Source organism: Gottschalkia acidurici 9a (assembly GCF_000299355.1).
Taxonomy (GTDB): domain Bacteria; phylum Bacillota; class Clostridia; order Tissierellales; family Gottschalkiaceae; genus Gottschalkia; species Gottschalkia acidurici.
This window is the reverse complement of sequence record NC_018664.1, coordinates 1,614,800-1,672,470: the sequence shown is the minus strand read 5'-3', so window position 1 is coordinate 1,672,470 and position 57,671 is coordinate 1,614,800. Positions and strand designations below refer to the sequence as shown.

The following is a 57,671-nucleotide window of genomic DNA, read 5'->3' as shown; positions in this document are numbered from 1 at the left end:
AACTGAAAAAGATAAAGAACACTTGCAAAAAAGAATAAGAAACACATATGTACCAATGGTCGCTGAACTAGGTTCAACTACATTAACTGTGAGAGATTTACTAGACTTACAACTAGGAGATGTTATTAAACTGAAAGAGAATGTAAGTGATGAAATAAGTATAAATGTAGGATCATATAAAAAGTTTTGTGGAGCATTAGGTGCTCAGAATAGAAAAGTAGCAGTGAAAATTACTAGAGCATATAAGGATGGTGATGAGTTAGATGGCTGATAGCTTACTTAATCAAGACGAAATAGATGCATTATTAGGGAATGCTCCTAATAATTCAGAAGCAGAGAACAGTGAACAGAAATTATTAAGTGAAGTTGAAAAAGATACCCTTGGAGAAATTGGAAATATAAGTATGGGCACTTCGGCTACTACTTTATTTACATTATTAGGTCATAAAGTTACGATTACTACACCAAAAGTATCAATAACGAATATACAGGAACTATCAGAGTATTATCCTATACCGTTTGTAGCTATAAATGTTAAATATACAAAGGGACTTGAAGGCTTAAATCTTTTAATATTAAAAGTTTCTGATGTTAAGATAATAGCGGATTTAATGATGGGTGGAGACGGTAAAAATGTAGAAGGTGATTTAACTGAAATAGATTTAAGTGCCATAGGTGAGGCTATGAACCAAATGGTAGGATCGTCAAGCACTTCTTTATCTGAAATGATAGGAAAAACTATAGATATAGATCCACCTCAGTCTTACAAAATTGATTTTCAAGAGGATAAACTAGATGTATTTGATTCAGACGATAAAATTGTTAAAATCTCCTTTAAAATGGTAGTAGGTGATTTAATAGATAGTGAGATCATGCAACTTATCCCTTTAAGCTTTGCAAAGGAAATGGTAAAGAAATTAATTGGAGGAGAAGCAGAATCAAGTCCAGAGCCTGAAGTTGTAGAAGAAGAGGTAGCAGTGGCACAACAACCGGTAGAACAACCGACCTATACACAGCCTATTCAACATCAACAACCAATACAGCAACCAACCTACACACAACCTGTTCAGCAACAAAGTGTAAGGCAAGAACCAGTAACTGTTAAAAAATTAGAATTTCAACAGTTTGATAATATCAGCTCTAAATCTTATGATGAAAGCATAGATATTATTCAAGAAATACCTGTGGAGATAACTGTACAGCTTGGAAAAACTATGAGAAAAATTGGCGAGATACTAGAATATGGTCCAGGGACAATCATAGAATTAGATAAGCTTTTAGGAGAACCACTAGAAGTATATGCAAATGGCAAGTATATAGCTAAGGGAGAAGTTGTTGTAATTGAAGACAATTTCGGAATTAGGATAACAGAAATAGTTAGTCCAGCTAAAAGAATTAATCAGAGATAGAGATAGGGAGGAATATATATGTCAAATAAAATTTTATTAGTTGATGATGCTGCTTTTATGAGAATGATGATTAAGGATATATTAACGAAAAATGGATTTGAGGTAGTTGGAGAAGCTGAAAATGGAGCAAAAGCTATAGAAAAATATAAGGAGTTAACACCTTCACTAGTTATAATGGACATAACTATGCCTGAGGTAGATGGAATACAAGCTGTAAAGTCAATAAAAGAAATAGATCCTGATGCAAAAATAATAATGTGCTCAGCTATGGGTCAGCAGGCCATGGTAATAGAGGCCATCCAAGCAGGTGCAAAAGATTTTATTGTAAAGCCTTTTCAAGCTGACAGAGTAATAGAAGCGGTTAAAAAAGTTTTAGGTTAGAGAACGAATGTTTAAATTAAACAAAAAAATTACTTTATTAGCTATAAATTTAGTTTCAGTATTACTTAGTGGTTATACGTATGCGTATAACGAAGGAGGGAAAACAAGCTACTTTTCTTACTTTCTGAGTATGATATTATTTTTAGCGATTTTTATAGGCATAATATTACTCGCACTTTATTCAACTAAGTTTATAGCTAAAAAGACAAATAATTTAAGTAGAAGCAATAATATGCAAGTGCTGGATTTCATCAACATAGGTGCAAATACAAAAATAGTAATTATTAAAATATACGATAATGTATATATTTTATCGATGGGTAATAACTATACAACCTTTATAGATAAACTAAAAGAAGATGATTTAGGAGAAGATTTTCAATCAATACTGAATAAGAGCTTATATCAAAATAATAATAATCAAGATTTTAAACAACACATGGATAAATTTAAAAAAATAATATCAGAAAAAATAAAAGGTAGCCCAAATGATAAGGAATGATTCTATGAAAAGAAAGATTAATATATCCATTACTATAACTCTGCTTTTATTAATTTTAATTCAAAGCATAGGACATGCAGAGACCAATATACCAATACTAGGTAAAAATATAAGTATAACAGATACTAGTAATCCAGAAGAATACGTTTCTAGTATAAAGCTTTTGATACTATTTACTATACTGACTCTAGCACCATCAATTCTTATTATGATGACTAGTTTTACTAGAATATTAATAGTACTTTCTTTTGTAAGAAACGCATTAGGTACTCAACAAATACCACAAAATCAAATTTTAATTGGGCTAGCTTTATTCTTAACTTTTTTCATAATGGCTCCTGTAGCAACTCAAATAAATGAACAAGCTATACAGCCTTATGTAAAAGAAGAAATAAATCAAGAACAAATGATAGAAAAGACTATGGAACCTATAAGAACATTTATGTTTAAACAGACTAAAGAGAAAGATATGGGTCTATTTTTAAAAATAGCAAAGATAGATAAAGTAGACAAGATAGAAGAAATCCCTACAAAGGTTCTTATACCTTCATTTATAATAAGTGAAATAAAAACAGCCTTTCAAATAGGATTTGTAATATTTGTTCCATTTTTAGTTATAGATATGGTCGTAGCAAGTACTCTTATGTCCATGGGGATGATGATGCTACCACCTGCTATGATATCACTACCTTTTAAGTTACTATTATTTATAATGGTAGATGGATGGAATTTAATAATTGGACAACTTGTCAATAGTTTCAATTAAAAGGAGAGATTTCTATGACTGAAGGAGATGTTTTGAATATAGCACAACAAGCTATGACTACTATACTAATGGTTTCAGCTCCTTTACTTGGCATAGGATTAATGGTAGGTTTAGCAGTAAGTATATTTCAGGCTACAACACAAATACAAGAGGCAACTCTTGCATTCGTTCCTAAAATAGTTGCAGTTTTGATAACTTTTTTAATCCTAGGACCATGGATGTTAAGAGTTGTAATGGATTTTTCAATAAATCTTTTTACTAGTATAAATAATTATCTTTAAAAAAGAAAGATGGATAAAGTTATGGAAAATTTATTAGATATTTTGCTTAATCAATATCAGACTCTTATACTTTTGATAGTAAGAGTTACTGGACTTTTTATAATATCACCGATTTTTAGTAGGATTAATATACCTGAAACCTATAAAATAGGATTTAGCGTATTGTTATCTTTTATTTTATTAAATACAGTAGAAGGACCTAGTACACCTCTTACAGATCTACTATTAATAATAGCATGTATAAAAGAGCTTATAACAGGATTTATAATAGGATTTATAGCATACTTATTTTTTAGTGTATTTTTTATAATAGGTCAGATTATAGATATTCAAATAGGCTTTGGAATGGTTAGTGTACTAGATCCTCAAAGTAATGTGCAAATTCCTATAACAGGGAACTTTTATCAGATAATAGCTACATTAATATTTTTAGTTGTTAATGGCCATCATTTATTAATTGAGGCATTAGTAAGTTCATATGACTATATACCTATGGGAAAATTCGTATTTTCAAGTGATATGGTAAGACAAATTGTATTTATATTAGGAAAGTTATTTATACTGGGATTTAAAATTAGTAGTCCAATACTAGTAGTCATAATACTAGCAGATGTATTGTTAGGAATATTAGCTAAAACTATGCCACAGATGAATGTGTTTATAGTAGGGATGCCTTTAAAAATAATGGTAGGAATATTCTTAATAATAGTAACATTGCCTGGTTTTTTTATAGCTCTTCAGCATATATTTAACAATATGCATGAGGAGATTTTTAACTTTTTAAAGGCAATACAAAAAGGGTGATTATAGTGAACTTTAATTATAGAATAAACCTTCAATTATTTTCGGGAGAAAAAACTGAGGCACCAACACCAAAGAAAAGAAGTGATGCTAGAGAAAAGGGTCAGATCCTACAAAGTAAGGAGATAAGTACAGCGATAGTGCTTATACTGGTGTTTTGGGGACTAAGGAAATTTGGACACCATATGCTAAATTATTTAATGGGATTTACAAAGAGTACCTATAAGAATTACTTATTTGATGAAGGTATATTTACAGCAGAGGGCATTAAGATACTGTTTTATAAAATTATAATAACTACAGTAATAGTTGTAATACCAATAACTATCATAGCTTTAGTTACAGGGTTAGTAATAACATATATGCAAGTAGGCTTTTTATTTACAACTAAAACTCTTGAGATTAAATTAAGTAAACTAAATCCCATAGAAGGATTTAAAAGACTCTTTTCCAAAAGATCAATAGTAGAACTTATAAAATCTCTTATAAAAATATTTATAGTTGGATATGTAGTTTATAATTATGCTTTAAAAGAGATTGTAAATATAATTAATTTACCGGATTCTGACATAGGGAGTATAGTTGCATACTTAGGAGATACTGTCGTAAATTTAGCTTTTAAAGCAGGTACGGTGCTGGTTGTAATGGCAGCATTTGACTATCTGTATCAATGGTGGGATTATGAGAAAAATTTAAAGATGAGTAAGCAAGAAGTAAAAGAAGAGCATAAACAAGCTGAAGGGGATCCTAAAATAAAATCAAAAATAAAAGAGAAACAAAGACAGATGGCGATGAGTAGAATGATGTCTGAAGTTCCAAATGCAGACGTTATAATTACAAACCCGACTCATTATGCAGTAGCGATAAAATATGAAAAAGATTTGTATCAAGCACCATATGTTTTGGCTAAAGGACAAGATTTAATAGCTCAAAATATAAAAAAATTAGCCGGTGAAAATGATGTTCCTATTGTTGAGAATAAAATACTAGCAAGAGCTCTTTATAGTGATGTTGAGATTGGACATATTATTCCTGAAGAATTATATCAATCTGTAGCAGAAATACTCGCATACGTATACAATTTAAAAAACTAAGAAGGGGGGTTATTACTTTATGAAATTTGGAGATGTCAGTGTTGCACTAGCTGTTATTGCAGTGATTATTATAATCATAATACCAATACCATCATTTATGTTAGATATGCTATTAAGTATGAATATAGCTTTATCAATATTGATACTACTAATATCTATGTACACTCAAAATGCACTTCAATTTTCTATATTCCCATCATTATTGCTATTAACTACATTACTTAGGTTAGCACTTAATATTTCGAGCACTAGGTTAATTCTAGGTACTGGAGATGCGGGAGACGTAATTAGAACCTTCGGGGAATTTGTAATACAAGGAAACATATTCGTAGGTCTTGTTATATTCCTTATAATAGTAGTTATTAACTTTATGGTAATCACTAAAGGTGCTGAAAGGGTTGCAGAGGTAGCAGCTAGATTTACATTAGATGCTATGCCAGGAAAGCAAATGGCAATAGATGCTGACCTAAACTCTGGACTCGTAACTGAAGAAGAAGCTAAAAAAAGAAGAAAAGAAGTGCAAATGCAAGCAGATTTTTATGGAGCTATGGATGGAGCAAGTAAGTTTGTAAAAGGAGATGCTATAGCAGGAATAATAATTACAGCAATAAATCTTACCGCAGGTATAGGTATAGGAGTCATAAGTAGAGGGTTTGATATAGGACAAGCTGTAAATGAATACTCTTTACTAACTGTTGGAGATGGTCTTGTAAGTCAAATTCCTGCATTGTTAATTTCTACAGGAACAGGACTTGTAGTAACAAGAGCAGCATCAGAAGCTAACTTAGGAGAAGATCTACTAAAGCAATTGTTTGGAAATAATCCTAATCTGATGTTTATAGTAGGTGGGGTTCTTATGATTCTTGGAATAGCTAGTCCACTTCCATCAGTACCTTATGTTATGCTATCTATGATATTTTTATTTACAGGATTCTTAATGAATAATAATAAAATTAAAAATGAAGAAGATGAACTAGAGTTAGCAGAAGTTACAGAAGTAGAGGAAATAAAGAAACCAGAGAATGTAATGTCGCTTTTAAAAGTAGAAGATATAGAACTTGAATTTGGATATGGAATAATTCCTTTAGCAGATGTTAATCAAGGAGGAGATTTATTAGACCGAATAGTAATGATTAGAAGGCAAATAGCATTAGAACTCGGCATGGTCGTACCGATGGTTAGACTCAGAGATAACATTCAGCTTAATCCAAATGAATACGTTATAAAAATAAAAGGAGTAGAGGTATCTAGAACAGAGCTTCTTTTTGATCATTTTCTTGCTATGAACCCTGGGATAGCAAATGGAGATTTAGGAGGTATAGATACAGTTGAACCAGCTTTCGGACTACCAGCTAAATGGATAACTGAGAATGAAAGAGAAAAGGCTGAAATACTGGGCTATACAGTAGTAGATCCTCCATCTATAATAGCTACTCACTTAACTGAAATTATAAAAAGCAATGCAACTAACCTCTTAAGTAGACAGGATGTTAAGCTATTATTAGATAACGTAAGAGAAGAACATCCAGCTCTAGTAGATGAAATTACGCCAAAAGAGCTTTCACTAGGAGAAATACAGAAAGTTTTATCAAACTTGTTAAAGGAGCAAATATCAATAAGAGATATGGTAACTATATTAGAGACGCTTGCAGATTATGTTCATATTACTAGAGATACAGATATGCTGACAGAATATGTTAGACAAAGTTTAAATAGATATATAACAAAAAAATATGTAGAAAACAATTTACTTAAAGTTATTACACTAGATAGTGAACTAGAGCAACTTATTATGAGTTCACTAAATCAAACTGAAAGTGGATCTTATATAAATTTAGAGCCAAATAAGATACAGCAAATACTTCACAATACTTTATCTACTGTAGAAAGACTTACTTCTATAGGATTACAACCAATAGTACTAACAGCACCAATATTAAGAATTTACTTCAAACAACTAACAGAACAGTCTTTAAAAGAACTAATAGTACTATCATATAATGAAATTGAACCTAGCGTTGAAGTTCAATCAATAGGGATGGTGACATTATGATGAAAGTTAAAAGATTTACGGGAGACAGCAATCAAGAGGTTATGAATAAGGTTAAGCTAGAATTAGGTTCTGAAGCTATAATACTTCATACTAGAACTATAAAAAAACCTAAGTTTTTCGGACTTATCAAGAAGGAGGAAGTAGAGGTTATAGCTGCTCTAGATGAAAAGACAACTAATAATAAGTTAAATAATGAATTAAATCTAGAGATTAAAAAATTAAGAAGCTCTGTTGAATATATAATAGACAATTTAAATGAACCTAGTAAAGCTCAAGATGCTGAAAGCATAATGCCAGAGTTAGTTGAATTTGTTGATATTTTAAAAAATAATGGGGTAAAAGAAGATATAGCTAGAAGTATTATTTATAATATAGATAAACAGGTAAATTTAGAAGATAAGGATCGTGAAACTATAAAGGATATAATAAAGTATAATATAAAAGCTTATCTAGGAGAGCCAAAGCCAATAGAATTAACATCAGAACAAAAAATAGTATTTTTCATAGGGCCTACAGGTGTTGGTAAAACTACAACACTTGCAAAGATAGCAGCTCACTTTACTCTAAATAAAAAGTGTGATATAGGATTGATAACTGCTGATACTTATAGAATTGCAGCGGTGGAACAGTTAAAAACATATGCAGAAATACTGAAGTTACCTGTTAAAGTAATTTATGAGATAAAGGGTATATATGAATCTTTATCGAACTTTAAAGATAAAGATATTATTTTAATAGACACAGCAGGGAGAAGTCATAAAAATATAGAGCAAATGGAAGAGTTAAAAAATCTAATTCAGACAGTTAAAAATAAGGAAGTATTTTTAGTTTTAAATATAGGAACAGATATTGAAAATATTAATTCTATAATAAGTCAATATGGATTTGTAGATGATTACAAGATAATATTTACTAAAGTAGATGAGTCGGAAAAGATAGGAAATATACTTAATACTAAGTTTTATACAAACAAGCAACTTTCTTATATCACCTATGGACAAAATGTTCCTGATGATATAGAGCTTATAGATACAGAAAAAATAAGTAAAGTATTGATAGGAGAAATTAGTTATGAGTAACGATCAGGCTAAGAACTTGAGAGAATTAGTCAGTAAAGAGAAGAATTGCAAAACTATACTTTTCATAAGTGGTAAAGAAAGAGTAGGAAAAACGATGACTATAACTAATATAGGTACATTACTTAGTGAAATGGGATATAGAACTTTAATACTAGATTGTGGAGCTGGATTTTTTAGGACAGATGTTTTATTAAATACAGTTCCTAAGTATGGTATAAAGACAGTAATAAATAATAATGAACCTATAGAGGACATAATGGTATCTATAAATGAAAACTTAAAAGTTATATATGGTAGACCTTTGCTCGAAGAAATTCAAAGCTCTAAAGATATTTTAATAAAAATAGAAGATTATTTCAAAGAGTTGCAAAATGAATTTGACTTTATCTTAGTAGATACAGAAAAAATTGAGATTAGATCTTTTAGTGGACTATTAAAGGATAGTAGTAGTGTTTTATTTGTTCTAACTACAGACGATATAGATGGCGTTAAAAGCACTTATACTATACTTAAACAAGTAGCATCATATACAGATATTAATGATATTGGATTGATAGTAAATAAGGTAAAAGATTATATGATAGCTAATGATGTATATGAAAGATTAAGAACAACTTCTGAAAAGTTTCTATCAATTAAAATATCAAATATAGGATACATAAGTGATGACATATCGGTATCGGAATCAATAAGAGAACAAACACCAGTTACTAGACTATATGAAAGATCTAAGATATCTAACGAATTTAATGAAATAATATCAAGAATAAAAGTAAACTAATAAATATACTGGGGGTGTAGTTTATGGATATGAATCAGTATTTAGACATATTTATAGAAGAGTCTAGAGAACATTTACAACATATGAATGATAATTTACTTGAGCTAGAAAAAAATCCAAATGAAAAGAACTTACTTAATGAAATTTTTAGAGTAGCACATACAATAAAAGGTATGTCAGGTACTATGGGATTTAGTAATATAGCATCCCTCACTCATGAAATGGAAAATTTGTTAGATGCACTTAGAAATGATGAAGTCAAAGCAAGCGCTGAAATTATAGATATACTTTTTAGATGTTTTGATTCATTAGATGAATATATTAATCATATTATAGAAACAGGAGAAGAAGGAGAGCTAGATAGCACTGATTTAGTAAAGGAAATATACAATAGTTTACATAAAGATAGTAGTAATATATCTAATGAGATTAAGGTGCAAGCTACTAATGAAAATGAGTTAGATGAATATCTTATAGATGTTTTAAATAACTCAAAAGAGAAAGGGCTTAATTCATATAAAATTAATGTAAAGATTAGTAAAGAATGCATTCTTAAAGCTGCAAGAGCATTTATAGTTTTTAGTACTGCAGAGCAAATTGGAGAGATAGTTTATTCAAATCCACCAGCTGAAGATATAGAAAACGAAAAGTTTGATTTAGAATTTTCTATAGTATTAATAACTGATAGAGAAAAAGATGAAGTAAAAGAAGAGTTAGAGGTAATATCAGAAATAGAAAGTATAGAAGTATCTGATATATCTATACAAACAAGTAATGATAATAAGGATAAAGCAAATAATGAGGTTAAGAATTTAGAAAAGAGTAGTAATAGGGAGAAAGAACCATTAAAGCAGATGGATCAAAGTAAAAAGCCCCCTTCTAAGAGTAACAATAACAATAGAGCTGGAAAAACAGTAAGAGTAGATATAGATAGATTAGACAATCTAATGAACTTGGTAAGTGAGCTTATAATTATAAAGACTAGACTGGAAGATACAGGAGCCAATGAAAAAAGCAATATGAACGAGGCTATAGAGTATCTTGAAAGAATAACTACAAGCTTACATGATGCAGTTATGAAAGTAAGAATGGTACCTATAGAGAGAGTATTTAACAGATTTCCAAGAATGGTTAGAGACTTGACTAAAGAGTTAGGTAAAGAAATTGATCTTATAATGACAGGAGAAGAAACTGAGGTTGACAGAACTATTATAGATGAAATAGGAGAACCTTTAATACATCTATTGAGAAATTCCATAGATCATGGAGTTGAGGATCCTGAGACTAGGAGAAAGCTTGGTAAAAATGAAATAGGAAGAGTAGATTTAAAAGCTTATCCTGATGGGAATAGTGTTGTCATAGAAATAGATGATGACGGTGCAGGAATAAATATAGAAAAAGTAAAGAACAAGGCTATAGAAAGAGGTATAATAACAGAAGAAGAAGCTAAAGAAATGCAACAAGATCAGGCTGTAGATTTACTATTCAGTGCAGGGTTCAGTACCGCGGATACTGTGTCAGATGTTTCTGGTAGGGGTGTTGGTCTAGATGTTGTTAAGACGAAAATAGAGTCCATAAGTGGTAGTGTAGAGATTAAAACAGAGAGAGGCATAGGAACCAAGTTTATTATCAGGCTACCTTTAACTTTAGCTATAATACAAGCGCTATTAATAAATATTGCAGATGAAATATATGCAATACCACTAAGCTCAATCAGCGAAATTAGTACAATTGATAAAGATGAAATAAGAAAAGTACAAAATCAAGAAGTAGTACTTTTTAGAGGAAAAACATTACCTATTGTTAGATTGAATAGAATTTTAGGCATTCCAGATAAAGAGAAAGAATCGGAGATAACTATAGTAATAGTAAGAAAAGGAGATAAAGAAGCAGGGCTTATAATAGATAGTCTAATAGGTCAGCAAGAGATAGTAATAAAATCTTTGGGTAAGTTTTTATTAGATGTTCCATATTTATCAGGTGCTACGATACTAGGAAATGGTAAAATATCTTTAATATTAGATATTAACTCTTTAATATAAAGAGGAGGGATGAAAATGAATGAAAATATTGTATCAGATAAAAAGTACGTTGTGTTCAAATTAGAAGATGAATTTTATGGAATAGATATTAATAATGTTAGAGCAATTGAAAAAGCACAAGATTTTACAAGAGTGCCAAATGCTAAAAGTCATATTAAAGGTGTTATAAATTTAAGAGGTGAAGTAGTTCCAATTATAGAACTAAGGAAAAGATTTGGTTTATCAGAGAAAGAAATAGACTCTAATAGTAGAATAATCATAGTATTCTTAAATGAAATACAGGTAGGTATGCTTGTGGACTCGTCTTCAGAAGTTATAGAATTTAACACCGAAGATCTAGATAGTGCTCCATCTAGTATAGATACTGCATATGAGGACTTTGTTAAGTGCATAGGTAAAAAGGATGGAAGATTAATAATTTTATTAAGCACAGAAAAAGTAATAGGAATACAAGAATCAGAAGAAAATAACTAAAAAGTGGTGCTATAAATATGATGGATAATTTTAATTCAATGTTATTAGATGTTTTAAAGGAATTGGGAAATATAGGTTCCGGAAATGCTGCTACGGCTCTTTCTACTATGATAAATAAAAAAGTTGATATGGATGTTCCAAGAGTAAAAATTCTAGAATTTAAAAATGTTTCAGAGGTGCTTGGTGATGTGGAGAAGCCGGTAGTAGGAATATATTTTGAGATGAACGGAGATATAGAAGGAAATATAATGTTTATACTTGATTTAAACTCCGCTAAAAACCTTGTAAACATGCTATTTGGAAGAACCGATGAAAGAAATGAAATAGATGAGATGGATATGTCAGCCTTATCAGAGGTTGGAAATATACTATCAGCTTCATATATAAACTCACTAAGTTTGCTAACTGGTCTTAACTTAACTATATCAGTGCCTTCAATATGTATAGATATGGCTGGAGCAATACTAAGTGTTCCGGCCATACAGTTTGGCCATACAGGTGATCATGCTATATTTATAGAAACACAGTTTGAAGAAGGAGAGAGAAGTATAAATGGTGATTTGTTTTTAATCCCAGAAGTAGATTCCTTTGAGAAAATATTGAAAAGCTTAGGGGTATCGTAGTGATGAATCAAATAAAAATAGGTATGGCAGACTATAAAATATCAAAATCACCTGATGTACTTATAACTTTAGGACTAGGATCCTGCGTAGGAATAACTTTATATGACAAGGTTAGCAAGGTCGCTGGATTGGCACATATAATGTTACCTTCAAGTTTAGAAATAAAGAATAATTCTAATAAAGCAAAATTCGTAGATACAGCTGTAGACGAAATGTTAAGGGAAATGATATGTTTAGGGGCTATAAGAAGAAATATAGTAGCTAAGATAGCAGGTGGAGCTCAAATGTTCAACTTCTCAACGCAAAATGATATTCTAAGGGTAGGAGCTAGAAATATAGAAGCATGTAAAAAAAAGTTAAAGGAAGTAGGCATACGTATTGTAGCAGAGGATACAGGAGGAAACTTTGGTAGAACCATAGAGCTAGATTCTACAGATGGAAGCTTACTTATAAAGACAATTGGACATGGAGTTAAGACTATATAATATATGTACACCTTTATGGAGGTGGAAAAGTGGATATAGATGAACTATGGAAAACATATAAAAAAACTGAAGAACTTAAATATAAGCAGAAACTTATCACACAATATTCAACCTTGGTAAAAATAATAGCTGGAAGAATGTATAACTTCTATGCAGGGAATATAGAGTATGATGACTTAGTTGGATTTGGTGTATTTGGTCTCATAGACGCTATAGATAAATTTGACCTTGACAGAGACTTAAAGTTTGAAACTTATGCACAAATTAGAATAAGAGGATCCATAATTGATAACCTGAGAAAATTAGATTGGATACCTAGAGGTGTTAGAAAGAAATCTAAAGAACTAGAGAAGGTAATTAGTGAGCTGGAAAATAAATTGGGTAGGAGTGCTACAACAAAAGAAATAGCTCAAAGCATGGATATAACACTAGAAGAAGTAGACAATATTCTAGCTGAAACTGTGACTTTAAATATGGTATCTTTAGAGGAAACACTACAGCTCAAAGGTGAAGTATCTATGAACAATACGGGAGCACAAAGTCCTGAAAAGGTTTACGAAAATAAAGAAATAAAGAGTATTCTTTTAGATACTATAGAGAATTTAAAAGAAAAAGAAAAATTAGTTGTCTCTTTATATTATTATGATGAATTAACTTATAAGGAAATAGGGAATATTCTTAGCTTATCAGAGTCAAGAATATCTCAAATACACAGTAAGGCTATTATAACGATGAAGAATAATTTAAAAAGGCAAGGCATTGAAAATTATTAGGCTTTTTAGGAGGATAGCTTTATGATTAATGAAAATTTTATCGTTCTTGAGGGAAGAAATAAAGATAAGTTGATAAAAGAAGGTCTTGAGGAACTTAATAAGAAAATTGAGCAGGTAGATATAGAAATACTAGAAAGAGGAAGAACTATCGCCGGAATAAGTATAAAAAAATATAAAATAAAAATGAAAGCTAAAGATTGCTCTAAGGATAATTGTTTTGAAGTTAAAGTAAAAATAGAAAAAGAAGATAATGAAATGCCTTTATCAGAAATATGGGAAGATGAAGAAGATCTTATAGACAAAGATATAGGATCATTCGATATAACCTATTTGAGTGACGGGGTATACTTAACAGTTCATCCTGGAGAGATTATCAGAGTAAGCTATGAAACGGTGATAGAAAAAGTAGCAGGAAGAGAGATAGATGAAGTAAACTATGATGATATAAGAAAAATTGTTAGCAATGCAGAAGGTAAGCCAGTTAAAATAGCACCTAGTCAACAAGAGAAAGTTATAGATTCTAAAGTTGATATAGCGATATCAAATGATAAGATGGAGGGTTATATGATAATTACTCCTTCTTATGGAGGGAAAGATCTTTCGCTACAAGAAGTAATGAATATAGTAACAGAAAGAATAAAAGTTGATATAGATGAGGAAGCTATTAGACAAACTTTAAATGGGAAAAAGTATAATGATAAGATATTAATAGCCAAAGGCAAATTACCAATAGATGGGGTAGACGGGTATATAAAATATAATTTTAATGATAATAGAGAGAGCACTCCTCAAGTGCTAGAAGATGGTAGCGTAAATTTTAGAGATTTAAATCTAATATCTAATATAGCAGCAGGAGATATATTGGCGGAAAAGATACTTCCTACACAAGGAAGTGATGGTGTAGATGTATTGGGAGGAGTAATTAAACATAAAGTTGGGAAAGAGGAAACGTTGAAGTATGGCAATAATATAGTTCTCTCTGATGATGGTACTAAACTAATAACACAGGTTGATGGTCAAGTAACCCTGGAAAATGGTAAAGTTGTAGTACACGATGTATATAGTATAAATAGTGATGTAGATAATTCAACAGGAAATGTTGAATTTAATGGAAGTATAAAAATTAAAGGTAATGTTATTACGGGATTCAAAGTAACTGCTAAAGGAAATATAGAAATAGATGGAGTAGTTGAAGGTGCCGTAATAAAGAGTGACGGAAATATAATTATAAAAAGAGGAGTACAAGGATATAATGTTGCAGAATTAGAGGCTAAAGGGAATATAGTTTGCAAATATATAGAAAATGCTAAGCTTTACTCTGAAGGCGATATACACTCTGAGGCTATAATGCATAGTGAAATAGTTAGTGGAAACTCAGTTATAGTAGGAGGTAGAAAAGGACTTATAGTTGGCGGATCATGTAAAGCATCTAAGAAAATAGATGCTAAAATTATAGGTTCTAATATGGCTACAGCAACATTATTGGAAGTTGGATTAGATCCAAAATTAAGAATTGATCAAGAAAATTTAAAATCAGCTGTAAAAAATACAGAAATAGATATAGATAAATTTGATAAAATAGTTAAGCATCTCACGAGATTAAATACAGAAGGTGGATTAACAGAAGAAAAAAAAGAAATGTTAAATAAGAGTATTAAAGCTAAACTACAATTAGAGCAAAAACTGGAAATTTTAAAAGCAGAATTACAAAATATAAACAATAGAATAGAAAATGCCTCTATGGGTGAAATAAAAGTGGAAGACACAATCTATCCTGGAATAAGAGTAATTATGGGAAATAGTAGTACTCTTATCCAAGAAGAAATGAATAGATGTACAATATACATGGATAAGCAAGAAGGTCAAATTAGGATAGGTGCTTACTAACAACATTCAAAACGGGGTGATTTATTTGAGTATAAGACCTATTGATTTAAAAATCATAGTTCCAAAGACTCAAGAAATTTCAAGAATAGAGCAAAATAATCAAGATAAACAAAAATTCCTTTTACAGGATCAAATATCTGAACAAAATAAAAAGTTTGAGCATGAATTAAAAAAAGTAAATGATAGTGAAAAAACAGAAAAGAGTAAAATAAATAATAATGATGAGAATGAAGAAAAAGGTAAAAGAGAAAATAAAGGAAAGAAAGATAGAAAAGCAAAGGCCTCACAGGATGAAGAAAAAGCAAAAAATACAACATTGGGTGCTAATATAGATATAAAGATCTAAAGCAGGATATTTGGTATGCAAAAGTAAGAAAGAGGTGAATGAATCCATATAATCAGATTTAAATATAATCTTATTGATTTGTGGATAAAATAATTATGAATATGTTATTACTTACTTTTGGAATAGTGATAATAATAGTATCTATAGTATTAATAACTATCAATTTAGATAATATAGATGGAAATGATAAAAACAATCAAAATAAAGAGTCCACATTTACCTTACCTAAAAGCACAGAAATGGAGAATATTAAAAAATATTATGATAAAAAAGACTCTAATATAAACTACTCCGAACTAAAACGAGATGACAAATTAGACAAAGAAATAGAGGAAGAATACGTTAGTAATAGTATTGAGAAAATACCATATGAAAACACTACTCAGTTACATCAAGAAAGTAATACTATAACTAAAAATATAGATGTAACAGATAAGATCATAGAGATGCATAAACAAGGAATACATATAAGCGAAATAGCTAAAAGGTTTGGTAAAGGAATTAGAGAGGTAGAAACAATACTAAAAGTTAATAATAATTTCAAGTAAAACATTGCCAAAGTATTATAGGTGTGGTACAATACTAGAGGTAAAACTACACACACTCTTTGATTTTTAAGGAAGTGCTTTAAGCCCCTTGAAAAGTTGATGAGGGTGGAGGTAAAAACTATGGAGGTGCAAAAAAATGTCAGTAATTAGTATGAAAAATTTATTAGAAGCAGGTGTTCATTTTGGACACCAAACAAGAAGATGGAATCCTAAAATGGCGGAATACATCTTTACAGAAAGAAATGGAATCTACATTATCGACTTACAAAAAACAGTTGTGAAAGTTGAAGATGCATATAATGTTGTAAGAGACATTATTTTAGATGGTGGAGAGATACTGTTTGTTGGAACTAAAAAACAAGCACAAGAATCTATCGAAAGTGAAGCAAAAAGAAGTGAAATGCATTATGTAAGCCAAAGATGGTTAGGTGGTATGCTAACAAACTTTAAGACTATTACAAAAAGAATCGAAAGACTTCAAGAATTAGAAGAGATGGAAGAAAAAGGAATATTCGAAGTGCTTCCTAAAAAAGAAGTTATTAAGCTTAAAAATGAAGCTGAAAAACTTGAGAAATTCTTAGGTGGTATTAAGAATATGAAAAGAATACCAGATGTTCTATTTGTAGTAGATCCAAGAAAAGAAAAAATTGCAGTTAGAGAAGCAAAAATACTAGGAATACCAGTAGTAGGAATAGTAGATACTAACTGTGATCCAGATGAAGTTGACTATGTAATACCAGGTAATGATGATGCTATCAGAGCGGTAAAATTACTTACAGAAACTATAGCTAATGCTGTATTAGAAGGTAAACAAGGACAACAAATAGAAGAGTAAAAAGACAGGTAAGGGTTTAGAGGGAAAGATTCCCTTACTGCTCTTACCTTTTTAATTAAATAAAAGCATATAGGAGGAGAAATAGATGGCGATAACAGCTTCAATGGTAAAAGAGCTAAGAGAAAGAACAGGCGCTGGAATGCTTGATTGTAAAAAAATATTAGAAGAAACTAATGGTGATATTGAAAAGGCAATAGATGCTTTAAGAGAAAAAGGATTAGCTTCTGCAGCTAAAAAAGCGGGAAGAATAGCTTCGGAAGGTATAGTTGAAGCGTATATACATGGTGGTAGAATAGGAGTTTTATTAGAAGTTAATACTGAGACAGACTTCGTTGCTAAAAATGAAGGATTCAAAGAATTTGTTAAAGATTTAGCAATGCAAATAGCTGCTTCTAATCCAAAATATGTATCTAGAGAAGAAGTTTCTACTGAAGAAATAGAAAAAGAGAGTGAGATATTAAAACAACAAGCTATAAATGAAGGTAAACCAGAAAATATTGCAGAAAAAATGGTTACAGGAAGAATAGAAAAATATGTTAAAGAAATATGTTTGTTAGAGCAACCTTTTATAAAAAATCCTGATGTTACTGTAAATGAACTTTTAGCTGAAAAAGTTGCAACAATAGGGGAAAACATTAAAATAAGAAGATTTGTTAGATTTGAAGTTGGAGAAGGACTAGAAAAGAAAGAAGAGAATTTCGCAGAAGAAGTAGCAAAACAAATGAACATTTAATTTATTCAAATGGAGAACACTTAGTGTTCTCCATTTGAATAAATTACTAAAATAAAGGATTTTTAAACTATGATGTAGAATATACATGCTAGGAGTGTTTTAATGAGTCAACCTAAATATAAGAGAGTAATACTTAAACTAAGTGGGGAAGCATTAGCTGGTGAAAAGGGGTTTGGAATAGATACGGACACTGTGCTAAATATTTCTAAACAAATTAAAAAAGTCCAAGAAATGAATGTAGAGGTAGCCATTGTTGTAGGTGGAGGAAACTTCTGGAGAGGGAGAAGTACTAAAGACATGGATAGAGCAACTTCGGACTATATGGGTATGCTTGGAACTACAATGAATGCTTTAGGGTTACAGGATGCTCTAGAACAAATAGGAGTTATAACTAGAGTTCAAACAGCAATAGAAATGAGACAAATTGCAGAACCATATATAAGAAGAAGAGCAATAAGACACCTTGAGAAAAATAGGGTAGTTATATTTGCTGCAGGTTCAGGAAATCCATATTTTTCAACAGATACTACAGCTGCTTTAAGGGCTGCTGAAATAGAGGCAGATGTTATCTTGCTTGCGAAAAAAGGTGTAGATGGCATATATGATTCAGATCCTAAAATAAATTCAGAAGCTAAAAAGTTCGAACACTTAAAATATATTGATATTTTAAACTTAGGATTAGGAATCATGGACTCTACGGCGACTTCACTTTGTATGGATAATAAAATTCCTCTAATCATTTTTGGAATAGATGATCCGGACAATATTATAAAAGTGGTTAGTGGTGAAAAAATAGGAACAACAGTAGAGGAGGAATAAAGTATGAAGTTAGAAATTCATGAAGAAATCAAAGAAAAAATGCAAAAGACTATAAATTCTTGTGCAGATGAATTATCTGGAGTAAGAGCAGGTAGAGCAAATCCTACATTACTAGATAGAATAACTGTAGAGTACTATGGAGCTCAAACGCCTTTAAATCAAATAGCCAATATATCTGCACCAGAACCTAGAATGTTAGTAATCCAACCGTGGGATGCTAGTATACTAGGAGAGATTGAGAAGTCTATACTAAAATCAGACTTAGGATTGAATCCCACTAATGATGGAAAGATATTAAGACTTATGATTCCTCAATTAACTGAGGAAAGAAGAGTAGAATTAACTAAAGTAGTTAAAAAAATAGGTGAGAACTCTAAGATAGCTATAAGAAATCAAAGAAGAGACGCAAATGATGCTATAAAGAAGATGGTTAAATCAAATGAAATAACAGAAGATGAAGGAAAACAGGCTGAAGATCAGGTACAAAAAATAACAGATAACTCTACGGATGAGATAGATAAATTGGTTATAGCTAAAGAGAAAGAGCTTATGGAGGTATAAAATCACTTGGAAAAACTAGATATACTAGGATTACCATTGAAAGAAGGAATAGAGTTGATAAAAAAGAAACAACACTATAGACTTTAATATAGAAATAAAAGAAACCTTGGCTTGGAATAAAGAAAAACAAGAAAACTTGACAGAAGCTAGAATATTAAAAGCTTTAGAACATGAAAATAAACTAACTATTATAATTGGTTATTTCTAACCCCTTCTTTATTTAGGAGGGGTTTTTCAAGTTATACAGATCGAAGGAGGGTAAGAAATGAAGATATCAAATAATTCAAAAAAGGAATCTGTCGGTTTATTATTACAAAAAATTGATAAAGAAAAACTACCGAAACATATAGCTATAACCATGGATGGCAATGGACGATGGGCTAAAAAAAGATTTCTACCAAGAACTTTAGGGCATATAGAAGGTGTAGAAAGGGTAAGAGACATAGTAGAAGCAACTAGAGAACTAAACATACCATATCTTACTTTGTATACTTTTTCGACTGAAAACTGGAAAAGACCTAAGAAAGAAGTGGATACTTTAATGGGGCTATTAGTAGAATACTTAAGAAAAGAGATAGATAGCTTACATAAAAATGGTGTAAAAGTTAATATAATAGGAGAGCAGAGTGTATTATCAGAAAAAGTAAAAATTGAAGTAGAAAATGCTACCAGTAAGACTAAAAATAACGATAAACTAAATTTAAATATAGCTCTCAATTATGGAAGTAGACAAGAAATAACTAAAGCGTTTAAAGATATGTATTCAGATTTACAAAATAAAAAAATAGATATTGAAAAAGTAGATGAGAATACTATTAAAGAATATCTATATACGAAGAATCAACCTGATCCAGATTTATTTATAAGGACTAGTGGAGAACGAAGACTTAGTAACTTCTTACTATATCAAATAGCATACTCAGAACTAGACTTTGTAGATACACTATGGCCAGACTTTAAAAGAGAAGATCTCTATAAGTCAATAATTAATTTTCAAAATAGAAGTAGAAGGTATGGGGGAATTTAGGTGATTAATAATGAAATCTAGAATTATATCTGGGCTAATTGGCTTAGCTTTACTTATAACGATAGTTATGAATGGTGGAATTATATTTGATCTAAGTGTATTACTACTATCCTTAGTGGGAGTATATGAATTTAATAAGGCAATAAGAAAAATTGAAAATATTAATCCTATAAGCTGGATAAATTATGCATTAGCAATAGGCCTTTTTTTACTGAATTTCACGAAAAATAATATACTTGGATTTATATTATTTTTATATTTAATAATATCACTATGCTTATTAGTATTAAAAAGTGAATATAATGTAAAGGATATATCTATAACTATATTTGGAGGCTTATATGTACCTTTCTTTTTTTATCATATGTATCTTTTGAACGATAACGTATATATATGGTTAGTTTTTATAGGGGCTTTTGCTACTGATACATTTGCATATTTTACAGGAATGACTTTAGGAAAAAAGAAGTTATGTCCTGAGATCAGTCCTAAAAAGACAGTGGAAGGATCAATAGGAGGAATAATAGGTACACTGGTTGTTATGATAATATTTTCAAGAAAAATTGGAATCGATAACATTATAGGAATTTCTATTTTAAGTATAATATTATCTATAATGGCTCAGATGGGTGATCTGACTGCATCTACAATAAAAAGATCCTCTGGTATCAAAGATTATGGAAATTTAATGCCAGGACACGGTGGAGTTTTAGATAGATTCGATAGTATACTCTTTGTAACTCCTATAGTTTATTATTATATAACGTATATGCTGTAAATTAAAATTAAATATATTCTACTGAGGTGATAGTTTGAAAAAGATTAGTATAATGGGATCCACAGGATCTATAGGAACACAAGCTTTAGACATTGTCAGAAATAATAAAAATTTTGAAGTAGTATCTTTATCTACAAATAAAAACATAAAGATGTTAGAAGAACAAGCTTTAGAGTTTAGACCTAAAGTAGTTTCAGTTGGTGATAAAGAACAGGCTTTAATTTTAAAAGACAAGTTAAGACCATATAATATTAAGGTGGAATATGGACTAGAAGGTCTTGTAAAAGTTTCAACTGAAGAAGACTCGGATATATTATTAAACTCTGTTGTTGGAATGATAGGGCTTATACCAACAGTAGAAGCTATAAAGCAAGGAAAAACTATAGCTCTAGCTAATAAAGAGACTCTCGTGACTGGCGGAGAAATAGTTATGAGAGAAATTAAAAATAGAAAAGTTTCAATGATACCAGTTGATAGTGAACATTCGGCTATATTTCAATGTCTGAAAAGTGGAAAAGAAGATGAGGTAGAAAAAATAATTTTAACTGCATCTGGAGGACCATTTAGAGGAAAGACAAAAAAAGATCTAGAGCAAGTAGAAGTCAAAGACGCATTAAATCATCCTAATTGGTCTATGGGTAAGAAGATAACTATAGATTCAGCTACACTTATGAATAAAGGATTAGAGGTAATAGAAGCAAAGTGGTTATTTGATATGGATATAGACAAAATAGACGTACTAGTACATCCACAAAGTATAATTCATTCAATGGTAGAGTTTATAGATGGAAGTGTAATAGCGCAAATGGGCTCACCTGATATGAGAACTCCTATTCAATATGCGTTAACATATCCAGATAGATACAATAGTCATGTAGAAAAGCTAAACTTACTTAATCAAAAAGAATTGACATTTGAACCACCAAATAAAGAAGTATTCCCTTGTTTAGAATTAGCAATAAGAGCAATGAAAGAAGGGGGAACACTACCGACTGTGCTAAATGCTGCTAATGAAATAGCTGTAGAATTATTTTTAAAAGGTGAAATAAGATTTTTAGATATACCTCTATTAATAGAACAGGTTATGTCTTTACATAAAAACATAATAAATCCTAGTTTAGATGATATAATAGATGTTGATAAATGGTCAAGAGAAAGAGCAAACACTTATTTGAAAAACGGAGGTGTATTTAATTGAAGACAGCTATTTTCACAATCTTTGTATTTTTCATAGTAGTATTAGTGCATGAGTTTGGACATTTCATAGTGGCTAAACTATCGGGAGTATTGGTACATGAATTTGCTATAGGTATGGGACCTAAAATTTTAAGTTTTAAAAAAGGTGAGACAGACTATACATTGAGATTACTTCCTATAGGTGGATTCGTAAAGATGGAAGGAGAAGATGAGGATTCAGATAGCGAGAGAGGTTTTGGAAAGCAACCAATTGGAACTAGAATTGCTATAGTATCGGCAGGAGCTATTATGAACTTTATACTTGCTTTAGTAGTTTTCTTTATACATGCTTATACAATAGGAACACCAACAACTACCATAAGTGGAGTTACAGAAGGAATGCCAGCACAAGAGGCGGGATTAAAAGAGGGAGATAAAATAATAAACATTAATAATAAAGAAATAAAAAGTTGGGACAATGTCATAGAGGAAATTGATAAATCAGGAGATAAAAATATAAAAATAACCGTATTAAGAAATGAAAAAGAGAAAACCTTTAATATTGAGCCTGTAAATGCTGAAAAAGAGAATAGATTAGTAATAGGTGTAGAGAGAGGAACAGAGAGGAGTTTTACAGGCGCAGTAAAGGAATCAGTAAAAAACTTTGCATCAACTATAAAAATGATGCTAGAGTTTATAGGTCGAATTTTCCAGGGAAATATTAACAAAGATGAAGTATCAGGACCAGTAGGTATAGTATATGCCGTAGGTGAAGTATCTAAATATGGATTTATGTATGTGTTACTTTTTACTGGCCTAATAAGTATAAACTTAGGACTATTTAACTTATTACCTATCCCAGCGTTAGATGGAAGTAGAATAGTATTCTTATTTATAGAGCTATTAAGAGGAAAGCCTGTAGATCCTAATAAAGAAGGATTTATACACATGATAGGATTTATACTACTAATACTTTTAATGATAGTGGTAGCTTATAATGACATAGTTAAATTTAATATTTTAAATAAAATCGCTGGACTATTTAGGTAGGTGAGAAGTTTGAGAAAAATAACTAAAGAAATTATATGTGGCAACGTACGTATAGGAAGAGGTGCTCCTATAACGGTTCAATCTATGACTAATACGGATACTAGAGATATAAAATCTACTGTCAATCAAATAAGAGACTTAGAAAATGTAGGGTGCGACTTAGTTAGACTAGCAGTTTTAGATGTGGAAGCAGCAAAGGCTATAAGTGAGATAAAAAAACAAACACATATTCCATTAATAGCAGATATACATTTTGACTACAGGCTAGCTTTAGAGTCTGTTAAGAATGGTATAGATGGACTAAGAATTAACCCGGGGAACATTGGAGATAGAGAAAGGGTTCAAGAGGTAGTAAAGTCATGTAAAGAGAAAAACATACCGATTAGAATAGGCGTAAACTCTGGATCTATCAGTAAAGAAGTACTTCAAAGGTTTGGTGGCGTTAACTGTGAGTCTATGATATATAGTGCTATGGAACATATAAAGATATTAGAAGACTTAGATTATACTAATATAAAAGTTTCCTTGAAAACCACGGATGTAGATCTAACAGTAAAGTCATATAGGAAAATATCTGAAGAAATTGACTATCCACTTCACATAGGAATAACAGAAGCAGGAACTATATGGGGAGGAACTATCAAATCATCTATAGGAATAGGTGCATTACTATTAATGGGAATAGGAGATACTTTGAGGGTTTCACTAACTGGGGATCCTATTGAAGAAGTTAAAGTAGGAAAACAAATACTTAGAACATTAGGTTTACTCAAGGATAGAGTTGAGATTATATCATGTCCTACTTGTGGAAGAACGCAAATAGACTTGATAGAGTTAGCAAATAAAATAGAGAAAGCACTTGAGAATATTCCTAAATCTATTAAGGTTGCTATAATGGGATGTGCGGTAAATGGCCCAGGAGAAGCCAAAGAGGCTGATATAGGTATAGCAGGTGGAGTAGGTTGTGCTCTTATATTTAAAAAAGGAAAATTATAAAAAAGGTAAATGAAAAAGATATAGTAAAGGAACTATTATCTGAGATAGATAAACTATAGGCTAAAATTATAAGGAGGAGTTAGGTATGTACTCCATTACGGCTATTGTACCAGCTTACAATGAGGAAAAGACAATAGGAGATGTATTAAGTGAGATTAAGAAGGTAAAAATAATAGACGATATCATAGTAGTGAGTGATGGATCTACAGATAGAACCGTAGAGATAGCAAAAAGCTATAACGTAAAAGTAGTAGACCTATCGGAAAATTTAGGTAAAGGAGGAGCACTTAAAGAAGGGGTTGATAAGTGTATTTCAGAGATTATACTTTTATTAGATGCTGATCTTATAGGACTAAATACTAAACATATAGAGGACTTGCTTCTACCTGTTATAGAAGGAGAAGTAGATATGACTATAGGGTTATTCAACAAAGGCAGATTATCAACTGACTTTGCTCAAAAAGTTACTCCTTACTTATCCGGTCAAAGGGCAATAAGAAGATATATAATAGATAATATTTCAGATATAGAAATGACTAGGTACGGCGTAGAAGCTGCAGTAACTAAATATGTAAAAGAGAATAATATAAATTCTAAGAGGATTCCTCTTGAAAAGCTGACACATATGATGAAAGAGGAGAAATTTGGTGTGGTTAAGGGATTCACAGAACGAATGAGAATGTACTGGGAGGTAATAAAAACTTTTAAAGCAAGGAGATAGTTAAAGTATGCTTTCATCACAGCAAATAATAATAAGACTTCTACTATCTGTTGTGTTGTCGGGATGTATAGGAATAGAAAGAGAAAAATTAAGACGACCAGCAGGTATTAGAACTCATATATTAGTATGTATAGGATCTACGCTAGTTATGTTAACATCAATACATTTAGCAAGAATATATCCTAATGTTCAGGTGGATAGACTAGGAGCTCAGGTGATTAGTGGAATAGGCTTTTTAGGTGCAGGAACTATAATAATGCAAGGTAATTCAGTACAAGGGCTTACGACTGCTGCCGGATTATGGGCAGTTGCATGCATAGGACTAGCGATCGGATCAGGTTTTTATCTAGGTGGAATAGCTGCAACACTAATGGTATTAATTACATTGATACTTTTTAAAAAGATAGAAGAAAATATAATGAAGAAAAGCAACAATCTAATAATTAGCATAATTGTTACAAATAAATTGGAACAAATAAAAAATATATATAAAATTATAGAAGATATGAAAATAAGTATAAAAAAAATAGAGTTTAGTGAAGATGATAGTGGAGATTTAATAACTTTAGATATGGATTTAAAACTACCTAATTATGGAGTGAAAGATGACCTTATAAACAAAATCGTATCTCAAGATGGGGTTATGAAAGTATCTAAAAGATAGAAAGAAGGTTTTAGATATGACTTCAGCTAAAAAAAGTTTATATGAGTTTGCTAAGGATATAGAATTAGAAATAAACAACGATAAGATATTAAAGATGAATATAGATAAAAATTTATTTAAATACAGATAAAAAAAATCTTAAAATGATATTAAGTTCAGACGAAATAATAAATCAAGAAGAACTAGATAAGCTTACTATGGATTTAAATAAAATTTTTAATAAATTTAATCATATAAATATATATATAAAATATAATTTGCAGGATAAAAATTTAGAAAAATTCATTGAAAATTATATGTCAAATATTATATTTATTATAAAGAAAGAAATTCCTTCAAGTACTGCTTGGATAGACGAAATGAATTGGACTATAGAAAAAAATAATATTGTATTTTTTATTAATAATGAAGTAGCTTTATATGCTTTAAATAAAAGAAAAATGCAAAAACAGATAGTTCAGAAATTTAAAGATGAATTAGACTTAAATATTAATGTTAATTTTAAATATGAAAAAAGTTTAACTACAACGATAAGTGATTATAATGAAATGAAAGCAAAAGAAGAGGCTATATTACTAAAAGAAATAAACACAGTAAATATTAAAAACGATAGTTCAAGTAATAGCAACAAAGAAACTTATCCAAAACCTAAAAAAGAGAGCTATAAGACAAGAAGTAGTTCACGTAGACCCAATATGTTATATGGTAATAAAATGGAAGGTGAACTAATGAAAATATCTCAAGTAGATATAAATACTGGTATAGCAATATTAAAAGGTGAAATATTTGATGTAGAGACAAAAGAAATAAAAGGAGATAGAAAGCTTTACACATTTAATTTAACAGATTACTCTAACTCCATAACTATAAAAGTATTTGCAAATAAAAATACACAAGAAGCTTTAGATGAAAATCTAAAAGAAGGATTATATGTAAGAGTCTCTGGAGATATAATATATGACAATTATTCTAGACAAGTAATAATGATGCTTAAAGGTTTAGAAAAAGCTCATAAGGAAGAAAGAAAAGATAATTCAGTGGAAAAGAGAGTAGAATTACATTGTCATACTAAAATGAGCTCTATGGATGGTATGTGTAACTTCTCTGAACTAGCTAAAAAAGCATCAGAATGGGGACATAAAGCAATAGCCATAACAGATCATGGTGTAGTTCAAGGTTTTCCTGAGGCTATGGATGCGGCGCAGAAATATGGGATAAAAGTTTTATATGGTGTAGAAGGATATTTGGTTAATGATAGTAAGCAAATAGTTACTAATTTAAAAAATAGAGATATAGAATGTGAATATACAGTATTTGATATAGAAACTACTGGACTTTCTAGCAAAAAGGATAGAATTACGGAAATAGGAGCAGTTAAAATTAAAAACGGAGAAATAATAGACACTTATAGTCAACTTATAAATCCACAAGTTCCTATACCAGAAAAAATAACGAAATTAACAGGGATAACTGATGAAATGGTAAAAAATGAACCATTTATAGAAGATATTATGAATGACTTTATAAATTTCATAGGAGATAGTGTTTTAGTTGCCCATAATGCATCGTTTGATACAAATTTCATAAAAACAAATTGTGAAAGACTAAATATAAATATGGATAATACTATATTAGACACTTTATCTTTATCGAGAGTTTTGTTTCCCGACTTAAAGAATCATAAGCTAAATACAATATCCAAGCATTTAAATATAAGTCTAGAAAATCACCATAGAGCAGTAGACGACTCAAACGCTACTGCCTTAATATTTCTTAAATGTATAGAAATATTACAAGAGAGCGGTGTATCTAATATAGAAGAAATAAATTTATATTCATCAAAAAATATAAATTTTAAATCAGAAGAAACTTCGCATATAATTATATTTGCTAAAAACGAAAAAGGCCTTAAAAGCTTATATAAAATCATATCGGAATCTCACCTAAACTATTTTTATAGAAGACCAAGAATGTTAAAGTCTTTGCTAAGTAAGCATAGGGAGGATTTAATTATAGGCTCAGCTTGTGAAGCAGGAGAGCTATATAAATCAATACTTAATAATAAAGACTCTAATGAAATAAGAGATATAGCTTCATTTTATGACTTTTTAGAAATACAACCTATAGAAAACAATGACTTCTTAGTAAGAAAAGAAATAGTTAAAGACTACGATGAACTAAGAGAAATAAATAAAAAGATAGTGGAACTTGGAGAAGAGTTAAATAAAATTGTAGTAGCAACTGGAGATGTTCACTTTTTAGATCCTCAAGATGAAGTGTATAGAAGAATATTAATGGGCGGTCAAGGCTTTTCAGATGCAGATAATCAGGCACCTCTATATTTAAAAACTACAGGTGAAATGTTAGAAGAGTTTAACTACTTAGGAGAAGATAAGGCTAGAGAAGTTGTGATTAAGAACACAAACTTAGTAGCAGATATGATCGATGAAATAATTCCTATTCCAAACGGCACATATCCACCAGTCATAGAAGGAGCAGAAGAGGAATTAAGAGAAATGAATTATGAAAAAGCTACTAGCATATATGGAGATCCTTTACCAGAGTTAGTAAAGACAAGACTAGATAGAGAGGTAACTTCAATAATAAAGAATGGATATGCAGTTATGTATATAATTGCACAAAAGCTAGTTGCAAAATCATTAAGTGATGGATACTTGGTAGGATCTAGAGGTTCAGTAGGTTCTTCGTTTGCTGCAACTATGAGTAGTATTACAGAAGTTAATCCACTTCCACCACATTATGTGTGTCCTAAGTGTAAAAAAAGCGAATTTATTACGGATGGATCAGTTGGTTCGGGAGCAGACTTAAAAGACAAGGACTGTCCAGACTGTGGCACTACCTATAAAAAAGATGGCCATGATATTCCGTTTGAAGTATTTTTAGGTTTTGAGGCTGATAAAGAGCCAGATATAGACTTAAACTTTGCAGGGGAATACCAGCCAGTAGCTCATCAATATACGGAAGAATTATTTGGAGAAGGATATGTATTTAGAGCAGGAACCATAGGTACTATTGCAGATAAAACTGCATATGGTTTTGTTAAAAAGTATTTTGATGAAAAAGAAGAAAATGTTAATCATGCAGAAACAAGTAGATTGGTAAAGGGATGTACCGGTATAAAAAGAACATCTGGGCAGCATCCTGGAGGGATAATGGTAGTTCCAAACTATAAAGAAATATATGATTTTACTCCTATACAACATCCAGCGGATGATTCAAGTTCAGGAATAATAACAACACATTTTGATTACAACTCTATAAGTGGTAGGATATTGAAACTAGATATATTGGGTCACGATGTTCCCAGTATAATAAGAATGCTCGAAGATATAACAGGGGTAGATGTTCAAACCATACCTCTAGATGAACCAAAAACTATGCAAATATTCACTAATACAGAATCTCTTGGAATAACTAAAGAGGATATAAATTCCGAAGTAGGAACTTTAGGTATACCTGAATTCGGAACTAAGTTTGTAAGACAAATGCTTATAGACACTAAACCAACAACATTTGCTGAACTAGTTAGAATAAGTGGGCTTTCTCATGGAACAGATGTATGGATAAACAATGCTCAAGATTTAGTAAGGGACGGGGTAGCAAAATTATCTGAAGTAATATGTACTAGAGATGATATTATGCTCTATCTTATATACAACGGTCTAGATAAAAAAGTATCTTTTAAAATTATGGAGAATGTAAGGAAAGGTAGAGGATTATCTGAGGATGATGAGAAGTATATGAGAGAAAATAATATTCCAGAATAGTATATAGAGTCATGTAAAAAAATAAAGTACATGTTCCCTAAAGCACATGCAGTAGCGTATGTAACTATGTCTTTTAGAATAGCTTATTTTAAGGTCTATTATCCAGAAGCTTTTTATGCTACATACTTCACTACTAAAGCTATAGACTTTGACTCTGAGCTAATAGTAAAAGGGAAAGAAGTAGTAAAAGATAAAATAAAAGAATTGGAGGATCTAGGGAATAGTAAAACAGCTAAAGAAAAAAACCTATTAACTGTATTAGAAGTAGCACTTGAAATGTATGCTAGAGGATATAACTTGAAGAGAGTGGATCTTTATAGATCAGATAGCGACAAATTCATAGTTGATGGTGATGGAATATTACCTCCACTAAAGTCATTAGATGGTGTTGGAGAAAATGCTGCAAGAAATATATCACAGGAAAGAAAAAAGGGAGAATTCTTATCTATAGAAGACTTGGTTAATAGAGCAAAGGTAACAAAAACTGTTGTTGAAGCACTCAGAGTACACGGATGCTTAGAAAACATTCCGGAAAGTAATCAACTAACGCTATTTAGTATTTGATTTTTTCAGTATAATGTGATAAGCTAGATTTAATTATAAATAAAAATTTTTTGGAGAGGAGTGGGATTTACCCACTCTTGATTTATTTTATTACCATATAAAGAATAAATAATGTTCTTTATGGAAAAATAGCAAGTGTATAGTTGGAGGTGAACTGATGAAAAAAAATAGCATAGAAAAATTAGCATTAGAAATGGTAGAACCAATAACAGATGAGCTTCAATTTGAATTGGTAGATATTGAATACATAAAGGAAGGCCCTAATATGTATTTAAGAATATATATAGATAAGCCAGGTGGTATAAATTTAGATGACTGTCAAAAGGCAAGTGAAATGATAAGTGAAAAGCTAGATGAAAAAGATCCAATAGAAGAAAATTATTTTTTAGAGGTATCTTCTCCAGGACTAGATAGGCCTTTAAAAAATGAAAAAGACTTTAAAAGAAATATAGGAAAAGACATAGAGATAAGTCTTTACAGTTCTTTAAATGGGAGTAAAAAGATTGTTGGAAAACTATTAGATTTTGATGATAAGAATATATATATAGAAGATGAAAATCTAGAAAAAATAAATATAGAAAAAAGTATTGCGTCCAAAATAAACTTAGCTATTAAATTTTAATTGGGAGGTCAAGTGAGATGAAAGCCGAATTCATAGAGGCTCTTGAAGAAATAGAAAAAGAAAAAGGAATATCTAAAGAATTAATATTTGAAGCGTTAGAGGCTGCTCTTATTTCAGGATATAAAAAAAACTTTGGATCTTCTCAAAATGTAGAAGTAGATGTAAATAAAGAAACAGGGGATGTAAAATTATATGCTAAGAAAAATGTAGTAGAAATTGTGGAAGATGAATTATTAGATATAAGCATAGAAGAAGCTAAAAAACTAGATGCTAACTATGAACTAGAAGATATAGTAAGAGTAGAAATAACTCCTAGAAATTTTGGAAGAATTGCAGCTCAGACTGCTAAACAAGTAGTTATGCAAAAAATCAAAGAGGCTGAGAGGGAAATAGTTTTTGATGAATTTATAAATAGAGAAAATGAAATCATCACAGGAATAGTTCAAAGGGCTAGTAAAAATAATATATTAATAGACTTAGGCAAAACAGAAGGTATATTAGCACCAAGTGAACAAATTCAGGGTGAAGAATATAACCAAGGAGATAGAATAAAGTCCTATATACTAGAAGTTAAAAAGACTACTAAAGGACCACAAATATTACTATCAAGAACACATCCAGGTCTTGTTAAAAGACTATTTGAACTAGAAGTTCCCGAAATACAAGAAGGTATAGTTGATATATATAATATATCAAGAGAGGCAGGTTCAAGAACAAAAATAGCTGTGTACTCTAATGATGAAAATGTAGATCCAGTTGGTGCTTGTGTAGGGTTTAAAGGAGCTAGAGTAAAAGCTATAGTAGATGAGCTATATGGAGAAAAAATAGATATAATAACTTGGGATAAGGATATTAAAGAGTTCATTCAGAATAGTCTTAGTCCTGCTAAAGTTGTAAAAGTAGAAGTAGATGAAAAAGAAAAGTCAGCATTAGTAGTAGTTCCAGACTATCAACTATCTTTAGCTATAGGTAAAGAGGGACAAAATGCAAGACTTGCAGCTAAATTAACAAATTGGAAAATAGATATAAAAAGTGAAAGTCAATACAACTCTGAGATACATAGTGACGAAGAGTTAATAGATAATATAGAAAATTAAGAAAGGGTGTTATTAGTGAAAAAGAGAAAAATACCCCTTAGAAAATGTGTAGGATGTAATGAAAGTAAACCTAAAAAAGAACTAATAAGAGTAGTAAAAAATAAAGAAAATGAGATAAAAGTAGACTTAACAGGAAAAGTTAATGGTAGAGGTGCTTACATTTGTAATGACGCAGAATGCTTTGAGAAGGCTAGAATAAATAAGCGTCTTAATAGAGCCTTAGAGATAGAGATTCCTGGAGAGATTTATGATCAACTCTTAGAGGAAATAAAAGATGATAAATAAGCTTTACTCAATGATAGGTATTGGCAAAAAAGCAGGCTATATAGTAATAGGTGAGACAGGATGTATACAAACTATTAAAAGAAAAAGTGTAAATTAATTATACTAGCATCCGATGCTTCGGAAAATACTACAGATAGAATAATAAGCCTATGTAAAAAAAGTAATATAAAGTATGTTATAATTGGTAAGAAAGAAGAATTAGGAAATGCTGTCGGAAAAGGCCTATCGTCTATAATATCGATTACAGACCTTTCGTTTTCAGAAGCTATTGTAAATATAATAGATAAAATAGTCTGATTAGACGTATCACCTATAAAATTAAATGGGGGTGTATATTTTGACTAAAATAAGAGTATATGAATTAGCTAAAGAGCTAAAACTAACTAGTAAAGAGTTAATGGAAAAAATAGAAGAGTTGGATTTAAAAATAGGAAGTCATATGAGTACATTAGAAAATGACGAGGCGGAACTTTTAAGAGAATTGTTGTCTGAAGGAAGTAAGAATAAAGAAGAAAGTTTAGAAAATGAAATAAATGAGAATACTATACAAATAGAAGAGACTATACAGGTAAAAGAGTTAGCTGAAAAAATGAATGTTCCATCGGCTAAAGTTATAAGTAAGCTTATAACTTTAGGAATAATGGCAAGCTTAAATCAGGATATAGATTTCGATACAGCAAGTTTAATTGCAGATGAATATGGTTTTACACTAGTTAAAAATGAAGTTACAGAGGAAACTTTAGAGGAAATCTTGGCAGAAGAATTAGATTATGAAGATGTGCCAGAAGATTTAGAAGAAAGATCGCCTGTGGTTACAGTTATGGGACACGTTGACCATGGAAAAACTTCATTATTGGATAGAATTCGTGAAACGAGTGTAACTAAAAAAGAAGCTGGTGGAATAACTCAACATATAGGTGCTTATACTGTAAATATTGAAGGTAAAAAAATAGTGTTTTTAGATACGCCAGGACACGAAGCTTTTACATCTATGAGAGCAAGAGGTGCTCAAATTACAGATATAGCTATCTTAGTAGTAGCTGCTGATGATGGGGTAATGCCACAAACTGTAGAAGCTTTAAATCATGCAAGAGCAGCAGGAGTACCTATAATAGTTGCAATAAATAAAATGGATAAATATGAAGCTAATCCAGATAGAGTAAAGCAAGAATTAATGGAGCATGGTTTAATGGCAGAAGATTGGGGTGGAGACACTATATTTGTTCCAGTATCTGCTTTAAAAGGTGACGGTATAGATGAACTTTTAGAGATGGTACTTTTAGTTGCTGAAATGCAAGAACTTAAAGCAAATCCTAATAGAAAAGCTGTGGGAACTATAATAGAATCTAACTTAGATAAAGGTAGAGGACCAGTCGCAACTTTATTAATACAGAAAGGTACTCTTTCTATAGGAGACGCTGTAGTATCGGGAACTGCAAGTGGACGTATAAGAGCAATGATAGATGATAAAGGAAAAAGAATAAAGAAAGCAGGTCCATCAACTCCAGTAGAAATTTTAGGACTATCTGAAACACCAAATTCAGGTGAAATACTATATATGGTTGAAGATGATAAGAAAGCTAAGCAAATAGCTGAAAGAAGTAGAATAAAGCAAAAAGATGATCAAGTAAAAGCATTTCATAAAGTTTCACTAGATGATTTATTTGAAAAAATACAACAAGGTGAAGTAAAGGACTTAAATGTAATTATAAAAGCAGATGTAAAAGGTGCTGTAGAAGCAGTTAAGCAGTCTTTAGAAAAATTAAGTACAGATGAAGTAAAGGTAAATCCAATTCATGGTGGCGTAGGAGCTATAACTGAAACTGATATAATGTTAGCCTCAGCATCTAATGCTATAGTTATAGGATTTAATGTAAGACCTACTAATAGTGCTTTAGAAGTGGCTAAGGTAGAAGAAGTAGATGTAAGAACTTATCGAGTAATATATAATGCAATAGAAGATATAAAAGCTGCTATAGATGGAATGTTGGATCCAGAATATAAAGAGGTAGTTCAAGGACGTGCGGAAGTAAGAGCAACATTCAAAGTTCCTGGAAGTACTATAGCGGGTATATATGTATTACAAGGAAAAGTAACAAGAAACAGTAAAGTAAGACTTCTAAGAGACAATGTGGTTATTCACGAAGGTGATATTTCATCATTAAAAAGATTTAAAGATGATGTAAAAGAGATAAACCACAACTATGAGGGTGGATTAGGAATTGAAGGATATAATGATTTAAAAGAAGGAGACATAATAGAGGCTTATACTCTAGAAGAAGTAAAAAGATAAGAGGTGGATTATATGAGCTCGAAAAGACTGGGAAGAATCTCGGAGGAAATAAAAAAACTAGTAAGTAATATCATCAGAAGTGGACTCAAAGATCCAAGAGTGTCTTCGATGACTAGCATAACTAAAGTCGAGGTTACGAGAGATCTAAGATATGCTAATATTTATATTAGTGTTCTTGGAGATGAAAAAAGTGGAACAGAAACTATAAAGGGGCTTCAATCTGCAAGTGGATATATAAGAAAAGAAATAGGTAAGAATATAAACCTAAGATATACACCAGAACCATTATTCATATTAGATAACTCTATAGAATACGGTATAAAAATATCTAAAATATTAAGTGATCTAAAAGAAGATGATGAAGGTAGTGTTTAGATATGGAAGCTATATTTGAAGAATTAGATCTATTTAAAGCAAAGATAAATTCAAGTGAAAATATATGCCTGATGTCACATGTTAACCCAGATGGTGACAGTGTAGGGTCAGTTTTAGCTTTAGCTACATTTATTATAGAAAACATGGGCGATGGGAAGAACGTTAATATAGTTATCAACGATGAAATACCATCGAATCTAAAGTTTATGCCTAATATGAGTTTGATAAAAACAGATATTGAATATAATAAAATCGATTTACTAATAACACTAGATTGCGCAAGTACAGATAGATTAGGCATAGACGAAAGTATATTAAATAGTATAAAATATACAGTAAATATAGATCATCATGTTACTAATACTCAATTTGGTAATATAAATTTTATAGATAGTAAAGCAAGTTCTACTGGTGAAGTTGTATATGATTTGATTAAGAGTATGAACTATGACATATCGAAGGACATAGCTACTTGTATATATGTATCAATGTCAACAGATACTGGTAGCTTCAAGTATACTAATACTAGTTCCAAAACTCACTTAATAGTTTCAAAGCTTTTAGATAAACATATAGATTTAGAAATGATTAATATAGAGTTATATCAAAATAGAAGTATAGAGAAAACTATGCTCTTAATGGAAGGTATCAAAAATCTAGAGCTTTATGAAGATAATAAAGTAGGAATAGTATCGATAAGTAAAGAAATTTTAGATGCCTGTAAAGCTAAATCTCAAGATGCAGAGATAATAGTAAATTTTATTAGGGACATAGATACAATACAAGTTGCATGTAGTCTGAGAGAGATAGATGAAAGAACTGTAAAAGCTAGTTTAAGATCGAAACAAAATATAGATGTATCTAAAGTAGCATTGAAGTTTAACGGTGGAGGACATGCTAAAGCAGCAGGGTGCACTATATATAGTAATCTTTCAGAGGCTAAAGAGCAAATAAAAAGAGAAATAATTAAAGCATTTAGGTGATTTAAATGAAAGGTATAATTAATGTACTAAAACCTTCTGGTATGACCTCACATGATGTAGTTAGCTTTATAAGAAAGACTTTTAATATGAAGAAAGTTGGGCACACTGGTACTTTAGATCCTAATGCAGCTGGTGTGCTTCCTATTTGTATAGGAAAAGCGACTAGGGTTGCAGAGTATTTCAATGACTTTAATAAAACATATAGAGGTCAATTGACTTTAGGATATAGCACAGATACTCAGGACAAATATGGAGTCATACTCGAAAATAGTAATATAGAAGTTACAGAAGAAGAAATAGTAAATGTGTTTGATAAGTTTAAGGGAGATATAGATCAAATTCCACCTATGTATTCTGCAGTAAAGCGTAATGGTATTAAACTATATGAGCTTGCAAGAGAAGGAAAAACAATAGAGAGAGAAAAAAGACGAGTTAAAATATATAGCTTAGATATAATCAGAAACTACGATAATAAAAAGATATTGTTTGACGTAGAGTGCTCTAAAGGAACATATGTTAGAACACTTTGCAATGATATAGGTGAACAACTAGGAACCCTAGGTCATATGTCGTTTTTAATCCGAACCAAAGTCGGGAACTTTAGTATAAAAGATGCGTATACTTTAGAAGAAATTATAAACTTTAAAGAAAATAATACACTTGAAGATATCTTAATGCCTATAGATACAGCTTTATTACAGTATAGAGATATAGTTCTTAATGAAGAGTACTTTCAAGCCATTAAAAATGGCCTAAAAGTAAAGCTTAATAATAATATACAGAGAAATAAAGAGGAATTGTTTAGAATATATTGTGGAGAAATTTTTATTGGAATTGGAACTATTATAGAACTAGATGATCATTCATATTTAAAAAATGCAGAAAGTATTACTATAAAGGTGATAATTAATGAAGATAATAGCTGATAAAAATGAAAAACTAAGCTCTAAAACAGCTGTAGCACTAGGTAACTTTGATGGAATCCACTTAGGTCATCAAAAATTAATAGAATCAATGGTATCCATGGCAAAAGACAGAAAATTATCTCCTAGTATTTTTACTTTTGATGATAATTTTAATCAATTTAAGCTAGGTACAATTAATAACTTTATAATGAGTAAAAGTCAAAAAGAAAACTTATTAGAAAATCTAGGTATAGAAACCTTATATATGGTTAATTTTGATAAAAATTTTATGGAAATGTCTCCTGAAGAGTTTATTAAGACTATAATAATTGAAAAGCTAAATGCGAATTTAGTAGTAATAGGTTTTAATTTTAAATTTGGATATAAGGCTAAAGGTGATAAGGATACTTTAATAAGAATGTCTGAAAAGTATGGATTTGAAGTAAAAATCATACCACCTGTAATAAGAAATGATTGTATAGTTAGCAGTACTGTAATAAGAAATTTAATAAAAGAAGGCAAAGTACAGGAAGCTAATGAGATGCTCGGAAGACCGTACTGTGTAAGAGGAACAGTTATAACAGGAAAAGGAAGAGGTAAAAAACTAGGATTTGCAACGGCAAATTTAAAATGTGAGATTGATTATATTCCACCAAAGCATGGTGTATATAGAACTAATATTAATTATAATGGCTTAACTTATAAAAGTATAACTAACGTAGGATCAAATCCAACTTTTAATGATGTTGGGTTTAGCATAGAAACACATATAATAAATTTTGATAAAAATATATATAATGAGAATATAGAAATAGAATTTTTGGAATTTATTAGAGAAGAAAAGAAATTTAAAAGTATAGAAGATTTGGTATATCAGGTTAAATCAGATATACATAAGGTTGTATCTAGGTAATAATTAAGTATTTACAAACAGTTATGCGTATGGTACAATATGGTTTGTAGATTATTACCTTACCCTAAGTTTATTGATGCCTCGACTATATACTTGGTATAAGGTGAACTAAAAATTGAGGAGGAAGAAAAATGAATTTAAGTAAAGAAGAAAAAGCAGCGATTATTGAAGATTATAAAATGCACGAAGGAGATACTGGTTCTCCAGAAGTTCAAATTGCTATATTAACACACAGAATAAATAAGTTAAATGATCACTTAAAAAGTCATAAAAAAGATCATCATTCAAGAAGAGGATTATTAAAAATGGTTGGACAAAGAAGAGGTCTTCAAAATTATCTACAAAAAACTGATATTGAAAGATATCGTAGTTTAATAGAAAGACTTGGATTAAGACGTTAATAAGAGCGGGATACCCCGCTCTATTAATTTATCCAAATATTATATTAAAGGATTTTTTAAAAAAGAGGCAATAATATAATAGAACACAATAAGCAAAAGCAAAACGTTATGGAGGTATAACATGGAAAGAACATTTGAGTATACACTAGCCAACAAAAAGCTTAGTGTTACTGTAGGTAAGTTAGCTGAACAAGCAAATGGTTCTTGCTTAGTAAGATATGAAGATACAGTAGTTCTTGTTACTGCAGTTGCTTCTAAAGAGCCGAAGGAAGGAATCGATTTTTTTCCACTAAGTGTAGATTATGAAGAAAAATTATATGCAGTAGGTAAAATTCCGGGAGGATTTATTAAAAGAGAAGGAAAGCCTAGTGAAAAGTCTATACTAACTTCAAGATTAATTGATAGACCTATAAGACCATTATTTCCAGATGGATATAGAAATGATGTACAAGTGATATCAACAGTATTATCTGTAGATCAGAACTGTGCTCCTGATATAGCATCTATGATAGGATCATCAATTGCTCTAACTATATCAGATATTCCATTTGATGGGCCAACAGGATCGGTATCAATAGGATTAATAGATGGAGAAATTATAATAAATCCTGATTGTAGTCAACGAGAAAAAAGTGAATTAAGTTTAATTGTATCAGGAACAGAAGATGCTGTTATGATGGTTGAAGCTGGAGCAAATGAAATAGATGAATCTGTTATGTTAGAAGCTATAATGACCGCTCATGAAGAAATAAAAATATGCAGATTTATAAATGAAATAAAGGCGGAAGTAGGTAAAGAAAAGAAAGAATATGTAGTATTCAAAGTAGATGAAGAAATAGACAAAGAAATTAGAGAATACGCTACTGAGAAGATGACTAAAGCTATTCAAACTTTTGATAAGCAAGAAAGACAAGAAAATATGGATAAGGTAAAAGAAGAAGTCATAGGATACTTTACTGAAAAATATCCGGAAAATGAAAAAATACTAAAAGATATAAAAGAAACTATAGGTAATATTACTAAAGAAGAAGTTAGAAGACTTATAGTGGAAGAAGGAGTAAGACCTGATAATAGAAAAACTGATGAAATAAGACCTATTACTTGTGATGTTGGGCTTTTACCTAGGACCCATGGTTCAGGATTATTCACTAGAGGTCAGACACAAGTCCTTACAGTAGCAACATTAGGAGCTGCAAGTGATGTTCAAATAATAGATGGTTTAGGGGAAGAAGAGTCAAAAAGATACATGCATCATTATAATTTTCCGCCATATAGTGTTGGAGAAGCTAGATTCTTAAGAGGACCAGGAAGAAGAGAAATAGGACATGGAGCATTAGCTGAAAGAGCATTAGAGCCAGTGATTCCTACCGTAGATAAGTTTCCATATACTATAAGACTAGTGTCAGAAGTTTTAAGTTCAAATGGTTCAAGTTCTCAAGCCAGCGTTTGTGGAAGTACATTAGCTTTATTAGATGCTGGAGTACCTATAACTTCACCAGTTGCAGGTATAGCTATGGGACTTATGAAGGAAGAAGATAAAGTAGCAATACTTTCTGATATACAAGGAATGGAAGATTTCCTGGGTGATATGGACTTCAAAGTTGCAGGTACTGAAAAAGGAATAACTGCTATTCAGATGGATATAAAAGTTGCAGGAATAGATAGAAATATACTGGAAGAAGCTTTAAGCAAGGCAAAGGAAGGTAGATTGTATATACTTGATAAGATGAATAGTGTGATTTCTGAGCCAAAGAATGATTTATCACCTTATGCACCAAGGATACTTACTATGACAGTAAATCCAGATAAAATAAGAGACATAATAGGACCTGGTGGAAAGGTAATTAATAAAATAATAGATGAAACTGGGGTTAAAATAGACATAGAAGACGATGGAAGTGTAGTTATTGCATCTGAAAACATTGAATTAGGACAAAAAGCAATGGAAATGATAGAACAAATAATTAAAGATGTAGAAGTAGGCCAAATATACTTGGGAAAAGTCACAAGATTGATGAACTTTGGAGCATTTGTTGAAATATTAAATGGAAAAGAAGGATTAGTTCATATTTCTAATATAGCTAGAGAAAGAGTAAACAAAGTAGAAGATGTACTATCTGTAGGAGATGAAATATTAGTAAAGGTAACAGAAATAGACAAACAAGGAAGAATAAACTTATCTAGAAAAGATGCACTTCCTGAAGAAGAAACTAAAGAATAGGACATGAGCCAAAAAAGGTTTATGTCTTTTTTATTTTTTGAAAAAACTATTATATTTTTATTTATTTAGAATAAGTATATAAATAAAAGAATAAATAAAATTAGGAGGTTTTAACTATGAAAATATTTTATATAAGGCATAAGACTTTATACAAAATAGCAATAGGATTAACTATACTTTTACTCTTACTATCTTTTTTAGTAATTAGCATGGGAAGCAAATCACAAGAAACATTTTTTCGTGATGATGTGTATTACAAAGGAAATAAAAAGGCAAATACTATAGCATTTGCTTGTAATATAGATTGGGGTGAGGAACATATACCTAAAATGATGGAGATCTTTAAAGAGAATGATATTAAAATAACATTTTTCCCTACAGGAAGGTGGGCAGAAAAAAATCAAGAATTAATAAGAGAAATACAGAGTAATGGGCATGAAATAGGAAATCATGGATATTTACATAAAGACTATGATAAATTAAACTTTGAAGAAAATAAAGAGCAGATATTAAAGGCTGATGAAATAATAAAAGAAATTATAGGTACTTCACCTAAGTATTTTGCACCACCGTCAGGTGCTTTTAATGATGATACTGTAAAGGCTGCTAAAGATTTAAACTATAGTGTTATTATGTGGAGTATAGATACCATAGACTGGAGAGAAGATAGTACTAAGGATGTAATCGTGGATAGGGTTGTAAGTAAAGCAGATGACTCTGGAATAGTACTTATGCATCCTACAGAAGAAACTGTTAAGGCATTACCTGAAATGATAAAGCTCTTAAAAGAAAAAGGCTATGAGATTGGAGGAATTAATGATATCATAGAATAATATAGTTAATCTGATGGTATAGCTAATTTATTTTACAACTATTTATAGAATAGATTAAGTTTAAACATAGGAGGAGAATATGTATAATAAAAAAACATTAGAAAACGGCTTAAGAATAGTAACAGAATATATACCTTATGTAAAATCAGTATCTATAGGAATATGGGTTGAGGCTGGATCGATAAGGGAAAATGTTCATAATAATGGAGTTACACACTTTATTGAACATATGATATTTAAGGGAACTGAAAAGAGAACAGCTAAAGAAATAGCAGAAAGCATAGATAATATAGGAGGACAAATAAATGCCTTCACAAGCAAAGAGTGCACTTGCTATTACGTAAAAGTATTAGATAATCATTTATCGGACGCTATAGAGATATTAGCAGATATGCTATTTAACTCTAAGTTTGATGAAGAAGAAATGAAGAAAGAAAAGGGTGTAATATTAGAAGAAATCAAGATGTACGAAGATTCACCAGAAGATTTAGTGACTGATTTACTAGCAAAGAGCATTTTCAATAATCATCAACTGGGAATGCCTATACTAGGAAGTAGTGAAACTCTAAACAATTTAACTAGAGAAGATATATTAGATTATTATAAAACTTATTATACACCAGAGAATACAGTGATATCTATAGCTGGTAACTTTAAAGAAGAAGATATAATGGACTTAATAAAAGAGTATTTTGGAAATTGGGAGCCAAATCAGAAAAACTTAGAGGTTAATAATCCACCTAAAATAGATAGAAATATAATAAGTAAAGTTAAAGATATAGAACAAATGCATTTATGCCTAGGTATGGAGGGTATAAATAGTGGTAATATGGACTTATACCCCCTCTTAGTATTAAACAACATATTTGGAGGTGGAATGAGTTCAAGGTTATTTCAAACGGTTAGAGAAGATATGGGATTAGCTTACTCTATATACTCATATATGTATTCATATAAAGATGTAGGTGTATTCTCTATATATGCTGGTATGAATAAAGAAAATATACTAACAGTGTCTGAAATTATAGTAAAAAATATAAATGAAATAAAGAAGAACTTAATAAATGAGGAAGAAATGAATAAATCTAAAGAACAACTAAAGGGAAACTATATACTTGGTCTTGAAAGTACATTTAGCCGAATGTCTTATATAGGTAGATCTGAACTATTACTAGGTAGAACAGATACACCAGAAGAGTTATTAGAAAAAATAGATAAGGTCAAAATAGAAGATATAAGAAAAATAGTAGATAAGGTTTTTAGTAAGGATTCTCTGAATATATCAATAGTTGGAAATATAGAAGATGAAGAAAAGTTGGCAAAAGAACTAAATCTAATATATGATAAAATAATATAAATTAAGAGTAAAATGGTAAATCATATTCCTATGGATGATATAAGGGTATAGAATTTACCATTTTTTAAATTCACTAAAAACATATCAAAATAAACCTTATCATAATTGATAAGAACATAAAATAAAAAAATATAATAAACATATTAGTAAATACAAAATAGTAGGAGGTAAAAAACAATGAGATTAAGTGAACTTGGAGGAAAAGAAATAGTAAATTTAAATGATGGAGGAAGATTAGGAGTAATAAATGATTCAGATTTAGTTATAGATACAAAAAACGGAAAGATATTATCGTTATTAGTACCAGATAGAAATCAATTTAGATTATTTGGAGATAAAGATGAAGTTGAAATTCCTTGGGATAGCATAAGAAAAATAGGAGAAGATATGATGATAATAGAATTTAATAAAAAATAAGAGATTATCTTAACTAAGCATATAATATAAAAATTAGTAAATAATATACATAGAGATAAAAGAAACAAAAAACTTAAGAGGTGATATAAGATTGAAAAATATTAGCAAAGAAGATATTATCATATTAGATAATAAACACAATCATATTTTAAACGAAACTAGTGAAAATTCTAACGAGACTCTAAGTGAAAGTGAAGAAACAAATCAGAATATAAAAAATTTAGGAACTCCTAATATAGTTTCTCCACCAGAAGATATACAGTTTATATCAATCATTGGAGAAATAGAAGGTCACGTATCATCACCAGATCCAAGAAAAGCTACTAAATATGAACACATAATACCATTATTAATAGCTGCTGAACAAAATGATAATATTAAAGGAGTATTTATACTATTAAATACTCTAGGAGGAGATGTAGAGGCTGGTCTAGCATTGTCTGAAATGATAAGTAGCTTGAGTAAACCAAGTGTATCTTTAGTACTAGGAGGAGGACATAGCATAGGTGTACCTCTAGCAACATGTAGTGACTATTCGTTTATAGCACCAACTGCGACTATGACTATTCATCCTATAAGAATGACGGGACTAGTTATAGGAGTGCCACAAACATTTAGGTACTTCGAAAAGATGCAGCAAAGAATAGTAAAATTTATATTAAGGACTTCAGATATAGATGAGAATACACTACAAAAGCTAATGTATGATACGGATGAAATCGCAAATGATGTAGGAACAATACTTATTGGAGAAGAAGCAGTTCAATATGGTTTAATAGATGAAGTAGGAGGATTTGGTGTAGCTTTAAATAAACTTAAATCACTTATAGCTAATAAATAAATTATAATAGTATATTTACTCATATTATGCTATAATTAATTGCCAAATAGAATCTAAAATAATGATATTGTTTAGCTTAAATCACGTAGCAATGCGAAAGCTAAATTTCTAATGTTTTTTACGACTTATATAATAGGAATCATGGCAATGACAAAATGACAACTCTTCTAGTTAAAGACATGAGTTTTTAACTAGAGGATTTTTTAATTTTTTATAGAAATGTTCTTAGAGGTGATCAATATTGAAAGCTAGTAAAAAAAATAAATCTAGATTGAACGTAGTAAATAAAGAAGCGTTGTATGTTTCTATTGTTGCTTTCTCTATCCTATCTATAATTAGCTTATATAGTGAGTCAACGGGCTTCGTAGGAAGTTTGATAAAAGAAATACTATTATCTACATTCGGCATATACGGATACATACTCCCCTATATATCAACTATAATGACAATTATTTTTATGTTTAATATCATGGATTTATCAAAAAAGATAATTTATATTTTTTTGGCTAATATAAGTACTGTGATAATAATCCATACTTCTTTTCTCGAGAAAGGCAAATTAACATTTATTGAAGCAATGAAAGTGTCTATGGAGTTTGGTAAGCAAGGAATAGGTGGTGGACTAGTAGGGTGTGTTTTTTCTTATATATCAGTAACCTTATTCGGAAAAATAGGATCATATATAATACTATCATCTATAGTTCTTATATCTATATTAACACTTACAGATAAAAGCCTAATAAATATTATTAGAAAAATTTATTCGAGTATAAAAAATTTCATAATAGGAGCTAAAAGTATAGGTAAGGAACTCATGGGTACTGATATCCCTAATAAAATGCCTAAAATAGTAACCCATAATAATGATGAGACTGATAGCAAAGGTTTGAAGGACTATCTAATGAAAAGTAAAGATGAAAAAGTAGTTAGTAGTCTTGAAGTATTTGGAGATCAGGAAGAAAAAAACGAAAATGATAAGAGAATCAAAATATTAGACTATTCAAAACAAGAATCTATAGAAGATTTAACAGAAAACAAAGATATTTTGAAAAAAAATTATACTGAAGATAAAAAAGATAGCAGTGCTTGTGATAGTTTAAATAAAGTAAATATAATAAACAATACTAACTTCTATGAAGATTATAAGTTTCCATCAATAGATATCTTGAGAAAAAAGGAAGGAATCGGAAATCAAAGTGAAGAAAAGGAAGTAATAAAAAATGCTAATAAACTTTTAGAGACATTATCTAACTTTGGAATAGAGGCTAAAATTAGTCAAGTAAGTATAGGGCCATCAATAACTAGATATGAGATACAGCCAGCTCCAGGTGTAAAAGTAAGTAGGATAGTAAGCTTATCTAATGATATAGCTCTTAGTTTAGCTTCATCAGACCTAAGAATGGAAGCACCTATACCAGGAAAATCTGCTATAGGAATAGAGGTACCTAACAAAAATAAAGTTGGAGTTAATTTAAGAGAAATAATAGAATCAAAAGAGTATGAAGAAATGGACACAAAGATACCAATAGCTCTTGGAAAAGATATCTCAGGAAAACCTATGGTAGCTAATATTGAGAAAATGCCTCACTTGTTGATAGCTGGAGCAACAGGATCAGGAAAAAGTGTATGTATAAATACACTAATAGCTAGTATTCTTTATAAATCTAAACCAAATGAAGTAAAGCTACTTATGATAGATCCAAAAGTAGTAGAGTTAAGTATATATAATGGAATACCCCACTTATTAATCCCCGTAGTTACAGATCCCAAAAAAGCAGCAAATGCTTTAAACTGGGCAGTACAAGAAATGACTAAAAGATATAAATTATTTGCAGAAACAGGTGTAAGAGATCTTGGAAGTTATAATAATAAGTTAGAAGATCAATTAGAAAGAATGCCTCAAATAGTTATAATAATAGATGAACTTGCTGACTTAATGATGGTTGCAGCTTCTGAGGTAGAAGATTATATTTGTAGGCTTGCCCAAATGGCTAGGGCAGCAGGAATACATTTAATAATAGCAACCCAAAGACCTTCTGTGGACATTATAACTGGAACTATAAAAGCAAATGTTCCATCTCGTATATCTTTTGCTGTATCCTCACAAGTAGATTCTAGAACAATTTTAGACATGAGTGGAGCTGAGAAATTATTGGGTAGAGGAGATATGCTTTTCAATCCAGTAGGAGAATCTAAGCCAATAAGAATACAAGGTGCATTTATTGGAGACGAAGAAGTAGAAGAAATAGTTAATTTTTTAAAAGAAGAGCATGAAGTTGAATATGAGGAAGATGTAATAGAAAAAATAGAAAGCCAAGAGAATATATCTCTTGAAGGTTCAGATGAGTTGCTTTCAAAAGCTATAGAAATTGTCATAGATGAAGGACAAGCATCTATTTCTTTACTTCAACGTAAACTTAAAATAGGCTACGCTCGTGCTGCTAGAATTGTAGATGAGATGGAACAAAGAGGTGTAGTTGGAGGACACGAGGGAAGTAAGCCTAGAAAGGTTCTAATTACCAAGGAGGAGTTAGAAAGCTAAAAAGTAAAAAACAAGTGTTGTTAAACTGAAACTATATGATAAAATAATTTCATACAATTAATTTAAATCGCTGTTAAACATGAAAGGAGTCTGTATATGAATCATAGTATATCAATAATTTCTTTAGGGTGTTCAAAAAACTTAGTCGATTCTGAACAGATGATGGGAATATTAAAAGAAAATAATTTCATCCTAAGTGAAAATGAAGAAGAGGCAGAAATAATTATAATAAATACATGTGGATTTATAGATAAAGCTAAAGAAGAATCTATAAATACTATTTTAGAAGCCGCTCAATATAAAGAAAATGGAAAGTGTAAGATGTTAATAGTAGCAGGATGTTTAGGAGAGAGATATAGAGAGGAACTTATGAAAGAATTACCAGAGGTAGATGGAATATTAGGAACCGGAAATATTAACGATATAGTTGCTTTAATTAATGAACTTTTAAAAGGTGAAAAAGTTATAAGGGTTGGAGAAATAGATGCGGACTATGATGAAAGCATAAGAAGAATACTTAATGATAAAGAGTTTACATCATATATCAAGATTGCAGAGGGATGCGACAATTTATGTACGTATTGTATAATTCCTAGTTTAAGGGGTAAGTATAGAAGTCGAAAAGTAGAAGATATAATTAGAGAAGCCAATCAGTTAGTGAGCAATGGTACTAAAGAAATAATATTGATAGCACAAGATACAACTAAATATGGTATTGATATATATAAAGAATATAAGCTTCCATATTTACTAGAAGAATTAAATAAAATAGAAGGACTAGAGTGGATAAGAATATTATATCTATACCCTGATACTTTCCAAGATGAATTAATAGAAAGTATAAAAGAAAACTCTAAAGTTGCAAAATATGTAGATATTCCTATACAACATATCAGTAATGCGGTTCTAAAAAGAATGAATCGAAAAACAAGTAAAGAGTCTATAACTGGACTTATAAATAAACTTAGAATGATAATTCCGGATATAACTATAAGAACAACACTGATAGTAGGATTTCCAGGAGAAACTGAAGATGAGTTTATGGAACTATATGAATATGTAAAAGAGATGAAGTTTGATAGATTAGGTGTGTTCACTTATTCAAAAGAAGATGGTACTCCTGCGTCCCTTCTAGATAATCAAATAGATGAAGAAACTAAAGTAAAAAGACAAGATTTATTAATGGAATTGCAACAACAAATTTCATTAGAAAAAAACAGTTTTAAAATAGGATCTAAATATAAAGTAATTATAGATGAAAAAGCTGAAGATAAAGTGTATATAGGAAGAACTTATATGGACAGTCCTGAAATAGATGGTGTAGTTTATATTAACTCTGAAGATGAATTAGAAGTAGGTTCCTTTAAAAATATAGTCATATCAGATTGTTTAGAGTATGACTTGATAGGAGATGTTTTAAATGAATCTGGCAAATAAGATAACTATTGTAAGAATTCTTCTAGTTCCTGTGTTTATGTTTTTTCTTTTAGTAAAAATGCCGTACGGTGACTATATAGCAGCGTTAGTATTCATAATAGCTGCTTTAACTGATGGTCTAGATGGATATATAGCCAGAAGTAGAAATCAAATAACTAAGTTTGGTAAATTCATGGATCCTTTAGCAGATAAGTTATTAGTTTCTGCTGCACTAATATCACTTGTGGAAATGGGTAAAATTCACTCTGCTATAGTAATAGTTATTATAGCAAGAGAGTTTGCAATCACAGGTCTTAGAGTACTTGCAGCTTCTGAAGGTATAACTATTGCAGCGAGCTACTGGGGAAAATTTAAGACAATAACACAAATAATAGCTATAGTATCACTATTAATAAATAATTTTCCTTTTTCCCTAATTAATTTTCCTTTTGACAAAATATCTGTAGCGTTAGCACTAATATTTACAGTGGTTTCTGGTGCTGATTATATATATAAAAATAAGGAAGTTCTTTTTGCAGGTAGTAAGTAATTACGCTAATGAGGAGAGTAGTAATATGAATGCTGAAATAATTAATGTAGGGGACGAATTACTAGCCGGAAAGACCCTTAACTCAAACTCTAAATTCCTTAGTGAGGAGTTGACAGTATTAGGTATAGAGACTAGGTTCTGTACTATGATCAGAGATAATAAGGAAGATATAGAATTTGCTACTGAATTAGCATTAAAAAGATCAGATGTAATCATATATACCGGTGGACTTGGACCTACAGAAGATGATTTCACGAAAGAAGTGGTATGCAATACTATAGGTAGAGAACTAATTTTGGATAAAGAAGTATTGTCTTCTATAAGTAGTTTTTTCGAAAAAAGAAATATTAATATGACTAAAAATAATGTGAAACAAGCGTATGTTCCTAACAATAGTATAGTTTTAGAAAATAGTAAAGGAACAGCGCCAGGTTTTTTCATTAAAGAGGACAAAAGAGTGATAATACTACTACCTGGACCACCAAGAGAAGTTAATAATATGTTTAAGCAGAATGTAGTTCCTCTTTTATGGGATTTATCAAATATAAAGATAAAAACCAGAACTATAAATACGATAGGAATAGGTGAATCACAGCTAGAGGAAGAAATAAAAGATATCATTTCTAATTATAAAAATCCTTATATAGCAACTTATGCAAGAGACGGTCAAGTAGACATAAGAATAACTATTAAGTATAAAAACGAACAGAAAGCTAATTTATTATTAAGAGAAGTTGAAAAGAAGATACATAAGAAAATAAAAAAGTATATATATAGTTTTAATAATGAAAAGATAGAGGAGACTGTATTTAAATTACTTAATGAAAAGAATTTTAAGATAGGCTTCTGTGAGTCATGCACAGGTGGACTTGTCTCTAGCAGACTTACTAAAATAAGTGGGGCTTCTAATGTATTAGACAGAAGCATAATTACTTATAGCAATAGAGCCAAGATAGAAGAAGTCGGAGTTAAAAAAGAAACTTTAGACTTATTTGGAGCCGTTAGTGAAGAAACATCTATAGAAATGGCTAAAGGATTATTAAAAAAGGAGATCTAGATTTAGCTGTATCTATAACAGGGTTAGCAGGACCTCACGGAGGAAGTAAAGAAAAGCCTGTTGGTCTAGTATATATTTGTCTAGCCACTAAGGAAGAATATATAGTTGAGAAAAAATATATTTATTGGAGACAGAAAGGGAGTACAAGTTAGAGCTAGTAACTCTGCTTTTGATATAGTAAGAAAATACATTTTAAATTTAAACCATTAGTCTTTTGTACTATTGACTATATTTCAAAACTGATTTATAATACATATAGGAACAAACGTTCGAAAAAAATAAAAGGTGGTGAACCCAGATTATCTGGGAGAATATGAGTGAAAAAGCTAAAGCATTAGAAATGGCTATAAGTCAAATCGAAAAACAGTTTGGAAAAGGGTCTATAATGACTCTGGGTGAAGAATCTAAATTAAACGTGGAAGCAGTTTCTACAGGGGCTCTAGACTTAGATATAGCTATAGGTATAGGAGGTTTTCCTAGAGGAAGAATAATAGAAATATATGGACCAGAATCTTCTGGTAAAACTACTGTAGCTCTTCATGCTATCGCGGAGCATCAAAAAATTGGAGGAGTTGCAGCGTTCATAGATGCAGAGCATGCACTTGATCCACAATATGCTAAGAATTTAGGGGTAGATATAGAAAACCTAATAGTATCACAACCTGATACTGGAGAGCAAGCACTTGAAATAGCTGAAGCTCTAGTAAGAAGTGGTGCTGTAGATATAATAGTAGTAGACTCAGTAGCAGCATTGGTTCCTAAGGCTGAGATTGAAGGAGAAATGGGGGACAGTCATATAGGATTACAGGCTAGATTAATGTCTCAAGCGCTTAGAAAGCTTGCGGGAGCTATAAAGAGATCTAATACAACTGCTATATTTATAAATCAGCTAAGAGAAAAAGTAGGTGTAATGTTTGGAAGTCCAGAGACGACTACTGGAGGTAGAGCACTAAAGTTCTACGCATCTGTAAGACTTGATGTAAGAAGAATTGAAGCATTAAAACAAGGTGAAGAAGTTATAGGAAGTAGAACTAGAATAAAGGTTGTTAAGAATAAGGTAGCGGCACCTTTTAAACAAGCTGAAGTAGATATAATGTATGGTACAGGTATATCTAGAGAGGGTAATATACTAGATGTAGGTGCTAATTGTGATATTATAAACAAGTCTGGATCCTGGTATAGCTATGGATCACATAGGCTAGGTCAAGGTAGAGAAAATTCAAAAGAATTCTTAAGAGATAATCCAGATGTTACAAAGGAAATAGATAAGAAAATAAGAGAAAAGTTTGGATTACAGGAGTCAGTACAGGATAATAAAAATATAGTTGAAAAGGACGCTACAGTTCAAGCACAAAATTCTAATATTAAAGATAATAAGACTGAATAAATAATAAAAATGGCAATCTTCCTTTATTAGAGAATAAAAGAAGATTGCTCTTTTTATTTATAAAAGGCTAGTGGAACTTAAAATAGCTTGACATATAAATTAAAAAGTAATACAATGAAAACGGGTGGAAATAAATAGGTGAATACTTATTGTCTTTTTATCTTATATTATGTAAATTTGAAAAAATATTGAAAATCGAAAATGAAAACGAAATTTGAAAACTTAATAAGGGGAGGTGCGTTATCATTCAGAACATTATCATTGGAGCAGTAATAGGGACTGCAATCGGAGTTTTAATCGGATTTATAATAAGGAAATCAATTGCTGAAAGAAAAATTGGAACTGCAGAAGATTTAGCTATTAAAATTATTGATGATGCTAAAAAGGAAACTGAAACTATAAAAAAGAAAAGCTTATTGAAGCTAAAGAAGAGATTCACAGATTAAGAAATGAAGCTGAAAGAGAAAATCGTGACAGAAGAAATGAACTTCAAAAGCAGGAGAGAAGACTTCTTAATAAAGAGGAGTCTATTGATAAGAAAAATGAAACGATAGAAAAGAAGGAAGAACTATTGTCAAGAAAGATAAAAGAAGTTGAAGAAAAGGAAAGTTCAATTGAAGATTTACTTTCTAAACAAGTTGAAGAATTAGAAAGAATATCAAATTTGACTTCTGATGAAGCGAAAGAAATATTACTTGATGATATAAGAAAAGAAATAACTCATGAATCTGCTATGATGATAAAAGATATGGAAAACAAGGCTAAAGAAGATGGCGAAAAGAGAGCAAGGGAGATAATAGCTTATGCTATTCAAAAATGCTCTGCAGATCATGTAGCTGAAACTACTGTTTCTGTTGTTTCACTACCAAATGATGAGATGAAGGGAAGAATTATTGGTAGAGAAGGTAGAAATATTAGAACCTTAGAGACTCTAACAGGAATAGATCTTATAATAGATGATACTCCAGAGGCCGTTATACTTTCTGGCTTTGATCCTATAAGAAGAGAAGTTGCAAGAATAGCACTAGAAAAATTAATAGTAGATGGTAGAATACATCCTGCTAGAATAGAAGAAATGGTAGAGAAAGCAAAAAAAGAAGTAGATAACTATATAAGAGAACAAGGAGAACAAGCTGTATTTGAAACGAATATTCATGGTCTCCATATGGAAATAGTAAAACTAATAGGTAGACTTACGTTTAGAACAAGTTATGGACAAAATATATTGAAACATTCTATGGAAGTATCTCACTTAGCTGGATTAATGGCAGCAGAGTTAGGTGCGGATGTAAAGATAGCGAAGAGGGCTGGTCTTCTGCATGATTTAGGGAAAGCCGTGGATCATGAAGTGGAAGGACCTCATGTGGCTATAGGTGTAGATTTAGCTAGAAGATATAAAGAATCAAAAGAAGTCCTACATGCTATAGAAGCTCACCATGGTGATGTGGAGCCAGAAACTGTAGAAGCAATATTAGTACAAGCTGCAGATGCCATATCAGCAGCTAGACCAGGTGCTAGAAGAGAGACTTTAGAGACTTATATTAAGAGATTGCAGAAATTAGAGGAAATAGCGAGCTCTTTTGAGGGGATAGAAAGATCATTTGCTATACAAGCGGGTAGAGAAATTCGCATAATGGTAAAACCTGATTCAATAAATGATGATCAAATTGTTCATACTGCTAGAGATATAGTTAAAAGAATAGAAGATGAGTTAGAATATCCTGGCCAAATAAAGGTTAATGTAATAAGAGAAACTAGAGCCATTGAATATGCTAAATAAATAGAATACAAGTAGAGAAGATAAACTAATATTGTCTTCTCTATTTTTATATATGGATTTTAAATGTGAAAAATGTAAAAAATTTAAAAAACATTTTAAAAAAAAGAGGTTTTTTTTTCTAAATGAAGAATATTAATAACATAGTATTACATACAAAATACTACAACTATATTTACTAATTTATTAAAGGGGGCTTTTTTATAATGGATATATTAAAAGTATCAGCAAAGTCAAATCCAAATTCTGTTGCAGGTGCATTGGCTGGGGTATTAAGGGAAAGAGGCAATGCAGAAATACAAGCAATAGGTGCAGGTGCTCTAAATCAAGCAGTTAAAGCAGTAGCTATTGCTAGAGGATTCGTGGCTCCTAGTGGTGTTGACCTTATTTGCGTACCAGCTTTTACAGATATTGAAATTGATGGGGAAGAGAGAACTGCTATAAAATTAATTGTTGAACCTAGATAGTCTTAGGAAAATCCTATCACTTATAAAAAAACCTGCCGATTTAAAGGCAGGTTTTTTACTATGCTAAAATAATTAGTAAGTTTAAAAACCTATTACATCACACTCAAGAGATAATAATGAAACTAAACAATCAATATTCAAAGCTAATATAAGTAGAACTATTTTTAAATAGTATCAGATAGCTATGCTAAAACATTTTTAAAAAGCTTTGCATACTTGGAGATAAAATAATTCTCAAAATAATGTATCTCATAAGTGTGAAGATTAGTGAAGCATCGGAGCTTAAAACTTAGGATATACCTTATCTATATGTATATAAAGAAATCGGTGTATTAGAGAATATAAAATCTAAGACGATAAATTAAAATACTCTAAGGCTAAGAGAATTAACTTTGAAATTGTAGCCGGGGAAGCAGGAGTATATAATATAATCGTGATATTTTTAAAAAGTTGCTATTGAATTTAATAGTAATTAAAAAGATGTTCCTAATATATAGTTGTTGCATAAAAAGTTAAAGATGATAAAATAAAGTAACTATATGAATAAATTAATTATTCATATAGTTGAAATGGAAGAACTTAAAGATGAAAACAAGAAATTAAGAGAATAGTTGGATAAAATGAAAAATAGTTAAATAATATAGGATAATGCTTTTAAAATAAGATTTTTATGAAGTCTAATTTAAATAATACAGATTCTTGTCTAGGAATAACCAAAAGACTAAATATGATTTATTAGAGGGTGAATGAATGAGTTTAATTATCAAGAAGGAGATAGAGAAAAGTCTTTTAATGAATGGTGACAGGAACATAAAACTGAATTGAGCTAATAGCAACCCTCTATTATGAAAAATAAATACTATATTCAATAATTATAATATTAATAATAGATTTTAAAGTTTAATGTGGTATACATATAAAGTTGTACAAAATGAAAGGAGGTGAACTTTAGTGAGAGTTTGGTACTTGTTAGACACTCTCTCATTAAAGATAAAAGTATGGATAAAGCAGATTTACATATACATACGACTTCTTCAGATGGAATACTTACACCGGAAGAGGTTGTTGAGTGGGCGTATAGAAAGGGACTACATACTATCGCAATCACAGACCATGATACTGTAGATGGAATAGATAGGGCTATAGAAGAAGGGAAAGAACATAGTATATGTGTAGTTCCTGGAATAGAGTTAAGTTGCACATATCAAAATGAAGAAGTGCATATACTTGGATATTTTATAGATTATAAGTCTAATAAACTAAATACGTTTACTAAAACTTTAAAAGATGCTAGAGAAAATCGTAATGCTAGTATTATAGAAAAATTAAATAAACTAGATATAGATATTACTCTAGAAGAAGTTAAAAAGGCATCAAAAAATGGTACTATGGGAAGACCCCATATAGCTAGAGTTCTTATAGAAAAAGGGATTGTTGATACTGTAAAAGGTGCATTTGATATTTATTTAGGAAAAGGAAAACCAGCATATGTCGAAAGATATAAAGTCTCTATAGAAGACGCTATAGATCTCATACACTCTATAGGGGGAGCTTCTATAGTTGCACACCCAGGACTAATGAAGAATAAGTTGGTACTAGACTATGTTTTGCAACAAAATATTGATGGAATGGAGGTAATACACTCAAAACACACTTTAGAGCAGACAGAGAAATTAAGAGAATTAGCAAAAAAGTTCAACCTAATTGAAACAGCGGGATCTGATTGCCATGGGTACTTAGAAAATGAAGAGCCTATTCTTGGAGATTTTTATATAAACTTAAAATCAGTAAAATTACTAAAACAAAAAGCTGACTTTTATAAGAAAATGCTATAGAATATTATATGAATAAAAAAGAGGTGATAATATGACGAATTATAAGAATGAAAGAAGTAGACAGTTTCCCACTAAATTAAGTACGACCTCTTTTGTTAAATTATATATACTTCACTTATTAACCGAAAAAAGCTATTATGGAAATGAAATAATAGAAGAGATAAAAATAAGGTTACAGAATAAATGGGAACCTAGTCCGGGCATGATATATCCTCTATTGAGAGATTTAGAGTCAGAAGGACATATTTTGGGATGGTGGCAAGAACCAGATAAAAGGTCTATAAGATACTATAGAATAACAGATAGTGGATATGAACATTATAAAAAAATAAAATTAATGAATAAAGCTAACTTTGAAGATTCTATGACTATTATAAAAAATACGTTATCAGATATCTATAAAATTAAAATCTAAGAATGGAGGCTCATATAATGAAATTTAACTTATCTAAAAAAGCTCTAAGCATTTCTCCTTCACTTACATTAGAAATAACAGCTAAAGCACAAGAAATGAGAAATAGTGGTATAGACATAATAGGATTTGGTGCAGGAGAACCTGACTTTGATACTCCTGTAAATATACAAGAGGCTGGCATTAAAGCTATTAAAGAAGGAAAGACTAGATATACAGCAACATCAGGAATACCAGAGCTTAAGACAAATATATGTGATAAACTAAAGAGAGAAAATGACTTAGACTATAAACCATCTAATATATTGGTATCGAGTGGTGGTAAACACTCTATATTTAACGCACTTTATGCTATTCTTAATCCTGGGGATGAAGTAATAATCCCTGTTCCATACTGGGTGAGTTATCCTGAGTTTGTAACGATATGCGATGCAGTACCAGTTTTAGTAGAAACTAAAGAAGAAAATGGATTTAAATATACTCCTGAATATTTAGAGAAGGTTATAACTAAGAACACTAAAGTTATAATATTAAATAGTCCAAGTAATCCAACAGGAACAGTATATAGTGAAGCTGAATTACAAGAAATAGCTAAAATAGCTATAAAACATAATATATTCATAATATCAGATGAAATATATGAGAAGTTAGTGTACGATAATGAAAAACATGTTAGTATAGCATCTTTAAATGAAGACATAAAGAATTTAACTATAGTTATAAATGGTATGTCTAAAGCTTATGCTATGACAGGATGGAGAATAGGATATGCTGCAGCACACGAGGAAATAATAAAAGTTATGACTAATTTACAAAGTCATACTACTTCTAATCCTACTTCTATATCTCAATACGCAAGTGTGGAAGGTTTGGCAGGAGATCAGTCGATAATATCTGAAATGATAAAACATTTTGAATCAAGAAGAAACTATATGGTAGACAAGATAAACTCTATAAATTATCTATCTTGCATAAAGCCTAAAGGGGCATTTTATGTTATGGCAAACATATCTCAGGTTAAAGGAAAAACTATAAAAGGAAGAGACATCAAAGACTCTTTAGACTTTACTAGCTTACTATTAGAAGAGGCAAAAGTAGCTGTAGTTCCAGGAATAGCATTTGGAGATGATAATTACGTTAGATTATCTTATGCAACTTCTATGGATAATATAAAAAGAGGGCTAGATAGAATAGAAGAGGTACTTAAATAGAACTACAAACAAAATCACTATAGACATTATATATATACTAATAATGTTTATAGTGATTTTTAAAAAAGAACAATCCTAGTTGATTTTAATATGAAGTGTCTAATAACTTACCTTTGGATATTATCTTATGATTTAATTTTATATTTAAATCTCTTTCATAGCGCTTAATTATAGGTATATCTTTTTTTGTAATTATAGATACCGCAGTACCACTTTTACCTGCTCTAGCAGTTCTACCTACTCTATGAACATATTCTTTCGATGTTGGAGGCAAGTCTAGATTGAATATATGAGTAACATCTTTTATATCTAGTCCTCTAGCTGCTAAATCAGAAGCAACCAGTAATTGTATTTTTCCACTTCTAAACATATCCATAGCTTTCTTACGATCTTCCTTTGAAGATTCTCCATATAGTCCATATGCTTTAAGGTGATGATATCTAAGTTTTAAAGTAGTAATTTCGATTTCTTCACTTTTATTTATAAAAACTATAGCTCTCTTAGGTTTTATGGACGCTACTAATTTTCTTAGAATTACAATTTTATCTCTTTGATCACATGTGATATAAATATGGTCTATATCAGGATTGACTATAGTTTTCTCTTTAACTATTAATATCTCTGGATCTTTCATTAAAGATTTTGCCATATTTACAGCATGTTCATTCACAGTTGCTGAAAATAGCATAATCTGTAGCTGTTTTTTCTGCATAGTTTTTATAACATTTCTTACACCGTCAACATTCTTTTCATCCAGTAGTCTATCACCTTCATCTAGTACCAATGTTCGTACATTATGTGCACCTATTTTTCTATTTTTTATCAACTCCAATATTCTACCGGTAGATCCTACAATAATATGTGGCTTTTCTTTTAAACTTTCTATTTGTCTTTTTATATTAGCTGTACCAATTATAGCAGTAGAAGTAACTGACATTTGAGAGTTACTTGATAAAGTTTTTATTTGATTGTTTATTTGAATAGCTAGTTCATGAGTTGGTACTAGTATTATGCATTGTGTTTCTTTCTTAGTTGTATCTAATTTTTCAAAGATAGGAAGTAAATAAGCAAGAGTTTTTCCACTTCCAGTTTCAGACTGAGCAATTATATCCTTTTTATCTAAAGATACAGGAATTGCTCTAGATTGAATACCTGTAGGTTTACTAATTCTTTCTTTTTTTAATCCATTTATTAAATTTTGACTTAAACTTAATTTTTCGAATGAAATTGTCATATTTCTCTCCTTTTTAGCAAAATTCTATTATGATATAATTATACAACTTATATAGGATAAAGGGAAACTTAATAGTATATTTATGCCTATATTTGAGCAAAATTATTAGTCAAGATAGTTAAAGAAACTCTATATGTGGGAGGACATGTGAATGATTAGAAGAAAAATATTTATTACATTATTATTTATACTAGTTTTGGCTT

General features: G+C 30.4%; 56 protein-coding genes and 3 pseudogenes (2 of these 59 running past the window's edge). 58 read left to right on the top strand and 1 reads right to left on the bottom strand.

What is annotated here, in order from left to right:
• From fliM to CURI_RS07685, 57 genes and pseudogenes are all read left to right on the top strand, one after another.
• On the top strand, positions 1-271 hold the 3' end of the coding sequence (gene fliM / locus CURI_RS07955) for a flagellar motor switch protein FliM (protein ID WP_014967734.1). 713 nt of this gene lie to the left of the window's left edge; the window shows 271 of its 984 coding nt (coding positions 714-984); its start codon lies off the left edge, out of view; the stop codon is at positions 269-271.
• A complete protein-coding gene (fliY, locus tag CURI_RS07950) occupies positions 264-1,409 on the top strand; it encodes a flagellar motor switch phosphatase FliY (protein WP_014967733.1) in 1,146 nt (381 codons plus the stop codon). Before fliM ends, fliY begins: the two co-directional genes overlap by 8 nt.
• Positions 1,410-1,427: 18 nt before the next feature.
• Complete coding sequence (locus tag CURI_RS07945; RefSeq protein WP_014967732.1) at positions 1,428-1,790, top strand: response regulator; 363 nt, start codon at positions 1,428-1,430, stop codon at positions 1,788-1,790.
• Positions 1,791-1,797: 7 nt separating this feature from the next.
• The gene (locus CURI_RS07940; RefSeq protein ID WP_041701676.1) at positions 1,798-2,292 is read left to right on the top strand and encodes a flagellar biosynthetic protein FliO; all 495 of its coding nucleotides are present in this window, start codon (positions 1,798-1,800) and stop codon (positions 2,290-2,292) included.
• A gap of 4 nt (positions 2,293-2,296) precedes the next feature.
• The gene (fliP, locus tag CURI_RS07935) at positions 2,297-3,058 is read left to right on the top strand and encodes a flagellar type III secretion system pore protein FliP (protein ID WP_014967730.1); all 762 of its coding nucleotides are present in this window, start codon (positions 2,297-2,299) and stop codon (positions 3,056-3,058) included.
• Between the two features lie 14 nt (positions 3,059-3,072).
• A complete protein-coding gene (fliQ, locus tag CURI_RS07930; protein WP_014967729.1) occupies positions 3,073-3,339 on the top strand; it encodes a flagellar biosynthesis protein FliQ in 267 nt (88 codons plus the stop codon).
• A gap of 21 nt (positions 3,340-3,360) precedes the next feature.
• The gene (gene fliR, locus CURI_RS07925) at positions 3,361-4,143 is read left to right on the top strand and encodes a flagellar biosynthetic protein FliR (RefSeq protein ID WP_041701674.1); all 783 of its coding nucleotides are present in this window, start codon (positions 3,361-3,363) and stop codon (positions 4,141-4,143) included.
• Positions 4,144-4,148: 5 nt separating this feature from the next.
• The gene (flhB, locus tag CURI_RS07920) at positions 4,149-5,234 is read left to right on the top strand and encodes a flagellar biosynthesis protein FlhB (RefSeq protein WP_014967727.1); all 1,086 of its coding nucleotides are present in this window, start codon (positions 4,149-4,151) and stop codon (positions 5,232-5,234) included.
• Between the two features lie 19 nt (positions 5,235-5,253).
• Entirely contained in the window at positions 5,254-7,287 is a 2,034-nt protein-coding gene (flhA, locus tag CURI_RS07915; protein WP_014967726.1) for a flagellar biosynthesis protein FlhA, read from the top strand.
• The gene (gene flhF, locus CURI_RS07910; RefSeq protein ID WP_014967725.1) at positions 7,284-8,366 is read left to right on the top strand and encodes a flagellar biosynthesis GTPase FlhF; all 1,083 of its coding nucleotides are present in this window, start codon (positions 7,284-7,286) and stop codon (positions 8,364-8,366) included. Before flhA ends, flhF begins: the two co-directional genes overlap by 4 nt.
• A complete protein-coding gene (locus CURI_RS07905) occupies positions 8,359-9,147 on the top strand; it encodes a MinD/ParA family ATP-binding protein (RefSeq protein WP_014967724.1) in 789 nt (262 codons plus the stop codon). Before flhF ends, CURI_RS07905 begins: the two co-directional genes overlap by 8 nt.
• 23 nt (positions 9,148-9,170) lie before the next feature.
• Positions 9,171-11,189 (top strand): chemotaxis protein CheA, encoded by a 2,019-nt coding sequence (locus CURI_RS07900; protein WP_014967723.1) that lies wholly within the window; start codon positions 9,171-9,173, stop codon positions 11,187-11,189.
• Between the two features lie 15 nt (positions 11,190-11,204).
• Complete coding sequence (locus CURI_RS07895; RefSeq protein WP_041701671.1) at positions 11,205-11,663, top strand: chemotaxis protein CheW; 459 nt, start codon at positions 11,205-11,207, stop codon at positions 11,661-11,663.
• A gap of 17 nt (positions 11,664-11,680) precedes the next feature.
• The gene (locus CURI_RS07890) at positions 11,681-12,286 is read left to right on the top strand and encodes a chemotaxis protein CheC (RefSeq protein WP_014967721.1); all 606 of its coding nucleotides are present in this window, start codon (positions 11,681-11,683) and stop codon (positions 12,284-12,286) included.
• Between the two features lie 2 nt (positions 12,287-12,288).
• Positions 12,289-12,771, top strand: a complete 483-nt coding sequence (locus CURI_RS07885) for a chemotaxis protein CheD (protein ID WP_187287391.1) — start codon at positions 12,289-12,291, stop codon at positions 12,769-12,771.
• A gap of 29 nt (positions 12,772-12,800) precedes the next feature.
• Positions 12,801-13,544 carry a FliA/WhiG family RNA polymerase sigma factor gene (locus CURI_RS07880; RefSeq protein WP_014967719.1) on the top strand — a complete coding sequence of 248 codons (744 nt, stop codon included), beginning with the start codon at positions 12,801-12,803 and terminating at the stop codon, positions 13,542-13,544.
• Positions 13,545-13,565: 21 nt separating this feature from the next.
• Positions 13,566-15,431, top strand: coding sequence for a FapA family protein (locus CURI_RS07875; RefSeq protein ID WP_014967718.1), 1,866 nt, complete (start codon positions 13,566-13,568; stop codon positions 15,429-15,431).
• A gap of 25 nt (positions 15,432-15,456) precedes the next feature.
• Positions 15,457-15,777, top strand: a complete 321-nt coding sequence (locus CURI_RS07870; RefSeq protein ID WP_041701669.1) for a hypothetical protein — start codon at positions 15,457-15,459, stop codon at positions 15,775-15,777.
• A gap of 95 nt (positions 15,778-15,872) precedes the next feature.
• Positions 15,873-16,325, top strand: a complete 453-nt coding sequence (locus tag CURI_RS07865) for a DUF6115 domain-containing protein (RefSeq protein ID WP_014967716.1) — start codon at positions 15,873-15,875, stop codon at positions 16,323-16,325.
• 136 nt (positions 16,326-16,461) lie between these two features.
• Positions 16,462-17,160, top strand: coding sequence for a 30S ribosomal protein S2 (gene rpsB, locus CURI_RS07860; protein ID WP_014967715.1), 699 nt, complete (start codon positions 16,462-16,464; stop codon positions 17,158-17,160).
• Positions 17,161-17,245: 85 nt separating this feature from the next.
• Positions 17,246-17,893 (top strand): translation elongation factor Ts, encoded by a 648-nt coding sequence (tsf, locus tag CURI_RS07855; RefSeq protein ID WP_014967714.1) that lies wholly within the window; start codon positions 17,246-17,248, stop codon positions 17,891-17,893.
• A 102-nt stretch (positions 17,894-17,995) separates the two neighbouring features.
• On the top strand, positions 17,996-18,712 hold the full coding sequence (gene pyrH, locus CURI_RS07850; RefSeq protein ID WP_014967713.1) for a UMP kinase: 717 nt from the start codon (positions 17,996-17,998) through the stop codon (positions 18,710-18,712).
• 3 nt (positions 18,713-18,715) lie between these two features.
• Entirely contained in the window at positions 18,716-19,273 is a 558-nt protein-coding gene (frr, locus tag CURI_RS07845) for a ribosome recycling factor (protein ID WP_014967712.1), read from the top strand.
• 265 nt (positions 19,274-19,538) lie between these two features.
• Positions 19,539-20,300: an isoprenyl transferase gene (locus CURI_RS07840; protein ID WP_014967711.1), complete on the top strand. Its 762-nt coding sequence runs from the start codon at positions 19,539-19,541 to the stop codon at positions 20,298-20,300.
• Positions 20,301-20,310: 10 nt separating this feature from the next.
• Positions 20,311-21,078: a phosphatidate cytidylyltransferase gene (locus tag CURI_RS07835; RefSeq protein ID WP_014967710.1), complete on the top strand. Its 768-nt coding sequence runs from the start codon at positions 20,311-20,313 to the stop codon at positions 21,076-21,078.
• A gap of 34 nt (positions 21,079-21,112) precedes the next feature.
• On the top strand, positions 21,113-22,276 hold the full coding sequence (locus CURI_RS07830) for a 1-deoxy-D-xylulose-5-phosphate reductoisomerase (RefSeq protein ID WP_014967709.1): 1,164 nt from the start codon (positions 21,113-21,115) through the stop codon (positions 22,274-22,276).
• Entirely contained in the window at positions 22,273-23,304 is a 1,032-nt protein-coding gene (gene rseP, locus CURI_RS07825; RefSeq protein ID WP_014967708.1) for an RIP metalloprotease RseP, read from the top strand. The genes CURI_RS07830 and rseP overlap by 4 nt, the downstream gene beginning before the upstream one ends.
• 9 nt (positions 23,305-23,313) lie before the next feature.
• A pseudogene (gene ispG, locus CURI_RS07820) lies at positions 23,314-24,359 on the top strand (flavodoxin-dependent (E)-4-hydroxy-3-methylbut-2-enyl-diphosphate synthase).
• A 26-nt stretch (positions 24,360-24,385) separates the two neighbouring features.
• Complete coding sequence (locus CURI_RS07815; RefSeq protein ID WP_014967706.1) at positions 24,386-25,021, top strand: glycosyltransferase family 2 protein; 636 nt, start codon at positions 24,386-24,388, stop codon at positions 25,019-25,021.
• Between the two features lie 7 nt (positions 25,022-25,028).
• The gene (locus CURI_RS07810) at positions 25,029-25,685 is read left to right on the top strand and encodes an MgtC/SapB family protein (RefSeq protein ID WP_014967705.1); all 657 of its coding nucleotides are present in this window, start codon (positions 25,029-25,031) and stop codon (positions 25,683-25,685) included.
• 143 nt (positions 25,686-25,828) lie between these two features.
• Positions 25,829-29,473: a PolC-type DNA polymerase III gene (locus tag CURI_RS07805; RefSeq protein WP_338028483.1), complete on the top strand. Its 3,645-nt coding sequence runs from the start codon at positions 25,829-25,831 to the stop codon at positions 29,471-29,473.
• Between the two features lie 66 nt (positions 29,474-29,539).
• Positions 29,540-30,037: a helix-hairpin-helix domain-containing protein gene (locus CURI_RS16465; protein WP_228370405.1), complete on the top strand. Its 498-nt coding sequence runs from the start codon at positions 29,540-29,542 to the stop codon at positions 30,035-30,037.
• 157 nt (positions 30,038-30,194) lie between these two features.
• Positions 30,195-30,659: a ribosome maturation factor RimP gene (gene rimP, locus CURI_RS07800; protein ID WP_014967704.1), complete on the top strand. Its 465-nt coding sequence runs from the start codon at positions 30,195-30,197 to the stop codon at positions 30,657-30,659.
• Positions 30,660-30,676: 17 nt separating this feature from the next.
• A complete protein-coding gene (nusA, locus tag CURI_RS07795; protein ID WP_014967703.1) occupies positions 30,677-31,756 on the top strand; it encodes a transcription termination factor NusA in 1,080 nt (359 codons plus the stop codon).
• Between the two features lie 15 nt (positions 31,757-31,771).
• Positions 31,772-32,041 carry an RNase P modulator RnpM gene (gene rnpM / locus CURI_RS07790; RefSeq protein ID WP_014967702.1) on the top strand — a complete coding sequence of 90 codons (270 nt, stop codon included), beginning with the start codon at positions 31,772-31,774 and terminating at the stop codon, positions 32,039-32,041.
• Positions 32,042-32,137: 96 nt separating this feature from the next.
• On the top strand, positions 32,138-32,338 hold the full coding sequence (locus CURI_RS16545) for a L7Ae/L30e/S12e/Gadd45 family ribosomal protein (protein WP_081580479.1): 201 nt from the start codon (positions 32,138-32,140) through the stop codon (positions 32,336-32,338).
• A gap of 40 nt (positions 32,339-32,378) precedes the next feature.
• Positions 32,379-34,334, top strand: coding sequence for a translation initiation factor IF-2 (infB, locus tag CURI_RS07785; protein WP_041701666.1), 1,956 nt, complete (start codon positions 32,379-32,381; stop codon positions 34,332-34,334).
• A gap of 12 nt (positions 34,335-34,346) precedes the next feature.
• Positions 34,347-34,709 (top strand): 30S ribosome-binding factor RbfA, encoded by a 363-nt coding sequence (gene rbfA, locus CURI_RS07780; RefSeq protein WP_014967700.1) that lies wholly within the window; start codon positions 34,347-34,349, stop codon positions 34,707-34,709.
• Positions 34,710-34,711: 2 nt separating this feature from the next.
• Entirely contained in the window at positions 34,712-35,692 is a 981-nt protein-coding gene (locus tag CURI_RS07775; protein WP_014967699.1) for a DHH family phosphoesterase, read from the top strand.
• A 5-nt stretch (positions 35,693-35,697) separates the two neighbouring features.
• Positions 35,698-36,618, top strand: coding sequence for a tRNA pseudouridine(55) synthase TruB (truB, locus tag CURI_RS07770; protein WP_014967698.1), 921 nt, complete (start codon positions 35,698-35,700; stop codon positions 36,616-36,618).
• Entirely contained in the window at positions 36,602-37,510 is a 909-nt protein-coding gene (locus CURI_RS07765; RefSeq protein ID WP_014967697.1) for a bifunctional riboflavin kinase/FAD synthetase, read from the top strand. Before truB ends, CURI_RS07765 begins: the two co-directional genes overlap by 17 nt.
• A gap of 131 nt (positions 37,511-37,641) precedes the next feature.
• Complete coding sequence (gene rpsO / locus CURI_RS07760; protein WP_014967696.1) at positions 37,642-37,911, top strand: 30S ribosomal protein S15; 270 nt, start codon at positions 37,642-37,644, stop codon at positions 37,909-37,911.
• 121 nt (positions 37,912-38,032) lie between these two features.
• Entirely contained in the window at positions 38,033-40,132 is a 2,100-nt protein-coding gene (gene pnp, locus CURI_RS07755; protein WP_014967695.1) for a polyribonucleotide nucleotidyltransferase, read from the top strand.
• A gap of 116 nt (positions 40,133-40,248) precedes the next feature.
• On the top strand, positions 40,249-40,965 hold the full coding sequence (locus CURI_RS07750) for a polysaccharide deacetylase family protein (protein WP_014967694.1): 717 nt from the start codon (positions 40,249-40,251) through the stop codon (positions 40,963-40,965).
• 79 nt (positions 40,966-41,044) lie between these two features.
• A complete protein-coding gene (locus CURI_RS07745) occupies positions 41,045-42,322 on the top strand; it encodes a M16 family metallopeptidase (protein WP_014967693.1) in 1,278 nt (425 codons plus the stop codon).
• A 177-nt stretch (positions 42,323-42,499) separates the two neighbouring features.
• Complete coding sequence (locus tag CURI_RS07740) at positions 42,500-42,739, top strand: YlmC/YmxH family sporulation protein (RefSeq protein WP_014967692.1); 240 nt, start codon at positions 42,500-42,502, stop codon at positions 42,737-42,739.
• Between the two features lie 91 nt (positions 42,740-42,830).
• Positions 42,831-43,580, top strand: coding sequence for a ClpP family protease (locus CURI_RS07735; RefSeq protein ID WP_014967691.1), 750 nt, complete (start codon positions 42,831-42,833; stop codon positions 43,578-43,580).
• Between the two features lie 241 nt (positions 43,581-43,821).
• Positions 43,822-46,122, top strand: a complete 2,301-nt coding sequence (locus CURI_RS07730; protein WP_014967690.1) for an FtsK/SpoIIIE family DNA translocase — start codon at positions 43,822-43,824, stop codon at positions 46,120-46,122.
• A gap of 96 nt (positions 46,123-46,218) precedes the next feature.
• Positions 46,219-47,559 (top strand): 30S ribosomal protein S12 methylthiotransferase RimO, encoded by a 1,341-nt coding sequence (rimO, locus tag CURI_RS07725; RefSeq protein ID WP_014967689.1) that lies wholly within the window; start codon positions 46,219-46,221, stop codon positions 47,557-47,559.
• Positions 47,543-48,088, top strand: a complete 546-nt coding sequence (gene pgsA / locus CURI_RS07720) for a CDP-diacylglycerol--glycerol-3-phosphate 3-phosphatidyltransferase (RefSeq protein ID WP_014967688.1) — start codon at positions 47,543-47,545, stop codon at positions 48,086-48,088. Before rimO ends, pgsA begins: the two co-directional genes overlap by 17 nt.
• A 25-nt stretch (positions 48,089-48,113) precedes the next feature.
• Positions 48,114-49,297, top strand: a pseudogene (locus tag CURI_RS07715) (competence/damage-inducible protein A).
• 161 nt (positions 49,298-49,458) lie between these two features.
• Entirely contained in the window at positions 49,459-50,532 is a 1,074-nt protein-coding gene (recA, locus tag CURI_RS07710) for a recombinase RecA (RefSeq protein ID WP_014967686.1), read from the top strand.
• A gap of 242 nt (positions 50,533-50,774) precedes the next feature.
• Positions 50,775-52,312 (top strand): annotated as a pseudogene (gene rny, locus CURI_RS07705) (ribonuclease Y).
• Positions 52,313-52,515: 203 nt separating this feature from the next.
• Positions 52,516-52,776 carry a stage V sporulation protein SpoVS gene (spoVS, locus tag CURI_RS07700; protein WP_014967684.1) on the top strand — a complete coding sequence of 87 codons (261 nt, stop codon included), beginning with the start codon at positions 52,516-52,518 and terminating at the stop codon, positions 52,774-52,776.
• Between the two features lie 998 nt (positions 52,777-53,774).
• Positions 53,775-54,611: a PHP domain-containing protein gene (locus CURI_RS07695; protein ID WP_041702024.1), complete on the top strand. Its 837-nt coding sequence runs from the start codon at positions 53,775-53,777 to the stop codon at positions 54,609-54,611.
• Positions 54,612-54,642: 31 nt separating this feature from the next.
• A complete protein-coding gene (locus tag CURI_RS07690) occupies positions 54,643-55,026 on the top strand; it encodes a PadR family transcriptional regulator (protein ID WP_014967682.1) in 384 nt (127 codons plus the stop codon).
• A gap of 17 nt (positions 55,027-55,043) precedes the next feature.
• Positions 55,044-56,234 (top strand): pyridoxal phosphate-dependent aminotransferase, encoded by a 1,191-nt coding sequence (locus tag CURI_RS07685; RefSeq protein ID WP_014967681.1) that lies wholly within the window; start codon positions 55,044-55,046, stop codon positions 56,232-56,234.
• A gap of 85 nt (positions 56,235-56,319) precedes the next feature.
• Here the strand turns inward: CURI_RS07685 and CURI_RS07680 are convergent, their stop codons facing one another.
• Complete coding sequence (locus CURI_RS07680; RefSeq protein WP_014967680.1) at positions 56,320-57,468, bottom strand: DEAD/DEAH box helicase; 1,149 nt, start codon at positions 57,466-57,468, stop codon at positions 56,320-56,322.
• Between the two features lie 151 nt (positions 57,469-57,619).
• Between CURI_RS07680 and nagZ the strand changes: the two genes are divergently transcribed.
• Positions 57,620-57,671, top strand: partial view of a beta-N-acetylhexosaminidase gene (gene nagZ, locus CURI_RS07675; protein ID WP_014967679.1) — the start only. Its footprint extends 1,169 nt past the window's final position; only the first 52 of its 1,221 coding nucleotides appear in the window; it begins with the start codon at positions 57,620-57,622; the stop codon falls past the right edge of the window.

Coding starts and splice junctions, on each gene's coding strand:
- fliY (WP_014967733.1), top strand. CDS start 264: ATGGCTGATAGCTTACTTAATCAAGACGAAATAGATGCATTATTAGGG.
- CURI_RS07945 (WP_014967732.1), top strand. CDS start 1,428: ATGTCAAATAAAATTTTATTAGTTGATGATGCTGCTTTTATGAGAATG.
- CURI_RS07940 (WP_041701676.1), top strand. CDS start 1,798: ATGTTTAAATTAAACAAAAAAATTACTTTATTAGCTATAAATTTAGTT.
- fliP (WP_014967730.1), top strand. CDS start 2,297: ATGAAAAGAAAGATTAATATATCCATTACTATAACTCTGCTTTTATTA.
- fliQ (WP_014967729.1), top strand. CDS start 3,073: ATGACTGAAGGAGATGTTTTGAATATAGCACAACAAGCTATGACTACT.
- fliR (WP_041701674.1), top strand. CDS start 3,361: ATGGAAAATTTATTAGATATTTTGCTTAATCAATATCAGACTCTTATA.
- flhA (WP_014967726.1), top strand. CDS start 5,254: ATGAAATTTGGAGATGTCAGTGTTGCACTAGCTGTTATTGCAGTGATT.
- flhF (WP_014967725.1), top strand. CDS start 7,284: ATGATGAAAGTTAAAAGATTTACGGGAGACAGCAATCAAGAGGTTATG.
- CURI_RS07905 (WP_014967724.1), top strand. CDS start 8,359: ATGAGTAACGATCAGGCTAAGAACTTGAGAGAATTAGTCAGTAAAGAG.
- CURI_RS07900 (WP_014967723.1), top strand. CDS start 9,171: ATGGATATGAATCAGTATTTAGACATATTTATAGAAGAGTCTAGAGAA.
- CURI_RS07895 (WP_041701671.1), top strand. CDS start 11,205: ATGAATGAAAATATTGTATCAGATAAAAAGTACGTTGTGTTCAAATTA.
- CURI_RS07890 (WP_014967721.1), top strand. CDS start 11,681: ATGATGGATAATTTTAATTCAATGTTATTAGATGTTTTAAAGGAATTG.
- CURI_RS07885 (WP_187287391.1), top strand. CDS start 12,289: ATGAATCAAATAAAAATAGGTATGGCAGACTATAAAATATCAAAATCA.
- CURI_RS07875 (WP_014967718.1), top strand. CDS start 13,566: ATGATTAATGAAAATTTTATCGTTCTTGAGGGAAGAAATAAAGATAAG.
- CURI_RS07865 (WP_014967716.1), top strand. CDS start 15,873: ATGAATATGTTATTACTTACTTTTGGAATAGTGATAATAATAGTATCT.
- rpsB (WP_014967715.1), top strand. CDS start 16,462: ATGTCAGTAATTAGTATGAAAAATTTATTAGAAGCAGGTGTTCATTTT.
- tsf (WP_014967714.1), top strand. CDS start 17,246: ATGGCGATAACAGCTTCAATGGTAAAAGAGCTAAGAGAAAGAACAGGC.
- pyrH (WP_014967713.1), top strand. CDS start 17,996: ATGAGTCAACCTAAATATAAGAGAGTAATACTTAAACTAAGTGGGGAA.
- frr (WP_014967712.1), top strand. CDS start 18,716: ATGAAGTTAGAAATTCATGAAGAAATCAAAGAAAAAATGCAAAAGACT.
- CURI_RS07840 (WP_014967711.1), top strand. CDS start 19,539: ATGAAGATATCAAATAATTCAAAAAAGGAATCTGTCGGTTTATTATTA.
- CURI_RS07835 (WP_014967710.1), top strand. CDS start 20,311: ATGAAATCTAGAATTATATCTGGGCTAATTGGCTTAGCTTTACTTATA.
- CURI_RS07815 (WP_014967706.1), top strand. CDS start 24,386: ATGTACTCCATTACGGCTATTGTACCAGCTTACAATGAGGAAAAGACA.
- CURI_RS07810 (WP_014967705.1), top strand. CDS start 25,029: ATGCTTTCATCACAGCAAATAATAATAAGACTTCTACTATCTGTTGTG.
- CURI_RS07805 (WP_338028483.1), top strand. CDS start 25,829: ATGATATTAAGTTCAGACGAAATAATAAATCAAGAAGAACTAGATAAG.
- CURI_RS16465 (WP_228370405.1), top strand. CDS start 29,540: ATGTCTTTTAGAATAGCTTATTTTAAGGTCTATTATCCAGAAGCTTTT.
- rimP (WP_014967704.1), top strand. CDS start 30,195: ATGAAAAAAAATAGCATAGAAAAATTAGCATTAGAAATGGTAGAACCA.
- nusA (WP_014967703.1), top strand. CDS start 30,677: ATGAAAGCCGAATTCATAGAGGCTCTTGAAGAAATAGAAAAAGAAAAA.
- rbfA (WP_014967700.1), top strand. CDS start 34,347: ATGAGCTCGAAAAGACTGGGAAGAATCTCGGAGGAAATAAAAAAACTA.
- CURI_RS07775 (WP_014967699.1), top strand. CDS start 34,712: ATGGAAGCTATATTTGAAGAATTAGATCTATTTAAAGCAAAGATAAAT.
- truB (WP_014967698.1), top strand. CDS start 35,698: ATGAAAGGTATAATTAATGTACTAAAACCTTCTGGTATGACCTCACAT.
- CURI_RS07765 (WP_014967697.1), top strand. CDS start 36,602: ATGAAGATAATAGCTGATAAAAATGAAAAACTAAGCTCTAAAACAGCT.
- rpsO (WP_014967696.1), top strand. CDS start 37,642: ATGAATTTAAGTAAAGAAGAAAAAGCAGCGATTATTGAAGATTATAAA.
- pnp (WP_014967695.1), top strand. CDS start 38,033: ATGGAAAGAACATTTGAGTATACACTAGCCAACAAAAAGCTTAGTGTT.
- CURI_RS07750 (WP_014967694.1), top strand. CDS start 40,249: ATGAAAATATTTTATATAAGGCATAAGACTTTATACAAAATAGCAATA.
- CURI_RS07745 (WP_014967693.1), top strand. CDS start 41,045: ATGTATAATAAAAAAACATTAGAAAACGGCTTAAGAATAGTAACAGAA.
- CURI_RS07740 (WP_014967692.1), top strand. CDS start 42,500: ATGAGATTAAGTGAACTTGGAGGAAAAGAAATAGTAAATTTAAATGAT.
- rimO (WP_014967689.1), top strand. CDS start 46,219: ATGAATCATAGTATATCAATAATTTCTTTAGGGTGTTCAAAAAACTTA.
- pgsA (WP_014967688.1), top strand. CDS start 47,543: ATGAATCTGGCAAATAAGATAACTATTGTAAGAATTCTTCTAGTTCCT.
- recA (WP_014967686.1), top strand. CDS start 49,459: ATGAGTGAAAAAGCTAAAGCATTAGAAATGGCTATAAGTCAAATCGAA.
- spoVS (WP_014967684.1), top strand. CDS start 52,516: ATGGATATATTAAAAGTATCAGCAAAGTCAAATCCAAATTCTGTTGCA.
- CURI_RS07695 (WP_041702024.1), top strand. CDS start 53,775: ATGGATAAAGCAGATTTACATATACATACGACTTCTTCAGATGGAATA.
- CURI_RS07690 (WP_014967682.1), top strand. CDS start 54,643: ATGACGAATTATAAGAATGAAAGAAGTAGACAGTTTCCCACTAAATTA.
- CURI_RS07685 (WP_014967681.1), top strand. CDS start 55,044: ATGAAATTTAACTTATCTAAAAAAGCTCTAAGCATTTCTCCTTCACTT.
- CURI_RS07680 (WP_014967680.1), bottom strand. CDS start 57,468: ATGACAATTTCATTCGAAAAATTAAGTTTAAGTCAAAATTTAATAAAT.